Raw genomic sequence first — 57,419 nt, 5'->3', positions numbered from 1 at the left:
CTACTTCCCCAACAAGCTGCACCAGCAGCTCGTGCGCGCCCCCTTCACCATCCTGGACCTTGAGGGCCGCTTCGACGTCGTGGCCCGCATCCACGGCGGTGGCGTGTCCGGCCAGGCCGGCGCCCTGCGCCTGGGCATTGCCCGCGCCCTGAACGAGATCGACCGCGAGGCCAACCGCCCGGCCCTGAAGAAGGCCGGTTTCCTCAGCCGCGACGCCCGCGTCGTGGAGCGCAAGAAGGCCGGCCTGCACAAGGCCCGCCGCGCCCCCCAGTACTCCAAGCGCTGACCGGGCCTACCGGGTGCGACGTGCCTCGGTACGCGATGGCCCACGCTGGCGACCGCTCCCAGGAGTGGTCGCCAGCGTCGTCTTGAGGCTGGGGCCTGTGTGCGCTCCGGCCCAGGCCCGCGCCCGCCCGCCTGACTGCTCCGGCACCTGCCTGCCCGTCCCGGCACCTACCGCCTGCCCACGTGACTACTTCGGCACCTGCCCGCCCGTCTGGCTGTGCCTGCTCGCCCGCCCCAGCACCCGCCTGATTGTTCTGGCCCAGCGCCTGCCTGCCCGCTTGACTGCTCCGGCCCAGACCCGTGGGGCGGGGCAGCGGGGTGTGCGGCCCCGTTCTCACGAGCAATAAGTACCGTTCTCGCGGCGAACAAGTACCGTTCTCACGGCGAACAAGTACCGTTCTCGCGGCGAACAAGTACCGTTCTCACGGCGAACAAGTACCGTTCTCGCGAGCAATAAGTACCGTTCTCACGGCGAACAAGTACCGTTCTCGCGGGTGGGCGGGTGGCGGGCCATGGGAGTGTGAGGGGAGCGCGCACGGGGGTGACGTGGGAGGATGGGGGCGTTTCCTACCAAGGAGGACTACCCATGACACGTCTTTTCGGCACTGATGGTGTGCGCGGCCTGGCCAACGACCTGCTCACCCCTGACCTCGCCCTGCACCTGGGGCAGGCGGCCGCCCGGGTCCTGGCCACCACCGACTCGACCCACGCGCGCCACTCCGGGCACCTGCGTCCCCGCGCCGTCGTCGGGCGTGACACCCGTGCGTCCGGGGAGTTCCTGGACCACGCCATTAGCGCCGGCCTGGCTGCCGCCGGCATGGACGTCACCCGCGTGGGCGTCCTGCCCACCCCCGCCATCGCCCACCTCACCGCCAGCCAGGACGTGGACCTGGGCGTGGTCATCTCCGCCTCCCACAACCCCTTCCCCGACAACGGCATCAAGTTCTTCGCCCGGGGCGGCTACAAGCTGGAGGACGCCGTCGAGGACCAGATCGAGGCGGCCCTGTCCGCCGAGCTGCCCCACCCCACCGGCGCCGCCGTCGGGCGTGTCATCAAGGGTGAGACGGTGGCCGACCAGGCCTACATCAGCCACCTCGTGGACTCCGTGGGGACCGACATCTCCGGCCTGCGCATTGTGGTGGACGCCGCCAACGGGGCCGCCAGCGTCGTCGGGCCGGCCGCCCTGCGCGCCGCGGGCGCCGAGGTCATTGCCATGAACGCCTCCCCAGACGGCCTCAATATCAACGCCGACTGCGGCTCAACCCACCCCGAGCAGCTCCAGAACTACGTCACCGCCGTGGGCGCGGACATGGGTGTGGCCTACGACGGCGACGCCGACCGCTGCCTGGCCGTGGACGCCCAGGGCAACCTGGTGGACGGCGACCAGATTATGGGCCTGCTCGCCGTGGGCATGAAGGAGGACGGCACCCTGGCCTCCGACACCCTGGTGGTGACCGTCATGAGCAACCTCGGCCTGCTCCTGGCCATGCGTGAGCGCGGGATCCGCGTCGTCCAGACCGGGGTGGGGGACCGCTACGTGCTGGAGAAGATGCTCTCCGGGGGGTACACCCTGGGTGGTGAGCAGTCCGGCCACGTCATCGACACCATCCACGCCACCACCGGTGACGGCATCCTCACCTCCATGCGCGTGGCCGCCCGCATGAAGCGCTCAGGCAGGTCCCTGGCCGACCTGGCCAGCATCGTCACCCGCCTGCCCCAGACGCTCATTAACGTCCGCGGCGTGGACAAGACCGCCGTCACCACCAACGACGCCGTCCAGCAGGCCGTTGCCGAGGCCGAGCACCACCTGGGGGAGTCCGGCCGGGTCCTCCTGCGCTCCAGCGGCACCGAGCCCCTGGTGCGCGTTATGGTCGAGGCCGCCACCCAGGACGAGGCCGACACTGTGGCCCAGGGACTGGCCGACGTCGTCAGGTCCAACCTCGCCCTGTGAGGTCCGCGCCCCGGGCGCACCGGGGTCGGGTCGCCTACCTGAGGCGAATGCAAAACCAGCGCATCCGTGCCCCGGGCGCACAGGGGTCGGGTGGGCCGGGTGGGGTCGGAGGGGGCAGAATGCTCCCGTGACGCCCTCCTACCCCCTGTCCCTGCTGAGTGACGGGGCGACGTGGCGCGGCCGGGCGCTCAGCGGCCGGACGCTGGACCTCCTCGCCGCCCTGGCCGGCTGCGAGGGCGCCCGGATGGGCGACGACGCGATCGTCGGGGCCCTGTGGCCCGCGGATCCCCCGGCGCACCCGCTGCGGGCCCTGCACGTCGTCGTCTCCCGGGCGCGTGCGGCCGTGGGGGAGGACGTGGTCGAGCGCGTCGGTGACGGCTACCGGCTGGCGCTGGCGACGTCGGACGTCGACGCCCGGGACCTAGCGGCCCGGGCGGCCCGGGCCCGTGCCTGCGCCGCCACCGGCCAGTGGGACCAGGTCCTGGAGCTGACCGACGACCTGCCCGGGACGGACGCGGACGTGTCGGCGGGGACAGGGCCGGCGGGGACAGGGCCGGCGGGTGGTGGGGCCCGGCGTCCCGGCCCCCTGGCCCGGCTCCGAGAGCGTGCCGCCGCACACGCCGAGGCCGCTGGGCGGCAGCGGGCCCTCGCCCTGGAGGCCGTCGGTGAGTACGAGCAGGCCGTGCCCCTGCTACGGGCCGCGGCGGAGCGTGAGCCTGACGACGAGACCGTCCTGGCCGCCCTCGTACGTGCCCAGGCCTGGGCACGCTCGCCCGCGGTGGCCCTGAGGACCTACGAGGACTACCGCCTGCGCCTGCGTGAGCAGGGGGCGGTGCCGGGCCCGGTGGCGCGCGCCGCGCACGAGGTGGCGCTGGCCGCGGAGAACCCCGTGCGCCGGGGCCTGGAGCCGGTCCCCGAGCACTTCCTGGGGCGCCAGGACGACGTGGCGGCCGTCGGCAAGGCCCTGGGCACCCATCGGCTGGTCACCGTCACCGGGCCGGGCGGTGTGGGCAAGACCACACTGGCCCAGGCGGTGGCGGCCCGCAGCCGGCGTCCCGCCGTGTACGTCGCCGCCCTGGCCGACGTCGCCCCCGGGGCCGACCTGGTGCGGGTCCTGCTCGACGCCCTGGGGAGCCCGCCGGTGGCCGACGCCGAGGCGCGCGCCTCCCTGGGTGCCGTCCTGGCCGCGCCCGGCACGCTCCTCGTCCTGGACAACTGCGAGCACCTGGCGGGGGACGTGGCCGACCTCATTGGTCCCCTCCTGGCCACCTGCGCGGACCTGCGGGTGCTGGCCACCTCACGCCGCCAGCTGGACCTGGGCGCCGAGCACGTCTACCGCCTGGAGCCCCTGGATCCCGCCTCCAGTGACAGCCTCTTCCGGGCCCGCGCCCTGGCCGCCCGGCCCGGCCAGGTGATTGACGGGGCGGACCTCGAGGAGCTCCTGGGCCGCCTGGAGGGCATCCCCCTGGCCATTGAACTGGCGGCCGCCCGGACCCGCACCCTGTCCGTGGGCCAGATCGCCGCCCGGCTGCCCGCCCGGCCCGACCTGCTGACGGGCGCGCGCGACGCCCCGGCCCGCCAGCGCACCCTGAGAGCCGTTATCGCCTGGTCCTGGGACCTGCTCGACGACTCCGAGCGCCGCGGCCTGGCGAGCCTGGCGCTGCTGCCCGACGGCTTCACCCTCACCGCCGCCGAGGCCCTCATCGGCCCCGAGGCCGCCGACGTCCTCGACGCCCTGGCGGGCCACTGCCTGCTCAACGTGCGCGACCGCGGCGGCGTCCCCCGCTTCCACATGCTCGTCACCGTCAGGGACTTCGCCCTGGCCCGGCTGGCCGGCTCCGGCGGGGAGGAGGCCGCCCGGGAGCGCCTGCGTAACTGGGTGCTCGAGGTGTGCTCCGAGGTCCGCCTGCCCCTGGGCCGGCACAGCTTCGGCGACGTCGGCAGCCCGCAGGCCGAGCGGCAGAACCGCGTCTTCCAGCAGCTGGTCGACGACGAGGCGGTCGTGGTCCAGGAGCTCGACCGCGTGCTGCAGCAGGTGACGGCCGGCGGACCCGGCCAGGACGGCGGCTCGGACGCCGCCTGCACCATTGGGGCCGCCCTCATGAGGCTGTGGAGCGTCACCTGGAGCTACGACCGCGCGGCCGACTACGCGCCGCGCCTGGTCGCACTGGCCGTGCGGCCGGCCCGGAGCACCCGCGGCAACGAGGCCCGGCTCAGCCTCCTGGCCCTGTGCGCCAGCCTCTCAGGGCTGCTCGGCCCCCTGCCCGAGCAGGTCGGCGAGGGCCTGCCCCGCTCCCTCGACGGCGAGGATCCGTCCATGGCGCGCATCCGGCGCTTCCTGCGCGCCCCGGCCCGCCAGTGGCCGGAGCTGGTCCACGACGCCGACCCGTGGGTGGCCTGCATCGCGGGACGCTGCCTGGCCGCACAGCTGGAGAACGAGGGCGCACCCGAGGCCGCTTTGGAGGTCGTCGAGAACCTGCTGGACCGGCTGCGGGGAGCGGACCTGGCGGGGATCTACCTGCTCGAGCTGAGCACCAGCCGGCTCCAGGTGCTCATGACACTGGGACGCTACGAGCAGGTGGCCGACGAGTGCGCCCGGGCGCTGGAGCTGGTGGACCGCCTGCTGCCAGCCTGGGGAGCCTCCTACCGGGAGGCGCTGCAGCTGGACAGGGCCTACTGCCAGGTCTACCTCACCCCTGAGGAGGATCTGGTCACCGGCCTCCTGGCTGCGACGGACTTCAGCACGCTGCCCGGAACACTGCGCTTTGTGGCCCGCTCCGTCAGCGGCGAGCTGGAGCTGGTTCGAGGGCGCACCCGCGAGGCCGCCCTCATCCAGCGCGCGAGCCTGGGCTACGCCGGCAGGTGGCGCACCGTCATGGGCGCGGGGTCTCCGTGGGAGCTCTACATCCTGGGCATGTGCCTGGTCACCGACGTCGAGCTCGAGGCGGCCGAGGCGGCCGAGCTGGACGCCGGGGGCGTCCGCGCCCGGGCCGTGCCCCTTCTGCGCGACATGCTGGCCGACCCCGCCCCCCGGCAGCGCGACGTGCCTGCCGTCATGGCCTTCGCGGCGGCCGTGGGGCTGTCGGTCATGGCCGCCGTCGGGCAGGAGGAGGCCCGGGGTGCAGGCCGGGAGGAGGCTCGGGGTGCTGGCCAGGAGACAGGCCGGGAGGCGGGTCAGGACGCGGGTCCGGTGGGCCGGGACGGGGGTCCCGTGGCGGCACCGAAGGCGCCCATGAGGGGCACGGGTCCGGTGGGCCCGACGGGTCGGGATGCGGATCGTAGGGCTGCTGGTGCCGAGCTGGTGGCTACCGCCCTGGCCGTGGGCACCAATCAGACCTGCCGCCTGCTCTCCCACGACTACCTGCGCACCCGCGCCCACGTGCTGGACGACCGGGCAATGGCCGTGGCCGAGGAGCGGGTTCGGCACCTGGACCACGCCCGGCTGCTCGCCCACGCGGCCGGCCTCGCCCGCCGTCTGGCGGACGAGGCCGGGTGAGCGGGGCAGGATTGCAGATGCCCCGCGCGGTGGGGCCTCTTGCGGTACTGCTCGGTACTGCTTGAAGAACAGTAGCTCGTGGATACCCCGCGCGGGGGCCGCTGCGCCGAGACTTCGGCCCTGCGCCGCCTGGAGCAGGATGACCCGCGCGGGGCCGCCCGTCGCCTGGGCGCACTGGCCGCCGGGCAGGCTCCGGACGCCCCGCCGCTGTGTCGAGGCCGGGTCCGGGTGCCTGGCCGCCGCCCGTTCTCACGACGAACAAGTACCGTTCTCGCGACGAATAAGTACCGTTCTCGCGACGAATAAGTACCGTTCTCGCGACGAATAAGTACCGTTCTCACGGGGGATGGGGCGGTATTAGGCGTTGCGCCGCTGGTAGCGGGCGATTGTCCACGGGGCCATGACGGCCAGGACCAGGAATGAGCCGATAATGGCCGAGCGCACGTCGGCCGCCGAGCCCGTCCCGTCCAGCAGGTAGCGGCAGCCGCCCACAATGTGCGAGACCGGGTTGTTGCGGGTGAAGGCCTTGAGCCAGCCCGGCAGCGTCGAGGTGGGCACCATGGCGTTGGACAGGAAGGTCAGGGGGAACAGGACGATCACCGCGAAGGAGGTGACCGCCTGGGATGAGGAGAAGAGCGTCCCCAGGAACAGGAACCCCCAGGCGATGGCCCAGGCGCAGCCGCCGGCCAGGACGACGGCGCCGGCGGCTCCCGACCAGCCGTTGACCGGGCGGTAGCCCATGACCGCGCCGGTGGCGATCGTCAGCGAGGTGCAGATGAGGTAGCGCAGCACGTCGGCCACCATGGGGCCCAGAACCGGGGCGATGCGCGACATGGGCATGGTGCGGAAGCGGTCGAAGACCCCCTTGTCCATGTCCTCGCGCAGGTCCACGCCCACGCTCTGGCTGGTGGTGAGCGCGTTGATGATCACCAGGCCGGAGACGATCGTGGGCAGGTAGGCCTTGACGTCCCCGGCGATGGCGCCGCCGAAGAGCTGACCGAACATGACGGTGAAGAGCACGGGCTGGATGAGGATGTCGTAGAACTCGCCCGGGTTGCGCACCATCGTAATGAGCGAGCGCCAGGCCATGGAGACGGTGTCCGGAATCAGGCGCGCCTCGCTGAAGCGGGAGGCGGTGGGGGAGAAGACGGTTGCGGCTGCGGTCGTGCTGCTGGAGGCGGTGGAGGTCATGACTGCTCCTGGTTCTGTGAGGGGCGGGCGGAGGGGCGGTGGGAGGCGACTGGGCTGATTGAGCTGGCCGGGGCGGTTGCGGCTGCATCCGGGCCAGGCGCCGACGTCGCCTTGCGGGCTGTCGCACGGGCCGGGTCCTCTCGCCCGGAGTGACCCTGAGGCTTACCGGTCAGGGCCATAAAGACCGCGTCCATGCTGGGGCGGTCCACCGAGACCGTCCTGGGTGGCAGACCGGCGTCGCGCAGGGCCACGAGCACCTCGGTGGCTACGGACGCCTCGCTCAGGGGCGCCTGGAGGTGGGTGCCCTGGTCGACGACGGCGGGCGCGTGACCGGTCACCCGCTCGATGATCGTGGCGGTGGCTGCCTGGTCGCCGGGCGTGGCCGGGGTCAGGATGAGGGCGCTGGAGCCCACCCGGTCCTTGAGCTCGTCGGGGGTCCCCTCGGCCACCAGGCGGCCGTGGTCGATAATGCCGATCTGGTGGGCCAGGCGGTCGGCCTCCTCCAGGTACTGCGTAGTCAGCAGGATCGTGGAGCCGCCGTCCACCAGGGAGCGGATGACGTCCCACATCTGCTCGCGGGTGCGCGGGTCCAGCCCGGTGGTGGGCTCGTCGAGGAAGACCAGCGGGGGCGTGGCGATGAGCGAGACGGCCAGGTCCAGCCGACGCCGCATGCCACCGGAGTAGCCGCTCACCCGCTTCCCGCCGGCCTGCGTCAGGCTGAAGGAGGCCAGGAGCTCGTCGGCCCGCTCGCGGGCCTGGCGCCGGCTCAGGCCCAGCAGCCGGCCGAAGAGGCGGAGGTTCTCGACCCCGGTGAGCATCTCGTCGACGCTCGCGTACTGGCCCGTCACCCCGATGAGGCTGCGTACGGCGTGGCGCTCGGCCACGACGTCGTGCCCCAGGACCCGGGCGGTGCCGCGGGTGGGCGCCAGCAGGGTGGTGATCATACGCAGCGTGGTGGACTTGCCGGCGCCGTTGGGGCCCAGCAGGCCGTAGACGATGCCGGTGCGGACCGTCAGGTCCAGGGAGTCGACGGCGGTGAAGCTGCCGAAGGTGCGGGTCAGGCCCCTGGTCTCAATCGCGGGTGGCTGCGCGGAGGACTCGGAGGGCCGTGAAGGTGCTGATGACTTCATGTGCGTCACGGTAGACCCGCGCGGTTTCACAGCACCTTCAAGCAGCTTTCACGCATGGGCGCTGCCGGGTGGTCGGGACTTTTGGGCTGGTGCTCCAGCCACGGTGCCCGGCGCCGGGTGGGGCGTTGGACCGGGCGCGGTCCCGGCGGGCCTGCCGGTAAGGACGTTCCCCGTCTAGGCTGGGACTGTGAGCACCAAGGAGCCCTCAAAAGAGGATATGGCTGGCGTCCCGGCCCCAGATGCTGCGGTTCCGGATACCCCGGCCCTGGAGGCCCGGGGTGCCCTGGCCCCGGACGGGCAGACCGCGGAGGCCCCGGGTGCTATGGCCCCGGACGGGCAGACCGCGGCGGACCAGGCCCCGGAGGCCCCGGTCTCGGATACCCCGGCCCCGGAGCTGACGGCCGCCGAGGCCAGGTGGGTCGCGCTCATGCGCCGTACTATGCCTGAGGAGCTGCGCCCCATGCTGCTGGCGCCCGACTGGTACCAGGGTATGGAGGAGGCCGAGCCCCAGGGGCGCTGCATGGCCTGGTACGACCTGGTGGCGGACCGTTACGTGCTGCTCACCGTGGGCGCCTTCTACGACGGGGAACAGACCGTCGTGGGCTCCATGCACTGCCAGTGCATGTACCTGCAGCCTGATGACAGGTGCTGCCCTAGTCAGAGGTTCCAGGGGTCCCTTGAGGAGCAGGTCGCCCGCGCCCGCGACTGGCTGCTCTGGATGGCCCACAGGCCCGTGGACCGCAGGGAGTGGGGCGGTGTGACCACGGAGTACCGGTTCGCCGACGACGGCGTCGGTATCTCGGTCTCCGGCTGCAATGCCCTCCGGCGCCTCCCGCCCCGGCAGGTGGTCAGGGTCCCCACCCGCGTTCTGTGAGCGGGTAGAGGATGCCAATTGGGCCCTATCAATTTGAAGAGTCTAAGAAGTAAACCGGTGGGGCTGTCAGGACGGCGGCGCTGAACCCGGTCCCAGACCAGGCAATAAACGTGTTCGTTTATAGCGAGATTGTCCTGACCTGCCTGTTCTTGAGGCAAGAGGCCCGAACCAGGTTTTGCTGACGTTGTGTAACGTTATTCGCCTCCGGGAAGCTGCAGGTCAGAGGCTTTTCGGGGGTGTCGTGACAAAGTCGTTAGAAAAACGAGGGCATTGAGGTCCGCCAGCCGCCCCCGTCAATGGGTGACGATGACGAGGGTGGAGTGCTACCATTAATATTGTCATAACGTGTTGTTGGGTAAGGACAAGATGATGCAGGAACCCACGACGATCGTGTACAGCCCCCAGCACGTCATTGTGCTGGTCATTGTCCTGGTGCTGACCGTGGTCGCGCTGGTCCAGGTGTGGCGCCAGAACAACACTATGCCAACTGCCGGGAAGGTCGTCTGGACCGCTGTCATTATCATTCTGGTGGGGGTCGGGCCGGTCGCGTGGTACTGCTGGCGGCTGGGAGACAGGTTGCTGAACAGCAAGATCCTGAAGAGGCCCCGGAGCCGTCGGTCAGGGTCGTGAGCGCCCAGGTGCCGGTACAGCCGCGTCCAGGACGTGCGGCTGCGTGGTGACTCGCTCCCGGGGTGAGGATCCGGGGTAAGGACCCGGAGCTCCGCCTCGGGGGCGAGCCTCTGGGGCGCCGTCGCTCTACCTCATGCCTTGCGCAGCAGGGCTGGTGCGTGCTGTCCTTGACCCGGACCGGAGTGGTGCACTCCCGCGTCGCGGCGGTGCCTGGGCCGCGGGCAGGGCAGCGTGGAGTGCCCCCGCGTCGGGCGGTGCTCTCCCACGGGTTGCACGAGTTCTTGCAGAGGCGTGGACGTCCTCCGTTCTCACGGCAAACAAGTACCGTTCTCACGAGCAATAAGTACCGTTCTCGCGGCGAATAAGTACCGTTCTCGCGATGGTGGGCCTGGGCGGGGGCGCCTCACGCCTTGCGCAGCAGGACCCGGCTCATGTGGTGCGTGCTGTCCTTGACCAGGACCAGGGTGGCGCGCTCCCGCGTCGGGGCGATGTTCTCCCGCAGGTTGGCCAGGTTGACGCTCTCCCAGATCCCCCGGGCGGCGTCCACCGCGATGTCGTCGGGGATCTGGGCGAAGCGCCGGAAGTAGGAGTCGGGGCGGGTGAAGGCCGTGTGCTTCAGGGTCAGGAACCGCTCCAGGTACCAGCGCTCAATGTCCCGGCTGCGGGCGTCCACGTAGATGGAGAAGTCAATGAAGTCCGACACCGCCAGGCTGCTGGGCGCGGGACCCCACGGCCCGGAGGGGCGCAGGCGCGGGGCCGGCTGGAGGACGTTGAGCCCCTCCAGGACCAGCACGTCAGGGCGCTCCACCACCGTACGCGCCCCGGGGACCACGTCGTAGGTGGTGTGGGAGTACACCGGCGCCTCCACCCGGGGCGCCCCCGACTTCACCGCCGCCACGAACTCCAGCAGCGCCCGCCGGTCGTAGGACTCGGGGAAGCCCTTGCGCCCCGTCAGGCCCCGCCGCTCCAGGACCGCGTTGGGCAGCAGGAAGCCGTCGGTGGTCACCAGGTCCACCCGCGGCGTGGTCGGGAAGCGCGCCAGCAGGTGGGCCAGGAGGCGGGCGGTGGTGGACTTGCCCACCGCCACGCTGCCCGCCACCGCCACCACGAAGGGGGTGGCGGGTTCGCTGACCCCCAGGAAGTCGGCGGTGCGCCGGGCGCGCTCGCGGGTGGCGGAGATGTAGTTCTCCAGCAGCGCGGACAGGGGCCGGTAGACGGCGTCCACCTCCGCCAGGTCAATGGGGTCGCCCAGGCCGCGCAGCTTCTCCACGTCCGCCTGCGTCAGGGGCAGGGGCGTGGTGGAGGCCAGGGCGGACCACTGCTCACGCCCCAGCTCCAGGTAGGGTGAGGCGCTGACCTCGGGCGCGGTACCGGGCTGGCCGGGTGAGGCGCTGCCGACGCCGGGCGCACCCAGGGTGCCGATCTGGCCGGGCGCGGCCGGGCGGGCGTCGGCGTCGGGCACCAGGGAGGTGGGCGATGCCGGGACCGGGGACGGGATGCTCACTGGTCAAGTGTGACGCATTGTCAGGTCGATCTCGCACCAGGTGTCAGGGTGCCGACGGGAATCACACGAACCACCGGTGCGACCGGTTGTGCGGGCCCTGGCGGCGTGCTTCCATCGGGACCATGTGTGGAATTGTTGGACACGTGGGTCCCCTGGATCCCTCGAACCGGAGCCTGACCGTCCTCATGGACGGACTGGGGCGCCTGGAGTACCGCGGCTACGACTCGGCCGGGGTCGCGCTGCTCACCGGTACCGACCCGGTCGAGGGGGTCACCCTGGTCAAGGTCGCCGGCAAGCTCGCGGGCCTGCGCGCCGCCCTGGACGCCGACCCGCCCGCCCCCGCCACGGCCGGCATCGGGCACACCCGCTGGGCCACCCACGGCGGCCCTACCGCCGTCAACGCCCACCCCCACCGCGCCGGGCGGCTGGCAGTGGTCCACAACGGCATTATCGAGAACTTCCGCACCCTGCGCACCGAGGTCGAGGCCGCGGGCCGGGTGCTGCTGTCCGACACCGACACCGAGGTCGTCGCCCACCTCCTGGACCTGGACTACACCGCCCGCCTGGCCGCCGCCGGGCTCCTGGGCCCGGTCCCCTCCGCGGACGGTGCCCCTGCCCCCTCCGCGGCCGGTCCCGATGCCCCGGCCCCCGTCGCCACCGGCCACCGGGCCGCAATGCTCCTGGTGGAGTCCGTGCGCGCCGTCGCCGCCCGCCTGGAGGGCACCTTCGCCCTCCTGGTCCTGACCCCCGACGCCCCCGGCACCATCGTGGCCGCCCGCCGCTCCAGCCCCCTGGTCATCGGCCTGGGCGAGGGGGAGAACTTCCTGGGCTCCGACGTCGCCGCCTTCGTGGCCTTCACCTCCCGGGCCGCCGAGGTGGACGACGACCAGGTCGCGCTGCTGACCGCCGACGAGGTCCGCGTGTGGGACCAGGCCGGCAACCTCGTCGAACCCACCACCTGGGAGGTGGCCTGGGACGCCTCGGCGGCCGTCAAGGGCGGCTACGAGACCTTTATGGACAAGGAAATCCACGAGCAGCCCACCGCCGTGGCCGACACCCTGCGCGGGCGGGCGGGCGCGGGAGGCGAGCTGGAGCTCGACGAGATGCGCATTGAGCCCTCCGTGCTGCGATCCGTGGACAAGATCATCGTGGTGGCCTGCGGGACCGCCGCCTACGCCGGGCACGTGGCCAAGTACGCCATCGAGCACTGGTGCCGCATCCCCGTCGAGATCGAGCTGGCCCACGAGTTCCGCTACCGCGACCCCGTGGTCAGCGAGAAGACCCTGACCGTGGCCATCTCCCAGTCCGGGGAGACCATGGACACCATCCAGGCCGTGCGCCACGCCCGCGAGCAGGGCTCCAAGGTCCTGGCCATCGTCAACACCTACGGCTCCACCATCGCCCGCGAGGCCGACGCCGTGCTCTACACCCACGCCGGGCCCGAGGTGGCGGTGGCCTCCACCAAGGCCTTCCTGGCCCAGATCACCGCCTGCTACCTGCTGGGGCTCTACCTGGCCCGGCTGCGCGGCAACAAGTTCCCCGACGAGGTCGCCGACTACCTGGAGAACCTGGGGCGGATGCCCGAGCGGATCCAGCGGCTCCTGGACACCCAGGAGGAGGAGGTCAAGGCCCTGGGGGCGGCCCTGTGCGACCAGGCCTCCTTCCTGTTCCTGGGCCGCCACGTGGGCTTCCCGGTGGCCCTGGAGGGGGCGCTCAAGCTCAAGGAGCTCGCCTACGTCCACGCCGAGGGCTTCGCCGCCGGGGAGCTCAAGCACGGGCCCATCGCCCTGGTGGAGGACGGGCTGCCGGTGTTCATTATCGTGCCCACCCCGCGCCGCCCCGAGCTCCACGGCAAGGTGCTCTCCAACATCCAGGAGGTCCGCGCCCGGGGGGCCCGGGCCATTGTCATCGCCGAGGAGGGCGACCACGCCGTGGAGGCCGTCGCCGACACCATTATCCGGGTGCCGGACACCCCGACCCTCATGCGCCCCCTGGTGGACGTGGTCCCCCTGCAGGTCTTCGCCGCCGCCCTGGCGCGGGCCAAGGGCCTGGACATCGACCAGCCGCGTAACCTGGCCAAGTCCGTCACCGTGGAGTAGGCCCGGCCGTCCCTGCTCTAAGGGCGGGGTGGAGCCCGGGGGCGAGGGCACGCCAGCGGGGTCGACGGCATCGGCACCTGCTCGGCCTGCTCGGCTTACTCGGCCACGACAAAGGCCAGGGCTATACCGGCGTCGTGCGCCAGGGAGAGGTGCCAGGTGCGGACCCCCGCGTCACGGGCGGCCTCCTGCAGCGGCCCGTGCAGCCGCAGGCGCGGTGGGCTGCCCCGGCCGGCGACCACCTCGACGTCCCGGTAACGCCACCCGGTCGGCGGCGGTGCGCCACAGGCCTCCAGGGCTGCTCCCAGGGCCTTGAGCACCGCCTCCTTGGCGGCCAGGCGCGCTGCCAGGGACTCCGTCCTGCCCGCGCAGGCCTGTCGCTCGGCGGGGGTGAAGAGGCGCTCACCCAGGCGGCCCACCCGGGCCAGGTAGCCCCGCAGGCGGGCCACCTCCACCACGTCGGTCCCGATTGCGCGCGTCACGTCACCAGTGTCCCCGCCGCCCGCGCGGGTGGCAATGCAGGTTGGCCACTACTTCACCAGCGGCACCGTCCGTCCCTGCCGCCCCGGGCGCACCCGGGGCACGACGGCCTGCGCGGCCTGACCGCCTACGGACGGTGGGCGGGTGACAATGTGCGGGTGACTGACACCCTTCCCGCGCCCCGCCGCTTCACCTACCTGCGTGTCCCCGGGTCGCACGACCACAAGTACACCCGCGGTGTCCTCAGTGTCTGGGCGGGCAGCGAGACCTACCCCGGGGCCGCGGTCCTGACCTGTGCCGCCGCCGTGCGCACCGGTGCGGGCATGGTCCGGCTCATGGCCCCGCGCCGGGTGCAGGACCTGGTGCTGGCCGCCCGGCCCGAGGTGGTCCCCGCCACCGGGCGCTGCCAGGCGCTGGTGGTGGGGCCGGGCACCGACCCCGCCGACGAGCCCCGGATGAGGGAGCTGCGTGACGTCCTGCGCCAGCTGGTGCGTACCCCGCTGCCGGTGAACGCGGTCGACGCCTCCCTGGGCGGTGGCCCCGGGGCCGAGCCCGTGGGAGACGAGTCGGTGGGAGGCGTGCCCGTGGGAGACGAGCCCGGAGGCGTACCCGACGCCGGGGAGGACGTCGTCTCCCCGCACGCCCCCGGGGCCACGGCACGGCGCGGGGCGGGCCCGCTCGACCCCGTCCCGCAGGGCGTCCTGCCCGCCGTCGTGGACGCCGGCGCCCTGAGCCTCTTGCCGGGGCTGCTGGAGGGCGGCACCCGGCTGACCCACACCACCGTCCTGACCCCCCACGCCGGGGAGGCCGCCGACCTGCTGAGCGGGCTCGGACGCCCCACGGAGCGCGCCCAGGTCGAGGCCGCCCAGGAGGACGCCGCCCGCCGCCTGGCGATCCGCACCGGTGCCACCGTCCTGCTCAAGGGGGCCCGCTGCGTCATCGCCACCCCCCGCGACACGCCGCCCAGGTCCCGGCGCCCGAGCCGGTTGTGGACGGCCGGGCCGGGTCCGGCCTGGCTCGCCACGGCCGGCAGCGGCGACGTCCTGGCCGGGATCCTCGGGGCGGTGCTGGCCGGGGCACAGGCGGACACCGAGGGCGGGACCCTGCCGCCCCCCTCCGCCGGGGGGCTGACCACCGCGGTCCAGATGCCCCTGCCGCGGGTGCGCGGCGCGGTGGGGCTGGCCGTGCGCCTCCACCGGCTGGCGGCCCAGGCGGCCTCGGGCACCGTGGGGGCCGAGGCCGCCTCGGGGGTGGCGTCGTCCGTCTCACAGGCCCCCGGCCCCGGGCACGCCGTGGCCGCCATGGACCTGGCATGTGAGCTGCCTGGCATTATCGAGGACCTGTACCGGGCCGAGGGGCCTCTGCTGCTGGCCAACGAGGAGGAGAGGTGGCTCGCCCTGGGTGGGGTTACCGGTACGCAGTGAGAGAATCGGCGTCGTGACCTCCTCGACCGCGATACCAGCCTCTACCTCCCGGGCCGTCGTCGACCTCGACGCCGTGGCCGCCAACGCCAGGGTCCTGGCACGAGCCGCCGGCACGCCCTGGCTCGCGGTGGTCAAGGCCGACGCCTACGGCCACGGGCTGGGGCCCGTCGCCTTGGCCTGCCTGGGTGCGGGCGCCACCTGGCTCGGTGTGGCCCAGCTCTCCGAGGCGCTGCGCCTGCGCGAGCTGCTGGACCAGGCGGGCGTCCCGCGTCCCGACGCCGGCAGGTCCGCTCCCACCTCCCGGGCACCCCGCCTCCTGACCTGGATCCTGCCGGTGCTCAGCCCCGACCAGGCCGCCGCCCCCGGCTCCCCCCTGCGGGTCGCCCTGGCCGCCGGTATCGACGTCTCCGTCTCCACCCCGGCCGGGCTCGACGCCGTGTCCGCCGCCGCCCGGGCCGAGGGCGGGGCGGCGCGCGTCCACCTCAAGGCGGACACGGGCATGTCCCGGGCCGGGGCCGTCGCCGCGGACCTGCCTGCCCTGGCCGGTGCCGCCCGGACGGCCCAGGACGCCGGGGACGTGGTGGTCGTCGGCCTGTGGAGCCACCTCTCGCGCGCCGACGAGCCCGCCTGCGGCTCCACACAGACGCACCTGCGCCGCCTGGAGGCCGCTGAGCGGGTCCTGGCCGACGCCGGGCTGGAGGTGGACGTGCGCCACCTGGCGGCCACGGCGGGCCTGCTGTGGCACCCGGCGGCCCGCCTGGACCTGGTGCGCGCCGGGATCGGCCTGTACGGGCTGTCCCCGGACCCCGCCGTCGCCACCTCCGCCGACCTGGGGCTGCGTCCGGCCATGCGCCTGGAGGCGCCCCTGGTCCAGGTCAAGCGCGTCCCGGCGGGCCAGGCCGTCTCCTACGGCGGGACCTGGACCGCCCCCACCGACCGGTGGCTGGGGCTGGTCCCCCTGGGCTACGCCGACGGCGTCCCGCGCGCGGCCTCGGGCACCGGGCCGGTGACGGTCCTGACCGCCTCCGGCCCCTACCGCACCCGTGTGGTGGGGCGGGTGTGCATGGACCAGCTGGTCATTGACCTCGGCCCCGCCTGGGGAGTCCCGGACGCTGCCACCGGCACCGCCCGGGACGGGGCCGCTGCTCAGAACGACGCCGACGCCGCCCACCAGGGAGCCGCCCGGGGAGCCGCTAGCCTCCCCACCCGCCGGGCCCCTGCGGCCGCGGGCGACACCGCGGTCCTGTGGGGGGACCCGGCGACCACGCCCGGCGTCCCCACCGCCGACGACTGGGCGCGGGCCTGCGGCACCATTAACTACGAGATCGTCACCCGCCTGGGCCCCCACGTGCCGCGGGTCTACGTCGGCGGGCCCCGCCCCGGCCACCCCCAGGAGCAGGTATGAGCAACCAGATCACCCTGACCACTACCGGCCCTGACGCCACCCGGGCCCTGGGGGCGCGGCTCGCCGGCCTCCTGCGGGCCGGGGACCTCGTCATGCTCTCGGGCGGCCTGGGCGCGGGCAAGACCACCCTGGCCCAGGGGGTCGGCGAGGCCCTGGGCGTGCGCGGGCGGGTGACCTCCCCGACCTTCGTGATCGCCCGGGTCCACCCCGCCCTGGGCGGTGGGCCCGACCTCGTCCACGTGGACGCCTACCGTCTGAGCAGCCTGGAGGAGGTGGACGCCCTGGACCTGGACTCCTCCATGGAGGAGTGCGTGACCCTGGTCGAGTGGGGCCAGGACAAGGTGGAGGGCCTGGCCGCCTCCCGCCTGGAGGTGCTGGTCAGCCGCCCCCACGGCGGGCTGGGGTCCGGTGACGGCTCGCCGGTGACGGACCTGGCCGGGGTCGATGACGGGCGCCGCACCATGACCGTCCGCGCCGTGGGCCCGCGCTGGCAGGGCGTGGACCTGACCGTCCTGGCCGGCTGAGGGCCGCCGTGGCTGCCCGACGCCGTCGCCCGCGACCCACGTCCCGCCCTCCCGCCCGGGTGCCGAGAGGCCGGTGGCGGGCTTCTCCAGGACCCGGTCGCCTCCTGCCGGGTGCGACGCTGCTCCTGCTCGTGCTGGGCCTCCCCGCCCTGCCGGTGGCCTGTCCCACCGTCCAGGCCCTGCCCGCGACCTGCCAGCCCCTGGAGACCACGGGCAGGGCGGGGACCTGGGTCAGGTCCTCCGGTGAGTCCTACCTGCGCTCCCAGGGGCTGACCGGCGTCCTGGTCGTCCACCCCGCCCTGCCGGTGTGCGCCTGGGCGGACGGCTTCCGCGACGGTACGGACCCTCAGGCGGCACTGGTGCCTACGTCCCTGTGGGTCAGCGCGGTCGAGGAGGGCGGGCAGCCCGCCGGGGCGGTCCTGCTCGACGTGGACCAGGAGGTCACGGCCACCTGGGTACCTGACACCCTCCTGGCCACCGCCGTCCTGACGGGGGCCGGGGCGGAGACCGACGCCGGGGCGGGGGAGCAGTCCACCGCCCGTCCCACCACCGGGGCCGAGGGGCCCGCCATCGTCCGGGACGACGACGGCGCCTGGTTCGCGGTGTCGGAGGGCACCGTGACGGCCATGGACGCCCTGGCCCACGACCGCCTGGCCGGGCCTGTCAGCCTGGAGACCTACTCGGCGGTCCTGGCCAAGACCGCCCAGGCCTCCGCGCGGGCCGACCCCGCCCCCCGCGGCGGTGGCCCGAGCTGGCAGGCCTGGCTGACCGCCGGGGTGGTCCTGGGGCTGGGGGCCCTGGCCGTGGTCGGCATTATCCTGCGTGAGCGACGTCGTACCGCCGTCCTGCTGGGCCACGGCGCCACCGGGCCCGGCCCGGCCTCGGAGGCGTCCCAGCAGGGCTAGGCTGGGGGCGTGCGCATCCTGTCGATTGACTCCTCCCGGGGGACCCGGCTCCTCCTCGTGCAGGCCACTGTGGCCGACGACGGCGCGAAGGGGGCTGGCCCGGGCCTCCCGGCCGCCGGGGCCCGGGTGCGGCTGGAGATCCTGGTGGCGGAGGAGCAGGACGACCCCCGCCGCCACGCCGAGTCCCTGGGGCCCATGCTCCGGCAGGCCCTGGGCGACCCCGGCAGCCCCGCCGCCCGCCTGGACGCCGTCGTGGCCGCTACCGGGCCCGCGCCGTTCACCGGCCTGCGCGCCGGGCTGGTCACGGCGCGCGTGGTCTGCCGGGCCCGGGGCGTCCCCCTGTACGGGATCCCGAGCCTGGACGCCGTCGCCCGCACCGCCCTGGACGAGGCGGACGCCCAGGGGGCCCAGGCGGGTACCACCGTCCTGGTCCTGACCGACGCGCGCCGCAAGGAGGTCTACGCCGCCACCTACCGCGCCCGGGGGGCCGACGACGTCGAGCGCCTCAGCGACCTGCATGTGCTGCCCCCCGAGCAGGCCCTGTCCCTGGCGGACGGCCACGACCACCTGGTCCTGGCCGGCTCGGGGGCGGTGCTCTACCCGTCCCTGGCCCACCGGCTCGGCGTCCCTGTCCACGCCCCGGTCTCCGGGGACGCGGCCAGCCAGGTCCGTCTGGCCCTGGCCCGGGTGGGGCGGGGGGAGGAACTGGGCAGCGAGCCCCTCTACCTGCGCCACGCGGACGTCCACGTGCCCGGCACCGCCCGTCGCGCCCGGTGAGCACCCCGTCCGGCCCCGACGGCGTCACCCTGGAGGACATGACCGAGGCGGACCTGCCCGTCGTGGCGCGCCTGGAGGCCAGCCTGTTCGGGGCGGAGGCCTGGAGCCAGGACCTCCTGGCCGGTGAGCTGGCGGCCGCCTCAGGCGGGGACCGCCGCTACGTCGTGGCCCGCGGGCCCTGCCCCGTCCCGGGGCTGACGTCCTGGCCGGGATCCCCACCAGGCCCCTGCCCCGTCCCGGGGCCAGCCAGTACGGGGCTGTCCGTCCCGGGGCCAGCCAGCGACCCCTCGCAGACGGGATCTGCCGGGACAGGCGGGTCACGGGCGCTGGCGCCAGCCAGCCCCCTGGCTACGGACCCCGCCGACCCCCCGCTCGCAGCTCCCACCGGCCCCCCGGCTACGGGCCCCGCCAGCCCCCTGGCCGCGGGCCCCAAACCGGGGGAGCGGGAAGACGCGCGGGGCGCGGCAGGAGCGGGGAGCCGGATCCTGGGCTACGCCGGCATGTGGGTGGGTGACGGTGCTGGCGACGCCGACCTGCTGACCATTGCCACCATCCCGCAGGCCCGACGTCGCAAGGTGGCCTCCCGCCTGCTGACTGAGCTCATGGATACGGCGCGGCGGGCGGGCTGCCGGGCCGTGCTGCTGGAGGTACGGGCCTCCAACGCCGCCGCCCAGAGCCTCTACGCCGCCCACGGCTTCACCCGTATCGGGCTGCGGCGACGCTACTACCAGACGCCCCAGGAGGACGCCGTCGTTATGCGGGCCCTGCTGCGCCCTGCTCCCGCCCCGGTGGGCTCCTAGCCGTGCCCCCGCACCGGCCCCTTGGATTTGTCTGACGTCCTCCTTGCCAAAAGTACCGCCCCAGGTCCTCCCCGCCTCCCCCTCCCCCCTGCCCGCCCCCGTGGGAGCGGCCCTGGCGGGCGGCGGGAAAACGTTGGAACGGCAAGGTTCCCTGGAGGCGGTCGCAGAGAGAGGGGCCAAGTGGTGCCTGCGACCGACGGCTGGTCACTAGACTAGTGACGTGACCAAAGCGACTCTCCTCTCCAAGAAGCGCACGGCGTTCACGACGACCGTCTTCATGAAGCGCATGATGGCGATCTCGGGGTTCGTGTTCATACTCTTCGTGATCTTCCACGCCTACGGCAACACCCACTACTTCGAGGGCGAGATCGCCTACGACCACTACGCCTACTTCCTGCGCCAGCTGCTCGTGCCGATCCTGCCCCCTAGCGGCGTCCTGTGGATCCTGCGCGTGGCGCTCATGGCCTGCCTGCTGGTCCACGCCGGCAGCGCCTTCCACCTGTGGGTGCGCAACAAGAAGGCGCGCGGCACCGACAGGTACGCGGTCAAGAAGCCCGGCGCCGAGTACTTCGCCTCCCGCTACGCCATGCGCACCATGCGCTGGGGCGGGGTCATCCTGCTGCTGTTCCTCGTCTGGCACATCCTGCAGTTCACCACCCTGACGATCACCCCCGGCGGCCACTACGAGCACGGTCGCGCCTACATGAACATGTGGTACGGCTTCCAGCTGTGGTGGGTGTGGCTCATCTACGCCGTGGCCCTGGCCGCCCTGTGCCTGCACGTGTGGCACGGGGTGTGGTCGGCCCTCCAGACCCTGGGCGCCATCCGCGGCAACGTGATCCCCTTCGTGCGCCTGGTCGCCTTCGTCGTCGCCTTCGGCCTCTTCCTCGCCTTCATGTGCGTGCCCACCGCGATCTTCTTCCACCTGGTGGACGCGCCCATGGACGCCGTCGAGTACGCGGTCAAGGCCGCCGAGGCCGGTATCGGATCCCACTGAGAGTTGAACCACCATGACTGAGCTCATTGACGGCCTGTACCACGAGGGCGAGAAGATCGCCGACGCCAAGGCCCCCCACTCCGTCCCCATTGAGAGGCGCTGGGAGCAGCGCAAGTTCGAGGCCAAGCTGGTCAACCCCGCCAACCGCCGCAAGCTGGACATTATCGTCGTCGGCTCCGGCCTGGCCGGCGGGGCCGCGGCCGCCTCCCTGGGTGAGCAGGGCTACAACGTCAAGGTCTTCTTCTACCAGGACTCCGCCCGCCGGGCCCACTCCATCGCCGCCCAGGGCGGTATCAACGCCGCCAAGAACTACCGCAACGACGGCGACTCCGTCTACCGCCTGTTCTACGACACCGTCAAGGGCGGGGACTACCGGGCCCGGGAGGACAACGTCTACCGCCTGGCGGAGGTCAGCGCCGCCATTATCGACCAGTGCGTGGCCCAGGGCGTGCCCTTCGCCCGCGAGTACGGCGGCCTGCTGGACAACCGCTCCTTCGGCGGCGTGCAGGTCTCCCGCACCTTCTACGCCCGCGGCCAGACCGGCCAGCAGCTCCTCATCGGCGCCTACCAGGCCCTGGAGCGCCAGGTGGCGGCCGGCACCGTCCAGGAGTTCCGCCGCCACGAGATGGTCGAGCTGATCGTCGTCGACGGCCGGGCCCGGGGCATTGTCACCCGGGACATGGTCACCGGCCAGATCGAGACCCACCTGGCCGACGCCGTCGTGCTGGCCAGTGGCGGGTACGGCAACGTGTTCTTCCTGTCCACCAACGCCATGGGCTGCAACGCCACCGCGATCTGGCGCGCCTACCGCAAGGGGGCGTACTTCGCCAACCCCTGCTACACCCAGATCCACCCCACCTGCATCCCCCAGTCCGGCGACTTCCAGTCCAAGCTCACCCTCATGAGCGAGTCGCTGCGCAACGACGGGCGCATCTGGGTGCCCAAGAGGGCCGAGGACTGCGACAAGGACCCGCGTGACATCCCCGAGGAGGACCGCGACTACTACCTGGAGCGCATCTACCCGGCGTTCGGCAACCTGGTCCCGCGCGACATCGCCTCGCGCCAGGCCAAGAACATGTGCGACGAGGGCCGCGGCGTGGGCCCGGCCATCAAGGAGCGCGACGCGAGCGGCAACGAGCGCATGATGCGCCGCGGCGTCTACCTGGACTTCTCCGAGGCCATCGGCCGCCTGGGCAAGGACGCCGTCTCGGCCCGCTACGGGAACCTGTTCGAGATGTACCAGCGCATTACCGGGGACGACCCCTACGAGGTGCCCATGCGCATCTACCCGGCCGTGCACTACACCATGGGCGGGCTGTGGGTGGACTACGACCTGGAGTCCAATATCCCGGGCCTGTACGTGGCCGGGGAGGCCAACTTCTCCGACCACGGGGCCAACCGCCTGGGGGCCTCGGCCCTCATGCAGGGCCTGGCCGACGGCTACTTCGTGCTGCCTGACACCATGAACGACTACCTGGCGGACATGCTCCGCCTGGGCAAGGTGGACCCGGACGCCCCGGAGATCGCCGAGGCCAGGCGCAGCGTCGAGGAGCGTGTCGCCCGCCTCATGGCCCTGCGCGGCACGCGCAGCGTGGACGACTTCCACATGGCCCTGGGGCGCATTATGTGGGAGTACTGCGGTATGGAGCGCCGGGACGCCGGCCTGCGCGAGGCCATTAGGCGGATCCGGGACCTGAAGGAGGAGTTCTGGCGCGACGCCCGCGTCACCGGTGAGGCCGACGAGCTCAACCAGTCCCTGGAGAAGGCCGGGCGGCTGCTGGACTTCTTCGAGCTGGGCGAGCTCATGTGCATTGACGCCCTGCACCGCCGCGAGTCCTGCGGCGGCCACTTCCGGGCCGAGTCCCAGACCCCCGAGGGCGAGGCCATGCGTCACGACGACGAGTTCCTCTACGTGGCGGCCTGGGAGTACGGCGGGGAGAACCAGCCCCCGGTCCTCCACAAGGAGGACCTGGTTTACAAGGACATCGAGCTCAAGCAGCGGAGTTACAAGTGAACATCAAGCTCAGGATCTGGCGTCAGAAGAACGCCTCCGCCCCCGGTCACTTCGAGGAGTACTCGATGACCGGTATCGAGGAGCACATGAGCTTCCTGGAGGTCCTCGACCTGCTCAACGAGCAGCTCTTCGCCGAGGGCAAGGAGCCGGTCGCCTTCGACTCCGACTGCCGCGAGGGCATCTGCGGCCAGTGCGGTCTGGTCATTAACGGCCAGGCCCACGGGCCCATCCGCTCCACCACCTGCCAGCTGCACATGCGCCACATCGCGGAGGACCCCTCCTTCAAGGACGGGGGCACCATCACCATCGAGCCGTGGCGCTCCACGGGCTTCCCGATCCTCAAGGACCTGATCGTGGACCGCTCCGCCCTGGACCGGATCGTCCAGGCCGGCGGCTACATCTCGGTCAACACCGGGGGCGCCCCGGAGGCCCACTCGGTGCCGGTCCAGAAGGAGAAGGCCGACGCCGCCTTCGAGGCCGCGGCCTGCATCGGCTGCGGCGCGTGCGTGGCCGCCTGCCCCAACGCCTCGGCCATGCTGTTCACCGGCGCCAAGATCTCCCACCTGGGGCTGCTGCCCCAGGGGCAGCCCGAGCGCCTGGCCCGCGTGGTCAGTATGCTGAACCAGCACGACGCCGAGGGCTTCGGCGGCTGCACCAATATCGGCGAGTGCGCGGCGGTGTGCCCCAAGAGCGTGCCGATCGAGGTCATCTCCCGCCTCAACCGCGACCTGGGCCACGCCCTGTGGAAGGGCCAGCGCTCCCACACCCGCTGAGCCCCGACGCCGCCCCTCCTCCTCTCTTCCGTCGCGAGAACGGTACTTATTGCTCGCGAGAACGGTACTTGTTCGTCGTGAGAACGGTACTTGTTGGCCGCGGGAGGGGGCGGGGCGGCAGCCGGGCGTAGGCTGGGGGCGTGAGCGAGCCCCTGATCCTCGGCATTGAGTCCACCTGCGACGAGACCGGCGTGGCGCTGGTGCGCGGCCGCCAGCTGCTGACGGACGTCACCGCCACCTCCATGGACGAGTACGCCCGCTACGGCGGCATCATCCCCGAGATCGCCTCGCGCGCCCACCTGGAGTCCCTCCTTCCCACCCTGGACGCCGCCCTGGAGCAGGCCGGGGTCGGCCTGGACCAGGTGGACGCGGTCGCCGTGAGCGCGGGCCCGGGCCTGATCGGCAGCCTCACCGTGGGGGTGAGCGCCGCCAAGGCCCTGGCCGCCGTGCTGGGCCTGCCCCTGTACGGCGTCAACCACGTCATCGGGCACCTGGCGGTCGACGAGCTCGTCGACGGGCCCCTGCCCCGGCGCTTCGTGGGGCTCGTCGTCTCCGGCGGGCACTCCAGCCTCCTGGCCGTGGGCGACCTCGCCACCGACGTGCACGAGCTGGGGGGCACCCTGGACGACGCCGCCGGGGAGGCCTTCGACAAGGTCGGCCGGCTGCTCGGCCTGCCCTACCCCGGCGGCCCGCACGTGGACCGCGTCTCCCAGCACGGGGACCGCACCGCCATCCGCTTCCCCCGGGGGCTGGCCGCCGCCAAGGACCGCCAGCGCCACCGGTACGACTTCTCCTTCTCCGGGCTCAAGACGGCCGTGGCCCGCTACGTGGAGTCCCTGGAGGACGACGGCGAGCTGGTCCCCGTGGCCGACGTCTGCGCGGCCTTCTCCGAGGCCGTCAACGACTCCCTGACCGCCAAGGCCGTCCAGGCCTGCCTGGACCAGGACGTGGACACCCTCGTGGTCGGTGGCGGCTACTCGGCCAACTCCCGCCTGCGTGAGCTCGCCGCAGAGCGCTGCGGGGCCGCGGGTATCACCCTGCGCCTGCCCCCGCTGCGCTACTGCACCGACAACGGCGCCCAGATCGCGGCGATGGGATCGGCGGCCGCGCGCTCCGGCGTCGCCCCCTCGCCCCTGGACTTCGCCCCGGACTCCGGTATGCCCCTGGAGACGGTCGTGGCCAGGTAAGGCCCGCGCCCGCGGTGCCAGCCCGTGTCCGCGGTGCCAGCCCGTGCCCCCAGGCCCCTGAGCCGGTCGGCCAGGACCACCACCACGCGACGTGAACCGCCCCGGGCCCCTGAGCCGGTCCCTGCGGCGGTTAAGGGCGTGGGTCGGGGAGCCACCACGCAGCAGCCCCGGCCGGGAGCCACCCCGCGTACCAGTCCCCGCCCGCCCGGGCCGTCAGCATCCCCTGCCGGGGGACGTCTGCCAGGCCACGGGCTCCGGTGACGCTGACGCTCCGCCTCGCGCTTCTCCTGCGGGACGTCCGCCAGGCCACAGGCTTTCGGCCCACCACGCAGCAGCCCCGGCCGGAGGACGTCTTCTTACGTGAACGGGTGAGGATAGTGGTAAGGGTAGTGGTAGGGGTGGTGGTAGTAGGTGCTGGTGGGTACCCAGGGTGTGTAGGTCTGCTCAGTCAGCGTCAGGGGCGCCTCCTGGTGCCAGGGGTCGTAGGCCAGGACCCTCAGGGCGGTGACGTAGGACTGCTGGCTAATGACGTAGGGGGTGGGGGAGCTGAGCATGGTACCCGGCAGGGGGATCTCCCCGTCGTCGAACGCCAGGCACACAAAGGCCATGGACGGCGTGCCGACCGCGCCGGGCACGTACTGCGTGACCGTCTTGACCGCCACGTGGCCGTGTGCCTGGGACCAGGGGATGGTCTGGACGGGTGCGCCCGGCTGGTTCAGGTGCAGTCCCTGGGCGTCGACCACGGTCGGCGGCGTCCCGGCCCGGGTCATAGCCCATATGCACAGCCCCAGGGGCAGCGCGAGGGCGGCCGCGAACACGCCGAGGCCCAGCCCGCCGCCCAAGGGCTTGTCCGTACCGGTGGATACCACGACCCAGAACAGCATGAACAGGACGGGGACCAGGAGCATGAGCAGGACGACGATGAGGACCAGCCCCAGCGCGCGGCGGGTACTCCTCCCGGCGTCCAGGACGAGCCAGCCAGCCGGACCGGGCTGCCACGGGTAGGGCGTGAGCTGGGAGGACGGTGGCGTCGCCATGGCACCACAGTAGACGGTCGGCGGCGTGCAGGCCGCGGGTTGCCGCGGCGGGAGGGCGGGCTGCCGTAGCGAAAGGAGCCGTGCAGGCCGCGAGTGACCCGATCCCCGTCTGCGCGAGCGGCTCCTTAAGCCTGCGGGGTGCACGGTCAGGTCCTGGACCGCCTGGACCTGGACGGCAGCGGCTCCTTAAGTCTGCGGGCCGCACCCGGGCCGTTCAGGTGGACGACGAGTCAGGTGGACGACGAGGCCAGGGCCAGCACCTGGGTGGGGTGCAGGGGCCGGCCCGCACGTGTCTCGGCCAGCAGGAGGCGTACCGCTGCCTCCTTGCAGCCCCCGGCGGCCCCGACGGCGGCGAGCTGGCGCTGGTAGGAGGCCCCGGCGTCGAGCGTGGCGCGTACGCCCTCGAGCTCGGTCAGGCAGCCCAGGTCGGAGGCGACCGGCTCGAGCTCGGTGAGCATCCTGGCCACGGTGTCGGTGACGAGCTCCTCGTCACCGGCGGAGTTGGTAATGAGGATGGCCTCCATGCCGTAGCGGGCCGAGCGCCACTTGTTCTCGGCCACGTACCAGTCGGGCATGGCGTCGAGCTCCTCCCCGCGGTCCAGGGCCCGGGAGAAGGACTCCACCAGGCACTGGGTCAGGGCGGCGACGCCGGCGAGCTCGGTGAGGTTGGTGGCGGCGTCGCAGGCCCGCACCTCGATGGTGCCCAGGCGCGGGGAGGGGCGCACGTCCCAGCGGACCTCGGTGAAGTCCCTGATGACGCCGGTGTGGACCATGTCCCCGGCGTAGGCCTCCAGCTCCTCCCAGGTGTCCAGCTGCTCGGGGGCGCCGGCGGTGGGCAGCTGCTGGAACATCATGGCCCGGTTGTCGGCGTAGCCGGTGTCCTGCCCGGACCAGAAGGGCGAGGAGGCGCTGAGGCACTGCAGGTGGGCGGTGCGGGTGAGCAGGGCCCTGAGGATCGGCAGGACCTTGGCGCGCCTCTCGACGCCGACGTGCACGTGGGTACCGAAGATGAGCATCTGGTGGCCCCACAGGCGGGTGCGGTCCACCAGGCGCGCGTAGCGCTCGGCGTCGGTCACCTTCTGTACCAGCGGGTCGGCGAAGGGGTGGGTGCCGGCGCTGGTCAGGTCAATGCGCAACGGGTCGGTGACGGGCAGCAGGTGGTCGAGGGCCGCGGCGATGTCCTCCATGCACTGGGCCACGCGCTCGCGTGCCCCGGAGACCACCTCGACCGTGTTGAGCATCATCTCGCCGTGGACGAAGGGGCTCTGGCTCGCGACGCGCAGGATCTCGGCGGCGCACTGGCGCAGGTCCAGGCTGTCGCGGTCAATGAGCATCAGCTCCCACTCCACCCCCAGGGTGGAGCGCGCCGAGAGCGCGAACGGGAGCGGCTGACGGTGGGTACCGGTGCGGGGGCGGGTCATGGATCCCTCGATTCAGTCGATGAGGCTGCCGGTTTCACGTGCAACGGTCTGACAAGGACGACTGTCCGGGCCCTGGGGCAGGCGGCTCAGGAGGGGCTACCTGCCCGGGCGGGGCGGCCGGGCGGCTCAGTCGGGCTCCGGGCGGCTCAGGAGGCCAGGGGGACGGGGTCGACCACCAGGACGGCTCCCCGCGGTCCCCGGTCCCGGGGGTCCGGCCCGCCGGGACCCAGCCGGGTCAGGAGCCAGGTCTCGCAGGCCTGGCCCTCCAGGTGCAGGGAGGCGCGCAGGGCGTCGGGGGAGACGTCCACCCCCCGCCGGTGGATCTCCAGGCGGCCGATCCCCTGCTCGCGCACCCGGGCCCTCAGCGCCTTGAGGTGCAGCGGGAGCACCTCGCGCACCCGCCAGGCGCGCAGGAAGGGGGCCAGGTCCGTCCCGGGCAGGCGGGGGCCGGTGAGGTAGGCGATCCGGGGTGCCAGGGGGGTGGCCCCGGCGCGGGAGGCCAGGTGGGCCACCAGCCCGGCGCGGATGGCGGCGCCGTCGGGCTCCAGGACGTACTCGCCGAGCTCCTCCTGCCCCGCGATCGGGGGCAGCTGGAGCGGCGGGGTAGTGGGGTCGGTGCACTCCGGGTCGCTCAGGCGGGCGACGGCGGGGCGGGCGACGGCGTCCGGGCCGTCCCCGCTGGTACCCGCCCCGCTGGTGGCGGCGGGCGCGCTGCGCAGGACCAGGGCGGAGCGGCCGGGGCCCTCGAGGGCCAGGGGGCCGCACCAGATGTCCGCCTCCAGGACGCCGCCGTCGACGCTGACCCACTGGACGTGGGCGTCGGCGGGCAGGAGGGCGTGGTCGATGCCGGGGGCGGCCTTCACCCCCAGGGCGGGCACCTGCTCGCGCCACGCCAGGACCGTGCTCAGGGGCGGGGACCACTGCTCGGGGTCGGTCAGCCGCCGTCCGCCGGAGCGCCGGGCGGGATCGGCGAAGACGCCGTCCACCCCCTCGGCGACCAGGTCCACCTCCCGGGCGTCGGCGCAGCGGACCGTGACCTCCGGGAAGCGCATGAGGTTGACCGTGGCCAGGGCCGCCGTCGCCTCGTCCCTCTCCACGGCCAGGACGCCCAGGCCCAGGCCGGCCAGGGCCAGGGCGTCTCCCCCGATCCCGCAGCCCAGGTCCGCGACCCGGGTGGTCCCGGCGCGCTGGTAGCGGGCGGCGTGGTGGGCCGCGACCGCCAGGCGGGTGGCCTGCTCCAGGCCGTCGGGGGTGAAGAGCATGGTGGAGGCGAAGGGGCCGAACTTGGCCGCCGCCCGGGCGCGCAGGCGCTGCTGGGTCAGGGCCGCGGCCACCAGGTCGGGGGAGTGCCCCTGGGCGCGCAGGCGCTCACCGAGCGCCAGGGCCTCGTCCTGCCGGTAGGGCGGCAGGGTGGCGAGCAGCGCCCACCCGGCGGGGGTGAGCAGCGGGGCGAGGGCGTCCTGCGTGGCGGTCACCTCCGTGATCATTCCACGGCCTCGGCTCTGACACGCCCCGGCTCGCGCGGGGCCGGGTGTGTGTCCCATGACGTTCCGGGTGTTCCCAGCGTCCTGTCACCTTCCAAGGGCTACAGTGACGCCCTGGGTCGGCTCTGGCCGGCTCACCGTGCCGCCGGTGGGGAAGGAGGAGGAGGCATGGGGAAACGAGTCCGTCGGGTCACGGTCCTGCTGGTGCTCCTGGTGCTGCTGACGGTGGTCCTGGGGCCGAACCTGTGGATCTGGCACCTCAGCCACGGACGCATTAGGACCCTGGGGTCGCCCAGTGACACGTCGACCGCCCCGGTGGCCGTCGTGCTGGGTGCCTCCGTGTACGCCGACGGGACGCCCTCCACCGTCCTGCGCCGCCGACTGGACACCGCGGTGAGCCTGTACGCCTCCGGACGGGTCGAGGCGGTCCTGGTCTCGGGGGACAACTCCGAGATGACCTACAACGAGCCGGTGGCCATGAGGGCCTACCTCATTGAGCAGGGGGTGCCGCCCGAGGCGATCGCCCTGGACTACGCGGGGCTGGACACCTATGACACCTGCGTGCGAGCCCACCGGATCTTCGGCGTGGACCAGGCGATTATGGTCACCCAGGACTTCCACGCCCCCCGGGCCGTGGCGGTGTGCCGGGCCGTGGGGGTCGACGCCCGCGGCGTGGTGGACGCCGAGACCGTCTCGGGGACCCGCTCGTGGTGGCGCAGCTGGCTGCGTGAGCGGGTGGCGGCCATGAAGGCGGCCTGGGACGTGGTCAGCGACCGTCAGCCCATCCTGGGGGACCGTGAGGTCACGGTCGATGAGGCCAGGGCCTGGACCCGCTCGCAGCGCCCGTCGGTCTCGTGACGGCCTGGTGCCCGGCCCTGGCTCGCGGCGCCGGTGAGGGCGCGGCCGGGTGCGCCGGTGAGGGCGGGGCCGACGCCGGACCGGGGTCTGGCCACGCTGCTTCCAGGGCCAGCCCAATGAGCTCGACGAAGCCGCCGAGCCGCCCGTGCCGGGGCCAGCCGGGTGACTGCCCTGGTGTGCCGGGTCTCACCGGTTACGAGGGTGGTGACGCCACGGGCGAAACCGCACCCCGTGGTTGGCACTCGCATTGACTGAGTGCTAACGCCGTCGTAGATTCTGCGCAGGCGCAGGCGCGTGGCCAGGATGTGCGGACGTCCGGGACGCGCCCTGCGACTCGCGCTCCACCAGCGTCAGGCCGACCCCCGCGACGGCGGCCGGACGCACCCGGCGGAGGGCGAATAAGCCGTTCTACTGCACGCTGAGAAGCGAGAAGGGGAGGTCCGCAATGTCGATCTCCATCAAGCCGCTGGAGGACCGCATCGTCGTCCAGACGGTCGAGGCCGAGCAGACCACCGCGTCCGGTCTGGTCATCCCGGACACCGCCAAGGAGAAGCCCCAGGAGGGCAAGGTCGTGGCCGTGGGCCCGGGCCGCGTGGACGACAAGGGCAACCGCGTCCCGGTGGACGTCGCCGAGGGCGACGTCGTCATCTACTCCAAGTACGGCGGTACCGAGGTCAAGTACGACGGTGAGGACTACCTCATCCTCTCCGCCCGCGACGTCCTGGCCGTCATCACCCGCTGAGGACCTCGCCGGCACCGCGCCCCGGTGCCCGGTAGCTACCAGCCCGCCCCCGAGAAGGACCTTCTCGGGGGCGGGCCGTGTCTGTCAGGGGCGGGTCGTGTCTGTCGGGGCCCTGGCCCGCTCGCGTGGGCGCACAAGCCCGCGCACGACCCCGGCCTGGTCGCAGGCCGGGATCGTGCTGCCCTCAGGCGCCCACGCTTCGGCGGCGCCTGCGGGACTCCGCGTCGAGCCACTCCCGACGCTCCTCCTCTGTCATACCTCCCCAGACTCCGTAGGGTTCGCGCGTACGCAGAGCGTGCGCGCGGCACTGCTCAACAACCGGGCAGGTGCCGCAGATCAGCTTGGCGCCCTCGTCCCGACGGCGACGCGATGAGCCTCGCTCGCCCTCAGGGTGAAAGAAGAGGGAGGAGTCCATCCCCAGGCAGGCGCCATCGTACTGCCACTCCCACAGAGCGGAGATCGGGCCTGGAAGCCGTGAGTTCTCCGTCATCGTGTCCCTCCGATAGACGCCTATCGTGCAGGTGTCGCACATGCGCCTGTTTATAATGATAGGTGGCCCGAACTGTTGGGACAAGGTTTGACAGATGTTTTCCGAGAGTTTAATAATGACCTTCCGGAAAACCCGCAGGTCAAGGGCGCCCCAGTGGTCGTCTTCACAATATGAGTTACGATTGCGAGTCCAACCGTTTAATTGGTTGTGGGCACGTTATGGGGAGGTTTTAGGGCCCTGGTGGCGGGGCGGGCCGGGAGCGGGACACTAGGCTTGCCCCTCCTGGGCGATGGACCGGGACGGCTGGCGGGTGCTGACGACGGCTCAGGGTGCGTCCCCGGCACCGTCACCCTACGATGCGTGCTGTGAGCGACTCGATCACCAACTCGGACCTCTTTGCCCCGACCGGACTGACCTATGACGACGTCCTGCTGCTCCCACGGCTCACCGACGTCATCCCCTCGGAGGTGGACACGGTCTCCCGTCTGACCAGGACGATCTCACTGGACGTCCCGCTGGTCAGCGCGGCCATGGACACGGTTACCGAGTCCGAGATGGCTATTGCCATGGCACGTCAGGGCGGAATGGGCGTCCTCCACCGCAACCTGCCCATTGAGGACCAGGCTGACCAGGTGCGTCGCGTCAAGCGCTCGGAGTCCGGCATGATCACCGACCCGGTGACCGTGGACCCCGACGCCACCCTGGCCCAGATGGACAGGATCTGCGGCCACTACAAGATCTCCGGCCTGCCGGTGGTGGACGAGGGCGGCGCCCTGGTGGGGATCATTACCAACCGGGACCTGCGCTTCGTCCCCGGTGAGCTGTGGCCCACCGCCCGCGTGCGCGACTACATGACCCCGCGCGAGCGCCTGGTCACCGGTTCTACCGGCATCTCCCGCCAGGACGCCAAGGCCCTCCTGGCCGCCCACCGGGTCGAGAAGCTCCCGCTGATCGACGCCGCCGGGCACCTGACCGGCCTGATCACGGTCAAGGACTTCGTCAAGACCGAGCAGTACCCCCACGCCACCAAGGACGCCGAGGGGCGCCTGGTGGTGGGCGCCGCCGTCGGCTACTGGGGTGACACCTGGCAGCGGGCCGGCGCCCTGGCCGAGGCCGGGGTGGACGTGCTCGTGGTGGACACCGCCAACGGCGGGGCGCGCCTGGCCCTGGAGATGATCTCCCGCCTCAAGTCCGACCCTGCCTTCAGCCGGGTCCAGGTCGTGGGCGGCAACGTGGCCACCCGCGAGGGCGCCCAGGCGCTCGTCGACGCCGGGGTGGACGCCGTCAAGGTCGGCGTGGGACCGGGCTCCATCTGCACCACCCGGGTGGTGGCCGGCGTGGGCGTGCCCCAGGTGACGGCCGTCTACGAGGCCTCACTGGCCTGCGCCCCCGCAGGGATCCCGCTCATCGCCGACGGCGGCCTGCAGTACTCCGGCGACATTGCCAAGGCCCTGGTGGCCGGGGCGGACACGGTCATGCTGGGCTCCCTGCTGGCGGGCTGCACCGAGTCCCCCGGCGACCTGGTCTTCGTCAACGGCAAGCAGTGGAAGCGCTACCGCGGTATGGGCTCGCTGGGGGCCATGAGCTCGCGCGGACGCGCCTCCTACTCCAAGGACCGCTACTTCCAGGCCGACGTGTCCACCGACTCCAAGATCGTGCCCGAGGGCATTGAGGGGCAGGTCCCCTACTCCGGCTCCCTGGCCGACGTCGTCTACCAGCTGGCTGGCGGGCTGCACCAGTCCATGTTCTACGTGGGCGCCCGCACCGTGGGCGAGCTCAAGGAGCGGGGGCGGTTCGTGCGCATTACGGCGGCTGGCCTCAAGGAGTCCCACCCCCACGACGTCAAGATGACCGTGGAGGCGCCCAACTACTCCGGGCGCGGCGAGGGGCGCTGAGGCGGGCAGCACCCGGTGCCCTCGCCGGGGGTGCTACCGGGGCCGGTTTGGGGCGCTACCGCAGGGGCTGGTCGGGTGCGCTACCGGGCCGCCGGGGTGCTACCAGGGGGCTGGCGGGAGTACTGCGGGGCCTGCCGGGGCCTGCTGGGGTGCGTTAGCGCGGGGCCGGCCAGGGCACGCGGCCTCTACTACGGCAGGGGCCAGGACAGGCTGGCACCCGGTCGGCCCGGGTCCTGGCGAGCCAGCCAGCGGTTGAAGGACTCCGCCCACTTCCGGTGGGCCTGGGCCTGGGTGCTGACCAGATCCTCCCGGGGCAGGTCCGCCAGCTGGGGGTGGGCGTCCACCATGGCCTCCAGGACGTCCAGGGTGGCCTCCACGTCCACCTCGGCCGTGTGCAGGCTGCTGGCGACCCTCACCCCGTAGACCTCGGTCAGGTCCCCCAGGCGGCGCTTGCCCTTGCGGAAGCGGTCCACCATCCGGTCCAGGACCAGCGGGTCCACCACGGGCCCCAGGTCCCGGCCCAGGCGCTGGCGCAGCGTGGGCAGGCCGTGGCGGTCCAGCTCGGCCTCCATGAGGGTCAGGTCGTAGGAGCCGTTGAAGGCCACCACCGGCGTCCCCGCCGACATCGCCCGCGCCAGGACCGCGGCGACCTCCTCCAGGACCTCGGAGATCTTGCGCCCCTGGGCGCGGGCCTGCGCCGTGGAGATGCCGTGGACGGCGGTGGCGGCCTCGGGGATCTCGACCCCCGGATCCGCCAGCCAGGTCCGCACCTTCTGGGCACGTGGGCCGTCGGCCCGGCGCGGGCCGCGCCAGACCAGGGCGGCGGTGACCAGGCGGTCCTGGCTCGGGTCCACGCCCGTGGTCTCGGTGTCGAAGCCGAGCAGGGGCCCCTGGACCCAGGAGGCGGGGCGGGCGGCCTCAGGTCCGCGGGGACGAGATTGGCGGGGCGAGGCGGATTCGGTGGTGCTCATAGGGCCAGGATGGCACCCGGTGCCGACACCAGCGGCAGCCTCTTACCCGGGTGGCAGCCTCTTACCCGGCCTGTCCGTCGGGTACGCCGAGGCGGACGCCCCCGCCCAGGACCCGTCTCCGTGACCGGCGTCGGGACCTCCACGGTGTGGCCCTGACCATACTGGTGGGCTCGCCAGTCGGCCTCCGGGGGTCGTTGGTGTGACGGGGAGCGCTTTCTATGTTTCTCTCAGGTCGAAAGGATCTCGGCGCGCACGGCGATTGTCCGGTACTGTGGCCCCAAAGCAACCCTCGGGTTGCTCCCAGTCATGTGGCACTGTGGCGTCTGACGGCGTCGCACTGCCGTCCCCATCCTCTTAAAGGAGCTCTCATGGCCCAGGTCACCGCCACCATCGCCTCCAAGGTCGGCCTCCACGCCCGTCCCGCCGCCACCTTCGTCAAGGCTGTCGCCGAGAAGGGCGTTCCCGTCACCATTGCCAAGGAGGGCGGCGCCCCCGTTGACGCCTCCTCCATCCTGGGTGTCATGACCCTGGGCGCCGGCTTCGGCGACGTCGTGACCCTCGCCTCTGACGCCGCTGGCTCTGAGGGCGCCCTGAAGGAGCTCAAGGCCCTCCTGGAGACCGACCTCGACGCCTGATCCCCGACCGGGGCTCACCTCTCTCACTCTCGCGACGGCGGGGTGCCAGCTGACACGGCTGGTACCCCGCCGTCGGCGTCCCGGCACCTCCTGCCGGGTCCCTGGCGGCAGGTGCCAGGGCAGCGCGCCCGTTCTCACGGCGAACAAGTACCGTTCTCGCGAGCAATAAGTACCGTTCTCACGGCGAACAAGTACCGTTCTCGGCGAGTGGGGGCGGGTGGGGGCGCGGGGCGCGGGCGGGGCTACTCCACGACGTCGTCGTCCACCCAGTCCAGGGTGCGGGCCACGGCCTTGACCCAGTTGCGGAAGAGGCGCTCACGCTCGGCGGCCCCCATGACCGGCTCCCAGCGCCTGCCCTCGGCCCAGTTGTCCACCACGTCCTGGGTGCCCGACCAGAAGCCCACCGCGATGCCGGCGGCGTAGGCGGCCCCCAGGGCCGTGGTCTCGACAACCTTGGGGCGCACCACGGGCACGCCCACCTGGTCGGCCTGGAACTGCATGAGCAGCTCGTCGCGGGTCATGCCGCCGTCGACCTTGAGCTCGGTCAGGGCCTGCCCGGAGTCGGCGTTCATGGCCTCGAGCACCTCACGGGTCTGGTAGGCGGTGGCCTCCTCCACGGCCCGGGCGATGTGCCCCTTGTTGACGTAGCGGGTCAGGCCCACCAGGGCGCCGCGGGCGTCGGGGCGCCAGTGCGGGGCGAACAGCCCGGAGAAGGCCGGTACGAAGTAGGCCCCGCCGTTGTCGTCCACGGAGCGGGCCAGGGCCTCCACGTCCCGGGACTCGGCGATAATGCCGAGGTTGTCGCGCAGCCACTGCACGAGCGACCCGGCCACCGCGATAGAGCCCTCCAGGGCGTAGACGGGGGCCTCGCCCTCGATCTGGTAGCACACGGTGGTCAGCAGGCCGTTGTCGCTGCGCACCGGGGTGGTGCCGGTGTTCATGAGCATGAAGCAGCCGGTGCCGTAGGTGTTCTTGGCCTGGCCCACCTTAAAGCAGGCCTGGCCGAAGGTGGCCGCCTGCTGGTCGCCCAGGATCCCGCTGATCGGGGTGTCAATGAGCAGGCCGTTCCTGCGGCCCAGCCCGAACACGCCCGAGGAGGGGCGGATCTCGGGCAGCATGGAGGTGGGGATGCCCATGTCCGCGCAGATCCGCGTGTTCCAGTCCAGGGTGTCGAGGTTCATGAGCATGGTGCGCGAGGCGTTGGTGACGTCGGTGGCGTGCACGCCGCCTGCCGTCCCGCCGGTGAGGTTCCACAGCACCCAGGTGTCCATGGTCCCCATGAGCAGGTCGCCGGCCTCGGCGCGCTCGCGGGCGCCCTCCACGTTCTCCAGGATCCAGGCCACCTTGGGGCCGGAGAAGTAGGTGGCCAGGCTCAGGCCCACCCGGTCCCTGTAGCGGTCGTAGTCCGGGGAGCCGTCCGGTGCCGGCGCCGCGGCCGCCAGGCGCTCGCAGATCCTCTGGGTGCGGGTGTCCTGCCAGACAATGACGTTGTAGACGGGCTCACCGGTGTGCCGGTCCCACACGACGACGCTCTCGCGCTGGTTGGTCATGCCGACGGCGGCGATCTCGTGGCGGTTGACCTCGGCCGCGGCCAGCACGCCGCCGACGACGGAGCGGACGGCGGCCCAGATCTCCACCGGGTCGTGCTCCACCCACCCGGCGCGCGGGAGGATCTGGGCGTGCTCTCTCTGGTCCACGGCGACGATCCCGCCGTCGTGGTCGAACAGGACGGCACGCGAGGAGGTGGTCCCCTGGTCAATGGCCAGGACGTACTTCTTGCCGGTGGTCTCAGGGCTCATGGACGGTCCTTTCACTGCGTCGTGAGCGGGCTCGGCGGCGGGTCGATCGGGTGCGGACCAGGACAGGCTAGCGGGAGGCTAGCGGGGCGGACGACCGGGGGCCCGGCGGCAGGGCGGCCGGACCAGGACGGTGCCCGCCACCGGTGGCGGATAGCGGTGGGCAGCGGTGGCGGACGACGGTGGGCGCCGGGGCCCGGCACCGGGCGCCGTCGCCCCGCCCTGGTGCGGGTCGCGCCCTCTTCAGACGGGCTGCCTGAGGTGGGCCACGGCCGCGGCGTCGGTGACCTCGGCCTCGGCGGCGGTAATGTCTGACACGCGCTGGGCGTAGGCCTCCTTCTGGGCGGCCGCCTCCTGCCGGGTCCACCCCAGCAGGGGGGTCATGACGGAGAGGATCTCGTCGGCGGCACCCAGGCCGTGGTCGCGCCGCGAGACGTCCAGGCGCACGCGGCGCAGCAGGACGTCGTCCAGGCGCTCGGCGCCCTCGTGGGTGACGGCCCAGGCGACCTCGGCGCGCAGGTAGGCGGGGGCCGACTCCAGCGGCTCACCCAGGCGGGCCAAGGGGTCCTCGGCGGCGTCAATGGAGGCCAGCAGGGCCGGGGTCTCGTCCCCGTAGCGGTCCAGCAGGTGGGTGACCCGCTCCAGCCTCCAGCCCCGCTCGGCGGCGATCTGCCCCGCCCGGGCCGCCAGGGCACGGTAGCCGGCGGCCCCCACCAGGGGCAGGTCGGCCGTGGCGCAGGGGTGGGTGCGGGCCAGGGCCTCGCCCAGGGCGTGGTCCACGGCGTCGGCCGCCATGACCCGGTAGGTGGTCAGCTTGCCGCCGGCGATGGCGGTCAGGCCCGGGACCACACGGGTGACGGTGTGCTCGCGGGAGACCTTGGTGGAGGCCGCCTGCGCCCCCGGTCTGAGCCTGGGCTGGAGCAGGGGACGCAGGCCCGCGTAGACGCCGATAATGTCGTCCCGGGTAATGGGGCGGGCCAGGACGGAGTTGGCGTGCGCCAGGATGTAGTCGACGTCGGCGGCGGTGGCCACCGGCCTGGAGACGTCCAGGTCCCAGGGGGTGTCGGTGGTGCCGATCACCCAGTACTCGGGCCAGGGGATAATGAACAGGACGGACTTCTCGGTGCGCAGGAAGACGCCGGTCTGGGCGTCAATGGCTTCCCTGGGCACCACGACGTGGATCCCCTTGGAGGCCAGGACCTTCAGGCCCCCGTCGGCGCTGGCCAGGTCCTGGACCTCCTCGGTCCACACCCCGGTGGCGCTAATGGTGTACCTGGCACGGATCTCGTGCTCGGTACCGGTGGCCAGGTCGGTGACGCGGGCCCCGTGGACGTGGCCGCGCCCGTCGGTGAGGAAGCCGGTGACCCTGGTGCGGTTGGCGGCCAGGGCCCCCAGGCCGACGGCGGTGCGCACCAGGTCGATGACCAGGCGGGCGTCGTCGACCCGGGCGTCGAAGAAGCGGATGGACCCGGCCAGGCCGCTGGTGTCCAGGGCGGGGGCCAGGGCCGCGGTGCCCCTGCGCCCCAGGTGGCGCTGGACCGGCAGGGTCCTGCGGCCACGGGCGCCGACCAGGGCCAGGGCGTCGTACGCGCCCACGCCGACGGCGGAGTAGGAGCGCTCGTAGTGGTGCCTGAGCGGCCACAGGAAGGGCTGGGCCTTGACCAGGTGCGGGGCGGTGGTGGTCAGCAGGCGGCCGCGCTCGGTGAGGGACTCGTGGACCAGGGCGAGGTTGAGCTGGTAGAGGTAGCGCAGCCCGCCGTGGATGAGCTTGGAGGACCACGAGGAGGTGCCCGAGGCCCAGTCGCCCATCTCCACGATCCCGGTGCGCAGGCCCCGGGCTGCGGCGTCCAGGGCGATCCCGGCCCCGGTGACCCCGCCGCCGACGACCAGGACGTCCAGGCCCTCGGCCGACGACATCTCCGCCAGGGCGCGCGTGCGCTGGGCGGCGTTGAGCGCGGTGTCCTGGGTGGGGGCGGGTGTGGCGCCCCGCGCTGGGGGCTGGGAGGACGGCATGGTGGCTCCTGGTGCTCCTGGTTGTACACGTCGTTGTACTCGGGCCCGGCTGGTGGTACCGGGCCTGCGGTGGGGCCGCTGGTGGCGCGGCCTACGGTGGCGCGGCCTACGGTGGGCCTGCTGGTGGCGGGTCTCGCAGTGGCGGGGCCTCGCGGTGGTGTGGGTCCGGCTGGCGGTACCGGGCCCGCGGTGTGGGCCTGCGTGCTGGCCAGCTCCGGCGGCCCCTGGCCGGGGCCGGGCGGTGGAGGCCGGGCGGCGACCGGCCCGTGGCGACCGGATTGTGGTGACAGGATCCACTCTCGCCCAGGTATGAGAGGATGGGCAAGGCAGCTGCACGGACGTGCACCCCTAACCGGTAGGCGGGACAAGGATGGGCGCCGTGCCGAGGAGGCGACAGGGGGCTGACGTGGTCGGTGACGAGCCTGTGGCGGGATCTGGTGGGCCGGGCCGGCCCGGGTTATCCTGCGGGCCCACCGGGCGGGGGAGCGGTCCCGCCCAGGGCGGTGAGGGGCTCGTGCGCGCCTACGAGGCGGCCTCCATGTACTACGTCCAGGGCGAGACCATGGAGGTGATCGCTCGCCACCTGGGGGTCTCGCGCTCCACCGTCTCCCGGCTGCTGGCCCGGGCGCGCGCCCAGGGGGTGGTGCGTATCAGCCTGGTCCAGCCCGGCGGGGCCGGGTCCCTGGAGGGCCACCTGGCCCAGGTCTTCGGGGTACGGGCCCGCGTCGTCCCGGTGCGTGAGGGCACCACGGAGATCCACCGCCTCCAGCAGGTCGCCGGCGTGGCCGCCACGCACATGGTGGACCTGGTGACGGACCTGGCCGAGCAGGCGGGGGCACGCCGTGACGGCGTCGGGCCGGTCCTACAGGGCGTGCACCCCGGTGGGCGGGACAGTGCGCACCCCGTCGGCCGTGACGGCGTCGGGCCTGGCGTGGTGGTCGGCGTCGCCTGGGGGACCACCATGTCAGAGGTCAGCGCCGTCCTGCCCTCCCGGCCGGTGCCCGGGCTCACCGTGGTCCAGCTCAATGGCGCCTCGGACCCCGTGCACGAGGGCCCCAGCGCCACCGAGGTGCTCTCCCGTATGCGTGACGCCCTGGGGGCGCGCACCATCTCCTTCCCGGTGCCGGCGTTCTTCGACCACGTGGCCACCCGTGAGGCCATGTGGTCCGAGCGTTCGGTCAGGCGGGTCCTGGCAGTGGCCCGCCGCGCGCGCCTGGTGGTGTTCGGCGTCGGCGCCCTGGACGGGGCCCTGCCCTCCCAGGTGTACGCCGGGGGGCACCTCAGCGCCTCCGACCGGGCCGTGCTGCGCCGTCAGCGGGTAGTGGGGGACGTGTGCACGGTGCTGCTGCGCGGTGACGGCTCCTGGCGTGACATCAGCCTCAACGCCCGGGCCACGGGTCCCACGCCCGCCCAGCTCGCCCGCATCCCCCGGCGCCTGTGCGTGGTGGCCGGGACCGGAAAGGCCCGGGCGCTGCTGGCCGCGCTGCGGGCCCGGGTGGCCACGGACCTGGTGGTCGACGACGCCACGGCGCGCGCCGTCCTGGAGCTCGCCCACCAGCGGGCCTCCTGAGCGTCTTCCTGGCTCTGGCTCCCGGTTCCTGGTCGGCGGCGACGTACCTTAGCCGCCGCCGACGTACCCTACGAGTACGTCCCCGATGACTAAGGTACGTTCCCGATGACTAAGGTACGTCCCCGGCGGCCAGAGTACGTCCCCGGCGGCCGGAAGTACGCCAGAATACCTAGGACAGTCCCAGCAGGGTGAGCACGGCCACCACGCGCCGGTGCACGTCGGCGTTGGCGTACAGGCCCAGCTTGGCGAAGATCCGCTGGATGTGCTTCTCCACGGCCCCGTCGGTCACCACCAGGCGCCTGGCGATGGCCGAGTTGGTGTGCCCCTGGGCCATGAGCTCGAGGACCTCCCGCTCGCGCGGGGTGAGGGTGGCCACCGGGTCGTCGCGGCGCCCGCGCCCCATCATCTGCGCCACCACCTCCGGGTCCAGGACCATCCCGCCGTTGCCCACCCGCTGTACGGCGTCAAGGAAGGAGTCCAGGTCGGCGACCCGGTCCTTGAGCAGGTAGCCAATGGGACCCGAGCCGCAGGACAGCAGGTCGGTGGCGTAGCTGAGCACAATGTACTGGCTCAGCAGCAGGATGGGGGCCTGCGGCCACCGGGCGCGGATACGCATGCAGGCGCGCAGGCCCTCGTCGGTGTGCGACGGCGGCATGCGTATGTCGCTGATCGTCAGGTCAGGACGCAGGGCCAGGCACTGGCTCACCAGCTCCGGGCCCGTGCCGACCCCGCCAATGACCTCGTGGCCGTCGTCGGCCAGGATCATGGCCAGGCCCTCGCGCAGCAGGACCGAGTCGTCCGCGATCAGGATCCGCACGGGATTACCGCCTCGATGGTCGTCGGGCCCCCGACGGGGGAGGAGACACACAGGGAGCCGTCCACGCCGTCAAGCCGCTCGACCAGCCCGGCCAGGCCGTGGCCCTTGGCCGTACTGGCCCCGCCGACGCCGTTGTCGGCGACGACCAGGTGCAGGACGCCGTCACGCACCTCGGCGCTGACCGTGGCCGTCGAGGCCTGGGAGTGCTTGTTGATATTGACCAGCGACTCGGCCACCACGAAGTACGCCGCCGAGGCCGCGTGCACGGGGACGGTCGGCAGGTCGGCGTGGACGGTCACCGGCACGACGGAGCGGGCCGCGGCCTCGGCGATAGCGGCCTGCAGGCCCCGGTCCACGAGCACCGGCGGGGCGATGCCGCGCGAGAGCTGACGCAGCTCGTCAAGGGTCTCCTGGGCCTGGGCCATGGCGCCGTCGATAATCTCCTGGGCGCGCTCGGGGTTGGTGGCCGCCTGACGCCGGGCCCGGGCCAGGTCCATATTGAGCCGCACCAGGCGCTGCTGGGGGCCGTCGTGCAGGTCGCGCTCCAGGCGGCGCAGGGCCGAGGCCTCGGCGTTGCGGGCCGAGGTGCGCGACGCCGTCAGGCGGTCGATCCGCTCGCGGTCGCGGGCGTGGTGGCAGAGCATGTTCTCGGCGTAGGCCAGCTGCGTGGTGGCCAGCGTCCTGAGGACGGCGGGGGCGCTGAACAGGAAGAACAGGCCGACGCCGATCCCCAGCAGGGTGTCGAAGGCGCCCGGGTATGGTACGCCGAGCAGATCGCCCAGGCTGCTGGTCGACACCCCGAACTGCAGGAGGGCCCGGCGCGTGATCAGGGTGACCGGGCCGTGCAGCACGGCGAGGATTCCGGCCAGCCACACCAGGGTCAGGCACCAGGTCAGCGCCGAGACGAAGAAGCCGGTGAGCACCCAGACCACGTCCCGCCACGACTGCGGGTCGCGCAGGAGGACCAGGAGACGCTGTGGGAGCGGGGCGTGCGGGTCCGGTAGCGCGTAGACCTGCTCGGGGGCGGGATACCCCGTCAGGTCGGCACTGGTCCGGCGCTGCCAGGACGCCGCGTGACGAGCCACCGTGATGCCGCCTGCCAGCATTGGCAGGCCGATCCACAGGATCGCCAGTCCGGCCCCCAGGGAGCACAGGAGGATGACCACCAGGAAGAACCCCAGGTGGATGGGCCAGGACGTCAGCAGGTAGGCGGCGTACGCGGTCGTCTGCCGACGCGCCGGGTAGTAGGTGCCGCGCTCGCCGGGCGTCCGCCCGGTTGGCGGCACGGGCTGTGCCGGGGCGCCGACGGGGGCTCCCGAGCTGGCGCCCGTGGTGCCCGGGCTGCTGGTCGTGGGGGAGTCAGCACGAGTCGGGGGCTGAGTGGCCCCTCCCTGGGTGCCCGTGCCGTCGGCCACGGGGGAGTCAGGGAGGGCGTCGAGGTCGGCGTCAGGGTCGGCATCCGGGTGGGCGTCAGGGTCGGCATCCGGGAGGGCGTCGGGGTCGGTGACAGAGGTGGTGGGTGCCGCGGCGCCCTGGAGCGGGGCGTCCTCGGGGGAGGGTGCTGGTGTACTCATACCTCATACCCTCCTGGTCGGAGCCTGTCGCCACCATCCTACTGGCAGGCCAACCCTGGTAGGGGTAACCCGACACCGGGGCGAACCCCGTCGGGCGGGCCCCGCGTCGTGGCCAGGCTGTAGCCTAATGCGGTTGCCCGGACCCGCCCAGGAGGAGGGTGCCCAATGACCCAGCCCGACGGCCCCGACTGTCGTGGTACCAGGCCCGCCGCTCCCGGTAGACCGAGGACGGCCTGCCCGCCTGAGCCCAGGGGGCCGGTAGCCGTGCCCCCGCAGCAGGCGGGTGCGGTGGTGCGCGGCCTCGTACCAGACGGCGCCAGCGGTGTGCCCCCGCAGCAGGCGGACGCGGCCCGGCACCAGGCGCCGTCGGACCGGGCGCCGTCGGACCAGGCCGTCATCGACTGGTACCATGACCACGCCCGGGACCTGCCCTGGCGGCGGCCCGGTACCACGCCCTGGGGCGTGCTCGTCTCGGAGGTCATGAGCCAGCAGACCCCTGTGTCTCGCGTCACTCCTGCCTGGACGGCCTGGATGGCACGCTGGCCCGGCCCCGCGGACCTGGCCGGTGCCCCCGTCGCCGAGGTCCTGCACGCCTGGGGGCGTCTGGGCTACCCGCGACGCGCCCTGAGGCTCAGGGAGTGCGCTGCGGCCGTCGTCGAGCGGTACGACGGCGTCCTGCCCGCGGATCCCGACGCCCTCCTGGCCCTGCCCGGCGTGGGGGAGTACACGGCCGGGGCGGTCCTGGCCTTTGCCTACGGCAGGCGGGCCCTGGCCCTGGACACCAACGTCCGGCGGGTCCTGGCCCGGGCGGTAGGGGGGAGCGCCCTGCCCGCTCCCAGCCTGGTCCGGGCTGAGCGGGACCGGGCCGCCGCCCTCCTGCCCCTGGAGGACGCCCGGGCCGCCCGCTGGTCGGTGGCCGTCATGGAGCTCGGGGCGCTGGTGTGCACCGTCAGGGAGCCAGCCTGCCCCTCCTGCCCCTGGAGGCGGGAGTGCGCCTGGCTCGCAGCCGGTTGCCCACCGGATAAGCACGCCCGTCGTCGCCGCAGCCAGGCCTGGCACGGTACCGACCGGCAGGCCCGCGGCCTGGTCATGGACCGACTGCGCCGCCAGCACGCCGAGGCGTCAGCAGGCCGGGAGGTGGCCCGGGGCCTGGGACGTGGTGAGCTGCTGGCCGCCGCTGCCGGTGTGAGCCTGGCGCGCGGGCAGCACCCCGACCCTGCCCAGCCCGAGCGGGTCCTGGCCAGCCTCCTGGCTGACGGCCTCATTGCCACCCACGACGACGGCGCCACCTACCGGCTGCCCTGAGCGGCGCCCGGTACAGTCGGCACCATGGCGCAGGGACAGGGTAGACACGGTGGACGCCGCTCCGGTGGCACACCGGGCCGGGGCGGCTCACACGGTGCGGGGCGCGTACCCCAGTCACGTCAGTCACGTCCGAGTACCACCGGTCAGGCCAGGGGCGGAACGGGCCGCGGGGCGTCAGGGCGGGGCGGGGCGGCGGGCTCGGCCTACCGCAGGCGCACCGGCGCTGCCCAGCCCCACGGCCAGGGGCCCCGTCCGGCTGCGGGCGCCCAGCCCCGTCCCGCCGCGGGCGCCCAGCCTCGTCCGGCCGCAGGCGCCCAGCCTCGTCCGGCCGCGGGCGCAGGCTCCCGTCCTGCCAGCTCACGGGGGACGACGTCGGCGGGCGGTCGGCAGACGTCTCCGGGCACCGCCCGAGCCAACCGCGACAGCAGCCACCAGCAGGGGCGGCCCGCGCGCGCGCCCCGGCGTACCCCGCGGGCCCGGGGAACCGACCAGGGGCGGGCCCCGGGGCAGGGGCGGGGGAAGGCTCGCGCGTCATCCCCGGGCCGGGGAGCCGGCCCCGGGCCGGCCCGCGGTACAGGCAAGCTGACGGTGACCCAGGTACCCCGGCGCCCGAACTACGCCCTGCGGTGGGTGCTCGTCAGCGCCCTGGCCGTCGGCGTCGTCATTAGCATGGTCTCCCTCCTCGTCCTCGGGTTCTCCTCGGCACGCGAGGAGATCGCCCGCCAGGACGCCGCGCGCGAGGCGGCCGCCCAGGTGACCACCTACCCCGTCCCGGAGGCCTGCTCCGCCAGCGCCCTGGGCGCCACGCTGAGCGTCCCCGAGACGGTGCCCGCAGGCGCCGGGCTCAGTGTGGGCGCCACCGTGACGAACACCGGGAGCGTGCCCTGCCTCCTGGACGCGGGCACCGGCACGTTCACCGCCCTCATTACCTCGGGGGGGTCGAGCATCTGGACCTCGGCCACCTGCACCGGGCAGGCCCAGAGCCGGCCCCTGCTCATCGGGCCCGGGAAGGCCGTGGAGCTGACGGTCGTCTGGGACGGGCGGGTGGAGTCCACCACCTGCGCCCTGCCTACCCCGACGCCGACGCCCACCGCCACCCCGACGCCAGGCGCCACCCCGGGGCCCGAGGAGCCCGTCCCGACCACGCAGGCACCCCAGCCGCCGGGCTCCCTGAACGCCCCCGGGGATGTGGCGGCACCGGGGACCTACCGGGTCGGCGTCCAGGTAGGCGGCACGGACGTGGGCACCTCCGCGGTCTTTGTCATTGAGTAGTCAACGGCGGGTACCGGTGTCGGCCCAGGGCGCCTCGACCGGCTCAGGCGTACCGGTCCACAATCGATATCTCAGCCAGGCGGGAGAGGCCGTCACGCAGGATCCGGGCGCTGCGGGGCGTCATGCCGTCCACCGCCACCAGCTCCTCCACGGTGGCGCCCAGGACCCCCTGGAGGGAGTTCCAGTGCGAGGTGACCTGGCGTGCCATGACAATCGGCAGGCGCGGTATCTTGGAGAGTATCCGCAGGCCCCGCGGCGAGACGGAGGTCTCCAGCTCCTGGCCGTCGGGGCCGCCCAGGCCCATGGAGCGTGCCACCATGGCCAGGTCCAGGAGGGCCGGGGAGCCGACCCACTTCAGGCGTGCGTCCACCGTGGTGGCGTCCAGGCCCGTGGGCAGGTAGTCCTCCATGAGGTAGTCGCGCTGGGCCATGAGGCCGCGGGTGAGCTCCTCGAGCTGGAGGGCCACCAGGCGTCCGTCCGTGCCCAGCTCCACAATGTAGCCGTCAATGTCGCTGGTGATGCGACGCACCATCTCCAGGAGCTGGAGCACGACAGTGACGTCACGCACAGTGACCAGGTCCTCGATCTCCAGGGCGTCCAGGCCCGAGGAGGTCTGCGCCAGGCGTGAGGTGTAGCGCTCCAGGGCGGCCAGGGCCTGGTTGGCCCGCGCCAGGATGGACTCGCTGGGCTCCAGCACGTGGCGTCTGCCGTCCACGTAGAGGGAGACGATCCGCATGGACTGGCTCACCGAGATGACCGGGAACCCGGTCTGCTTGGCCACGCGCTCGGCCGTGCGGTGGCGCATCCCCGCCTCGGCGGTCTCAATGGTGGCGTCGGGCAGGAGCTGGACGTTGGCGCGCACGATCCGGCTCGCGGCCTGGTCCACCACCACGGCGCCGTCCATCTTGGACAGCTCACGCAGACGGGCGGCGGATATCTCCACGTCCAGGTGGAAGCCGCCCGAGGAGATGGACTCCACGGTCCTGTTCATGCCCATGACGATAATGGCGCCGGTGCGCCCACGCAGGATGCGCTCCAGGCCGTCACGCAGGACCGTGCCCGGGGCGACGAGGGCGAGGGTGTCGCGCAGGACGGTGTCGCTCATAGGACTCCATTGGGGCTGCTGGCCAACAGGGGACACGACCCATCGTAGTGGTGTCGCGGCGGGGTGGGGACACTCGTGGTGCGCGACACGGTCCTCACCCCTGCGGCAGGGCCGCGCCGACGGCCTCACCCACGTGCTCCACCGGCAGGACCTGCATCCCCGGGACCGCGCGCAGCTCCTGGCTGCCGGCCAGGGGCACGATCGCCCGGTCAAAGCCCAGGCGCGCGGCCTCCGCCAGGCGCCGCTGCACCCCGACCGTGGCCCGCACCTCCCCGGTCAGCCCCACCTCCCCCACCGCCACCAGCCCCGCCGGGGTGGGCAGGTCGCGGGCGGCGGAGACCACCGCCACGGCCACCGCCAGGTCCGTGGCCGGCTCCACGGCGCGCGCCCCGCCCACGGTGGAGACGTAGACGTCCGTACTGGAGGTGTCCACCCTCAGCCTCGCCGCCAGGACCGCCAGGGCCATGGCGACCCGGGAGTGGTCCACCCCGGAGGTGGTGCGCCGTGGTGAGCCCGCGTTCGTCCCCGCCACCAGGGCCTGGACCTCCACGGGCATGGGGCGGCGTCCCTCCAGGGTCACGGTGGCACAGGTGCCGGGCACCTCGGAGCGGGCGGCCGACAGGAACAGCCCCGAGGGATCCGCCAGCCCCACAATGCCCCGTTCCCCCAGGTCGAAGCAGCCCACCTCGTCAGTGGGACCGTAGCGGTTCTTCACCGCCCGCAGCAGGCGCAGGCGGGCGTGGCGGTCTCCCTCGAACTGGGTGACCACGTCCACCAGGTGCTCCAGGACGCGCGGCCCGGCGATCCCGCCGTCCTTGGTCACGTGCCCCACCAGGAGCACGGGGATCCCCCGCTCCTTGGCCACGGCGATAAGGGCCCCCGCCACGGCCCGCACCTGGGTGACGCCCCCGGCGCTGCCCTCGACCTGGGTCGAGGCAACGGTCTGGACGGAGTCCACCACGACCAGGGAGGGGGAGGCCGCCTCCACGTGTCCCAGGAGCGCCTCCAGGGTGGTCTCGGAGGCCAGGAGGAGAGCCGGGTCCAGGGCGTCGATCCGCTCGGCGCGCAGCCGCACCTGGGATGCCGACTCCTCCCCGGTGACGTAGAGGACCGGGCCGTCCCCGCGCGAGCGGGACACGGCGGCCGCCTTCGCGGCGACGTCGAGCAGGAGCGTGGACTTGCCCACCCCGGGCTCCCCGGCCAGGAGGACGACGGCTCCGGGCACGATCCCGCCCCCCAGGACCCGGTCGAGCTCACCGACCCCGGTAGGGCGGGCCCGGGCCTCCTCGGCACTGACCTGTCCAATGGGCAGGGCCGGGGTGGCCGGGGTGGTGGCACGGGCCAGTGCGGGGGCCCCGACGCCGCCTGGTGCGGCCCCGGGGCGCTGCTCCTCCAGGGTCCCCCAGGCGCGGCACTCGCGGCACTGTCCCAGCCACTTGGGGCTGGTCCAGCCGCACTCGGTGCAGCGGTAGCTGGTCCTGGGAGGTCGGGTGGCCTTGGCGCTGGGCATGGGCCCACCATCTCACGGAGGACCGACGCCCCACCCCGCCCTCCCCGCCCTTCCGTGAGAACGGTACTTATTCGCCGCGAGAACGGTACTTGTTTGTCGTGAGAACGGTACTTGTTGCTCGTGAGGACGGAGCGTGCCCGGCAGGCTCCTGAGGCTGTCCGGTCTGCGCAACGGTCCTGTCCTGGCGGGCGTGAGGAGCTCCCCGGGCGGCCTCGGCGCGTGAGGTATCTGTCCTGTCCTGGTGGCGTGAGGGCCTCGACGGCGCCTCACCGGGCCGGAGAGGACCCCGTCCCCCGGACGTGAGAGTCTCTCAGCCAGCCTGACCGTAGGGGGGCTGCTGGCCGTAGCCCGTGGTCCCGGTCTGGGGGGTCTGGCCGTAGGCGCCAGCCTGGCCGTAGCCGGTGGCGGTCGTGCCCTGCGTGCCGTAGACGGCCTGCTGGCCGTAACCAGCCTGCGGGGGAGTGCCCTGCGCGCCGTAGGGTCCTGCCGCACCGTAGGGGGCCGCGGCGTCGTAGGTCCCCGTCGCGCCGTAGGGTCCCGCCTGGGCGACGGGCTGGGGCCGCTTGCTGGCGGGGACCAGGTTCGGGAAGTTCCTGGCCAGGACGTTGTCGAGCTTCTGGCCGACCACGAACAGGAGGATCCCGGGTAGCGCCAGGAGCCAGATCGGGATCCTCCGGACCGAGGAGTGGTTGCCGATCCACAGAAAGAGGGCGATACCCAGGCCGACCCCCGCCAGGACCACGACAATGACGACCGGAATGTACAGGAACGTGTGGAGGTCGTCGTCATCGACCTTCTTGGCTGCGGGGGCGGGAGTCCCCTGGGGCGGTACACCAGGGGCGGGCTGGGGGGAGTTGCCCCAGGCGGGCGGTTGCGAGCTCATGTACTGCCTTGTCTGCTTCTCGTAGGAGTGGATGAGGACGGCGGACGCCCGTCTGGACTGGCTCCGACCAGCCCAAGCATGCACACCAGGTAGCAGGTTGTCACCTGAGCGTGACCAAGGTAATCGCCGACGGGGGCGGCATAGGCGTGGAGCGGCACAGGTGCGAGGCCGCCGGGGGCCAGGCCGCCGGGGATCGGGGCGACGGCGCGCCCTGACCCCCGTGGGTCAGGACCGCTACCCGGTCCCCGGCGGCCCCGCCACGTGCTCTTAGGCCCGGCCCGCGCGGATCAGGGGCGTCCGCGAGCGCGCCGAGCTGCTGGCCGCCGCCTCAGACCTGGTCCGCACGGGCCAGGGGCCGGGGCTCAGAATGCTGCGCCACGCGCCCTCAGGCCCGGCCCGCGCGGGCCAGGGCGCGGGCCGCCACCCGGGCCACGTTCTCCCCGGTGAAGCCGTACTCCTTGAACAGGACGGCACCGGCGGCGGAGGAGCCGTAGTGGTCCAGGGAGACAATGTCCCCCGAGTCCCGCACGACCTCCCGCCAGCCCTGGGCGATACCGGCCTCCACTGAGACGGTCACGACCTGAGGCGGCAGGACCTGGTCCTGGTAGTCGGCGTCCTGGGCGCGGAACCACTCCAGGCAGGGGGCGGAGACCACGCGGGTGGGGGTGCCGGTCTCCTGGAGGCGGTTGCGCGCCTCCAGGGCCACGGCCACCTCGCTGCCGGTGGCGACGAGGACGACGGCGGGGGGCGTCACGGCGCCGGAGAGGGTGACCGCCTCGGCCAGGACGTAGGCGCCCCGGCCCACGCCCTGGCGGGCCTGGGCGGCGGCGGAGACCACGGGCAGGTTCTGGCGCGACAGCGCCAGGGCGACGGGCTCCCGGGGGTGCTCCAGGATCCGCCTCCAGGCCGCCACCGTCTCGTTGGCGTCAGCGGGCCGCACCACGGCCAGGCCGGGGATGGCGCGCAGGGAGGCCAGGTGCTCCACGGGCTGGTGGGTGGGGCCGTCCTCGCCCACCCCAATGGAGTCGTGGGTGAGCACGAACACGGAACCCACCCCCATGAGCGCGGCCAGGCGCACCGCCGGGCGCATGTAGTCCACGAACACCATGAAGGTCCCGCAGTAGGGGCGGGTCAGGCCGTCCAGGGCGATCCCGTTGACGATCGACCCCATGGCGTGCTCGCGCACCCCGAAGTGGAGGGTGCGCCCGTAGGGGCCGTCGCCCTTGCCCTGGGCCAGGGATGCGGGCAGGAAGGAGGGCTCGCCGGCCATGGTGGTGTGGTTGGAGGCGCCCAGGTCGGCTGAGCCGCCCCACAGCTCGGGCAGGACCGGTGCCAGGGCGTCCAGGACCCGGCCTGAGGCGGTCCGGGTGGCCACCGACTGGTCCAGGTCCCAGGCGGGCAGGACGTCGGACCAGCCCTCGGGCAGGGCCTGGGCGCGCAGCCGCTCAAGGAGGGCGGCCCGCTCGGGGAAGGCGGCTTGCCAGGTGGCGAAGCGCGCGTCCCAGTCGGCGCGGGCCGCGGCGGCGCGGGCCGCGGCGTGGGCGCGGGTGCGCTCCAGCAGCCCGTCGGGCACGAAGAAGCTCTCGGCGGGGTCCAGGCCCAGGACCTCCTTGAGGCCGGCCACCTCGGCGGCACCGAGCTTGGCGCCGTGGGTGGCCTCCGAGCCCTTCAGGGTGGGGCAGGGCCAGGCGATAATGGTGTGCAGGCGGATGAGGGAGGGGCGGGTGGTCTCGGCCCGGGCGGCCGCCAGGGCGGCGTGGAGGGCCTGGTAGTCCTCGTGGTAGGTGCCCCCGGCCCGCCAGTCCACGTCGACCACGTGCCACCCGTAGGCCTCGAAGCGCGCGCTGACGTCCTCGGTGAAGGAGGTGTCGGTGCTGCCCTCGATGGAGATGTCGTTGTCGTCGTAGATGGCAATGAGGCTGCCCAGCTCCTGGGTGCCGGCCAGGGAGGCGGCCTCGGCGGTGACCCCCTCCTGGAGGCAGCCGTCGCCTACGAGCGTGTAGACGTAGTGGTCGAACACCGACTCCCCCGGGGCGGCGTCGGGGTCCAGGACACCGTGCTCACGGCGTGCGGCCATGGCCATGCCCACCGCGTTAGACAGCCCGGCCCCCAGCGGCCCGGTGGTGGTCTCCACGCCCGGGGTGACCCCGCGCTCGGGGTGGCCCGGGGTCAGGGAGCCCAGCGTGCGCAGGGCCCGCAGATCGCTGACCTCCAGGCCGTAGCCGGAGAGCACCATCTGCGTGTACATGAACAAGGAGGCGTGACCGGCCGAGAGCACGAACCGGTCACGCCCCAGCCACTGCGGGTCGGCCGGGTCGTGGCGCATCTCGTACTGGTAGAGGAGGTAGGCCACGCCGGCCAAGGCGATCGCTGTCCCTGGATGACCTGAACCGGCCCTCTCGACGGCGTCAGCGGACAGGGCCCTGGCGACGGCGATCGCCTGGTCGTCGTTTTCAGTGAGCGCAAACTGCTCGGTGGTCATGCGTCAGGCTCCTTGAGTGGTGGACGTGTGTGAGGGGCCGATGGCGGGCGGTGCCTCGGTTCTCAGCACTGGTATCCTCTCGCGTGGCCTGAGGGGCGGGCAAACGCAGACGGTTACGAGTTCTTAGACTTTAAGGTAAGGCTGACCGGTTGCCTGTGCTCCTGGCACGGTGCCGGGCCTTGTGGACCGGTGTATTAGTGCACCCGACCGTGATGGTTTTCCACCCCCGGCACCGGTGCGCCGGTCGCCGGGGAGGCGGCCTCACAGCCAGCCGTTGGTCTCGGCGGTACGGGCCGCCTCGGTACGGTTGCGGGCCTGGGTCTTGGCGATCGCGCTGGAGAGGTAGTTGCGCACGGTCCCCTCCCCCAGGAACAGCGTGGCGGCGATGGTGCGGGCGTCCGCTCCTCTCCCGGCCAGGCGCAGGACGTCCTTCTCGCGTGCGGACAGCGGGTCGGGCCCCAGGATCACCAGCTCCTGGGCCAGGGTGGGGTCGATGACGCGCCCCCCGGCGTGGATGCGGCGGATGGCCTCGGCCAGCTCCTCGGGCGGGGTGTCCTTGACCAGGAACCCGCTGGCCCCGGCCTCCACGGCGCGCGAGAGGTAGCCGGGCCGCCCGAAGGTGGTGACAATGAGGACCCGGCAGCCCAGGTTCGCGGCGCTGAGCTCCGCGGTGGTGGTGAGCCCGTCCTTGCCGGGCATGTCAATGTCCAGGAGGGCCACGTCCACGTCGTGGGCCCGTACCGCTGCCACCACCTCGTCCCCGCTGCCCACCTGGGCCACCACCTCCAGGTCGTCCTCCAGGTCCAGGAGCGTGGCCAGGGCGCCTCGTACCAGGGCCTGGTCGTCGGCGATGAGCAGGCGGATGGGGGCCTGCGGGGCGCTGCCGGGCGCCGTGGTCGGGTTCGCAGCTGGTGGTGGGGTCATGACGGGCTCCGTTCGGTCTGTGCGGGCAGGGGTGTCCGCCGTGAGGACCGGCTGACGCTGGCGGCCGGGCCCGGCCTGTGCGGGCGGGCGTCCGGGGCAGGCGAGGCGGTGCGTGTCGGCTCGGTCTGTGCAGGCGGGGCAGGGCTATTGGCTGGCTGGCCGGGGCGGGCGTCCGGCTGACCGAGGTGTCTGGCTGGGACCGGGGCGTCCGGCTGGCCAGGACGGTGCCAGCTGGCCGGGGCCCGGCCTGTGCGGGCGGGCGTCCAGCCGGCCGGGGGACGCCGGCGCCTCAGAGCAGTCTCACCTCCACCAGGGTGCCACGTCCGGTGCCCGGGTCGGGGCTGGTCACGCTCAGGGAACCCTCGACCGCCTCGACGCGCTGGCGCAGGCCGCTCAGGCCGTTGCCGGGGACCGCCCCGCCCAGGCCGACGCCGTCGTCGGCCACCCGCAGCAGCCCCGGCGCCAGGGTGATCCGCACGTGCCCGGCCCCGGCGTGGCGCACCACGTTGGTGGTGGCCTCCCGCAGCGCCCAGGCCAGGGTGTCGCGCTGTCCGGAGGGGACCGCCTGGGGGTCGCCCTCCAGGGACACGGTGACCCCTGCGGCCCGCAGGGCCGTGCGGGAGGCCTCGACCTGGCTGGCCAGGTCCGGGGTGCGCAGGCGGGTGACGGTGGCGCGCACGTCGGCCAGGGAGGAGCGGGCCAGGGAGATGATCTCGTCGAGCTCGCGGACGGCCGCCTCCGGGTCCCGCCCCACGAGCCGACGGGCCACCTGGGCCTTGAGGGTCAGCACCGTCAGGGAGTGGCCCAGGATGTCGTGCACGTCCCGGCCGATCCTCTCGCGCTGGCGCACCACGTTGAGCTCCTCCTCCGCGGCCAGGCGTCGGCGGCTGCGCTCGTCGCCTATCCTGGCGAAGATGATCGTGGGGGTGGCGCAGGCGCTGCCCAGGATGGTCCACATGGCCTCGGCGGTGGGGGTGAGCATGAGGGCGGCCCAGAGCGCGCAGGCGTTGGCGGCCACGACGACCGGCAGGCCGGTACGCGCCGGCGTGGTGAACAGGATGAAGGCGTACAGGAACGGCAGGTAGTAGCCCGTGGCCCAGCCCAGTCCCGGGAGGGACAGGGCGGTCGTCAGGGCCATGGGGACCAGTCCGGGCAGGAGCGGCGACAGCTGCTCGGACAGGCTGGCGTCAGGGGGTACCGAGTGCCAGGGCGGTGAGGTGGAGACGGTCCAGGCGTAGACCGCGGCGAAGCTGGTGACGCCGACCAGCCCGCACGCCCTGCGGGGGGCCGACAGCCCGTCGGCCAGTACCACGATGCTGAAGGGGACCAGCAGGAAGAGGATCCACAGGGTGCTGGACCACTCGACCCGCCGCCACCACGGCCCCGGGGTGAGGGCCGCGTGGCTGCGCGGGTCCACGAGGCGGGTGCTCACGCCCGACGGGTGGAACGACGTCGGGCTGCCACCACCAGGGCGGCAAATACCAGGGTCCACACCACCAGGTTAGCCACCACCACCCACAGGCGCTCCTGGGTGGCGTGGGTGTCGCCGCCGGAGTAGGTGTAGGTGGTGCCCTGGGTCAGGGGCCAGCGGGCCAGGGCGCTCGCCCCGTACATGGGGGTGAGGCGTCCGACCGCCAGCAGGGTCCCGCTCAGGGGCATAAAGGCGTTGCCCAGGAACCCGAAGAGCGTCACCAGGGAGGTGGCGATGCCCACCGCGCTCTGGGGCGGCAGCAGGGAGCCCATGGCCAGGCCCCACAGGGCGAAGGGAACTGTGCCCAGCAGGGACAGCAGCAGGCCCAGGACCCAGCCCTGTGCGTCGAGCCGGACGGCGGTGAACGCCCCGGCGACCATGACCACCGCGATGGGGATGAGGGCGTTGAAGCTGGCCGTGGCCAGCTTGACGCCCCAGTAGCCGCGCAGGCCCGAGCGGGTCAGGGCCATCTGACGGCCCCAGCCCCCGGAGAGCTCCACGGCGGTGGCGGAGGTGGAGGAGGTGGATCCCAGGCAGGCGGAGTAGGAGGCCATGGCCAGCATGACCGAGGCGGCGACGTTGCCGTGCTCGTTGACGTCCGTGTCCGCGTAGGACTGTATGGCCCCGAAGAGGAGGTACATGGCCAGAGGGAAGAGGACGACGAAGAACAGGTTGGCGGGGTTCAGCACGGTGCGGCGCACGTCAATGGCGAGGTAGCTCAGGGCGGGGCGGGCCGGGCGCAGGCGGGGCGTGGTGGTGGCGGTGGTCATGGGGGTGCTTCTCTCGAGAATCGTTGCCGGGTGGGGTGGGCTCAGGCCCTGGCGGGCGTGGTGGTCAGGGCGGTGAACACGTCGTCGAGGCTGGTGGCGCTGACCCCCAGGTTCTCGGCGGGCGTGGCGGTCAGCAGCCAGCGGGCGACGTCGTCGGGCGCGGTGGTGCGGATCTCCAGGTGCTCCCCGCGCACCGTCCGGCTCAGCAGCGAGGCGGCCAGCACCGGGACGCGCTCGGCGGCGGCCGCCCAGGCCCGGTCCAGGTCCTGGGGGGTCAGGCCGGGCCAGGAGGCGGTCACCAGGGCGCCCTCGCCCATGGCGCGGATCTGGTCCACGGAGCCGTCGGCGACCAGGCGCCCCGAGGCGATAATGACGATCCGGTCGGCGAAGGAGGCCGCCTCCTCCAGGTAGTGGGTGGCGAAGACGATGGTGCGTCCGGAGTGGGACTGGGAGCGCATGGTGTCCCAGAAGGCGATCCGGCTGGTCACGTCCATGCCGGCGGTGGGCTCGTCCAGGACGAGCAGGGCGGGGGCGGTCATGAGGGCCAGGGCCAGGCGCAGGCGCTGGCGTTCCCCTCCCGAGCAGCGCTCGACCTGGCGCCGCAGGATACCGGCCAGGTCGGTCTGCCGTACCAGGTCGCCCAGGTCCCCGCGGTGGGACTGCATGGAGGCCGTGGCGCGCAGGGTCTCGGCCACGGTGAAGTTGTCCGTCAGGCCCCCGTCCTGGAGGACGGCGCCGATGCGGCCCTGGGCCACGGCCCGCCGGGGGTCGAGCCCAGGACGCGCACGGTGCCGCTGGTGGGCTGGGTCAGGCCCAGGACCATGTCCAGGGTGGTGGACTTGCCCGCGCCGTTGGGACCCAGGAAGGCGACCACCTCACCGGGGCCGACGCTCAGGTCCAGGCCGTTCACCGCCTGCACGGCGCCGAAGGTCTTCCTCAGGTCTGACAGGGCGATGGCGGGGGTGGAGAAGGCGTGTGAGGTGGTGCTGCGGGGGGTGCCGGGTGAGGCGGTGGGTACGGTGCTGGTTGAGGGGGCGGGCGTGCTCATGGGTACCAGGTTCCGCCGTCCGGGGCGGCAGCGGTACTGAGCGTTGTCACGGGCGTGATATGACAGGTGTCATGAGGTAAAAGCGCTGGTGAGAAAGGTTTTCGGACCTCGACGGCGGGCGAGGTATCCATCACAAAGGCGTAACAACCGGGGATTTTTCAGAAGTCCCTGTGAGACACTGGAGAACAGTCTCTGCGAGGCGGGAACGGTTGTGCCGACTCCGCCCCAGGGGGTCCTGAACCTTAAGTCTGCGACCTGTGGAGGTCCTTGCCCATGTCTCCCGCTGTCTCCTCTAGCGGCTCTGACGTCCCCAGCGGCCTGAGGCGCCGCACTGTCGTTGCGGGCGCCGCCTGGGCTGTCCCCGTCATCGCGATCGGCGCCCCGGCCGCCGCGGCCGCGGCGTCCACCACACCCACCGGGGACATCTGCACCCTGACCTACTACGACGGGAACGACGACTACCAGAAGCTCGACATCTCCCTGGCGGCCACGGTCGACGGCGGCGTCATCCCCGCGGGGACGGTCCTGTACTGGCGCTTTAAGTCGAACAAGGAGAACACCACCAAGCCTGTCCTGACGGTCAGCAGCCAGTGGAAGGCCCCCGTCTGGGTCGAGGAGACGCCCATGAACTGGGTCGTCAAGGTCGAGGCCGCCACCGACGTCACGCAGGTGGGCGGCTGCGACATCTACGCCTCCTGGAAGTCGGACTCCAAGGACGCCGACGGCTACCTGGTCGGCGGGTCCATGCTCTCCATCTACTTCTACGCCACCGACACGCCCGGGCCGGACTCGCAGTACTACAAGCTGCTGGACATGACCGTGGCCGAGCGCCGTACGGACATGAAGACGGACGACCCGGATCTTGAGAGGTACGTGAGCAGCCACGTCTACCACACCTCCTCCAACATCGGGCGGCGCTGGCCCGTCATCCGGTGGACCACCGACGGCGTGGTGGCCCCGTACACGGACATGAGCAAGTGGCAGAACGCCACCACCACGGCCGGCCGCAAGCACGACATCCTGCCCCAGCAGTTCGACGGGACCTACGCCGTGACGGTGCTCTGAGCCCTGGGCCTGTCGGCGCTGGCGGCGCCCCCTGTCCGACGCCCTGCGTGACGAGGTGACTCCTGGGCCCGACCGAGTACTGTGGGCGCCCTGGGCCCTGGCGCCCACGGTGCTCGGTCGGGCCGCTGACGGCGGTGGGTGCCACAGCTCCTGCTGTGGCACCCACCGCCGCCCTGTCCCCGGGGCCCTGCTCAACCACGGTCGTGGTCGAGGACGTCGCGAGACCTGGCTCCCGGGGTCCGGCCCGCACCACGACACCCGGCCGTGGGCCACCGTCACCATGCCTGGCTCCTGGGCCCGCACTGCCGAGGTGGCGTCGGCTGGACCGAGCGCGGCACCCGCCGACGCCGCTTGGGGCCCGCACTGCCGGGGCGGCGTACCCGCTCCTCCCTCAGCGGGGTGGGGCCCGGCCCGTGTCCTTCAGCGCCGCGGCTCGTAGCGGCGCAGCAGCAGCCAGGTCCCCAGCGGGCCCGCGGCCGCCAGCAGGGCGATGCCCAGGGCGGTACAGGCGGCCGCCCAGGGCGTGCCCCAGTGGGTGATGGCCTGCTCCATGCACAGGGACCCAAGGCTCAGGCCCACCAGGACCGCCACGGTGCCCACCCACCAGGGGTACCTCAGGAAGAGCAGGGTGACGCTTGCGCCCGCCAGGTAGCACAGCAGGACCGCTGGCGCAGCCAGCACGGCCAGCTGCGGGACCGTGGCGAGGTGGACCCCCGTGACCTGGTCCTTCAGCAGGACGTCGGGGATCGTCAGCAGCCCGCACACGGCCGTGGACGCCGCGCCGAGGAGTTCCCCGGTCCGGGTCAGGTGCGCCATGACCGCACCCCGCGTCAGCCCGGCGCGCAGTGACGCCGGCGTGCGGGTGGCCATGACGACCCCCTGGGTGAAGGCGAGGTAGGCCGCGCAGACGAAGGCGCACATGCAGTAGCCGCCAAAGACGAAGTTGGTGCCCGCCGGGACCCCGGGCAGCCTCGACGGCTCTGGGAGCAGCCCCGAGGACTGCATGACGAGCAGGACGGTCACGACCACGACGCCCCCCGCCTGGATCACGCCCTGGATGGGTGCCAGCTCGCGCAGCGCCAGGAGGGTGAGCCTCCACGTGGGCGAGGTGGTGCGGGTCTTGGCCTGCTCCTGGTCGGGACGGGGCTGGCGGGGCCGGGCGGCGTGGATGGCGGCGGTCATGACAGGTCTCCTTCGGTGATGTCGATGAGGGTCTCGCTCAGGGAGGCGAGCCCCTGGCCGGGACGGGAGTGGGCGGTGCGCAGCTCGTCGGCGGTGCCTGCCGCGACCAGGCGGCCACGGTGGAGGACGACGACGTCCTCCAGGAGGTCCTCGATCTCGTCGACCTGGTGGGAGGAGATGACCACGGTGGGGCGCTCACGCAGGTACGTGGCCAGCAGCTCGTCCCAGAAGCGGCGTCGTACCACGACGTCCATGCCCAGGTGGATCTCGTCCAGGAGCAGCACGGGACAGTGGCAGGCCAGGGCCAGGACGGCGTCCAGGGCGCTGCGCTGGCCCAGGGACATGCGTGAGGGCCTGGTGCGCAGGGGGACCTCGAAGCGGTCCATGAGCCGGGCGGCCTCCTGGGCGTCCCAGCCGGGGCGGGTGGCGGCCCACAGGTCCAGGGAGCGGCGCACCGGGGAGTCCTCGATCAGGGTGCGGGGGCCGCCCAGGTGGGCGGTGGCGGCCATGGTGGTGGCGTCGTCGAAGGCGGGGCGCCCGGCCACGGTCAGAGTCCCGCTGGTGGGGCGACGCACCCCGGAGACCAGGGACAGCAGGGTGGTCTTGCCTGAGCCGTTGCGGCCCAGCAGGCCGGTGACGGTGCCGGGGCGCAGGGT

47 protein-coding genes and 1 pseudogene (2 of these 48 running past the window's edge) are annotated in these 57,419 nt (G+C 73.0%); 24 read left to right on the top strand and 24 right to left on the bottom strand.

Translation table 11 applies throughout. The features are described 5' to 3' along the window. The 3 genes from rpsI to C3V41_RS06560 form a co-directional block, all read left to right on the top strand. A protein-coding gene (gene rpsI, locus C3V41_RS06570; protein ID WP_106109597.1) for a 30S ribosomal protein S9 crosses the window boundary here: on the top strand, positions 1 to 286 show its 3' portion. The gene continues 209 nt to the left of window position 1, outside the view; only the last 286 of its 495 coding nucleotides appear in the window; its start codon lies beyond the left edge, outside the window; the stop codon is at positions 284 to 286. A gap of 585 nt (positions 287 to 871) precedes the next feature. Further along, on the top strand, positions 872 to 2,236 hold the full coding sequence (glmM, locus tag C3V41_RS06565; protein ID WP_106109596.1) for a phosphoglucosamine mutase: 1,365 nt from the start codon (positions 872 to 874) through the stop codon (positions 2,234 to 2,236). Positions 2,237 to 2,363: 127 nt separating this feature from the next. Then, a complete protein-coding gene (locus C3V41_RS06560) occupies positions 2,364 to 5,732 on the top strand; it encodes an ATP-binding protein (protein ID WP_106109595.1) in 3,369 nt (1,122 codons plus the stop codon). Between the two features lie 357 nt (positions 5,733 to 6,089). On the opposite strand, the gene C3V41_RS06555 is transcribed toward C3V41_RS06560, so the two are convergent. Then, positions 6,090 to 6,923: an ABC transporter permease gene (locus C3V41_RS06555; RefSeq protein ID WP_106109594.1), complete on the bottom strand. Its 834-nt coding sequence runs from the start codon at positions 6,921 to 6,923 to the stop codon at positions 6,090 to 6,092. Continuing rightward, positions 6,920 to 8,053: an ATP-binding cassette domain-containing protein gene (locus C3V41_RS06550; protein WP_106109593.1), complete on the bottom strand. Its 1,134-nt coding sequence runs from the start codon at positions 8,051 to 8,053 to the stop codon at positions 6,920 to 6,922. Before C3V41_RS06550 ends, C3V41_RS06555 begins: the two co-directional genes overlap by 4 nt. Before the next feature lie 187 nt (positions 8,054 to 8,240). On the opposite strand from C3V41_RS06550, the gene C3V41_RS06545 reads away from it, so the two are divergent. Together C3V41_RS06545 and C3V41_RS06540 are read left to right on the top strand one after the other, a co-directional pair. Then, positions 8,241 to 8,927 carry a hypothetical protein gene (locus C3V41_RS06545; RefSeq protein WP_129591496.1) on the top strand — a complete coding sequence of 229 codons (687 nt, stop codon included), beginning with the start codon at positions 8,241 to 8,243 and terminating at the stop codon, positions 8,925 to 8,927. Positions 8,928 to 9,293: 366 nt separating this feature from the next. Continuing rightward, positions 9,294 to 9,557, top strand: coding sequence for a PLDc N-terminal domain-containing protein (locus C3V41_RS06540; RefSeq protein ID WP_106109591.1), 264 nt, complete (start codon positions 9,294 to 9,296; stop codon positions 9,555 to 9,557). Between the two features lie 403 nt (positions 9,558 to 9,960). On the opposite strand, the gene coaA is transcribed toward C3V41_RS06540, so the two are convergent. Beyond that, a complete protein-coding gene (coaA, locus tag C3V41_RS06535; RefSeq protein WP_254423727.1) occupies positions 9,961 to 10,896 on the bottom strand; it encodes a type I pantothenate kinase in 936 nt (311 codons plus the stop codon). Between the two features lie 287 nt (positions 10,897 to 11,183). Here coaA and glmS point away from each other — a divergent pair, with 287 nt between their 5' ends. Continuing rightward, positions 11,184 to 13,160 (top strand): glutamine--fructose-6-phosphate transaminase (isomerizing), encoded by a 1,977-nt coding sequence (gene glmS, locus C3V41_RS06530; RefSeq protein WP_106109590.1) that lies wholly within the window; start codon positions 11,184 to 11,186, stop codon positions 13,158 to 13,160. 95 nt (positions 13,161 to 13,255) lie between these two features. Here the strand turns inward: glmS and C3V41_RS06525 are convergent, their stop codons facing one another. Continuing rightward, a complete protein-coding gene (locus tag C3V41_RS06525; RefSeq protein WP_106110719.1) occupies positions 13,256 to 13,639 on the bottom strand; it encodes a holo-ACP synthase in 384 nt (127 codons plus the stop codon). A 201-nt stretch (positions 13,640 to 13,840) separates the two neighbouring features. On the opposite strand from C3V41_RS06525, the pseudogene C3V41_RS06520 reads away from it, so the two are divergent. From C3V41_RS06520 to tsaD, 10 genes and pseudogenes are all read left to right on the top strand, one after another. Further along, a pseudogene (locus C3V41_RS06520) lies at positions 13,841 to 14,710 on the top strand (ADP-dependent NAD(P)H-hydrate dehydratase); the annotation flags it as partial. A 364-nt stretch (positions 14,711 to 15,074) separates the two neighbouring features. Then, positions 15,075 to 16,466, top strand: coding sequence for an alanine racemase (alr, locus tag C3V41_RS06515; protein ID WP_254423711.1), 1,392 nt, complete (start codon positions 15,075 to 15,077; stop codon positions 16,464 to 16,466). Next, on the top strand, positions 16,463 to 16,990 hold the full coding sequence (gene tsaE / locus C3V41_RS06510; protein ID WP_106109589.1) for a tRNA (adenosine(37)-N6)-threonylcarbamoyltransferase complex ATPase subunit type 1 TsaE: 528 nt from the start codon (positions 16,463 to 16,465) through the stop codon (positions 16,988 to 16,990). The genes alr and tsaE overlap by 4 nt, the downstream gene beginning before the upstream one ends. A 131-nt stretch (positions 16,991 to 17,121) precedes the next feature. After that, positions 17,122 to 17,895: a hypothetical protein gene (locus C3V41_RS06505; protein WP_106109588.1), complete on the top strand. Its 774-nt coding sequence runs from the start codon at positions 17,122 to 17,124 to the stop codon at positions 17,893 to 17,895. A gap of 9 nt (positions 17,896 to 17,904) precedes the next feature. After that, positions 17,905 to 18,672, top strand: a complete 768-nt coding sequence (gene tsaB, locus C3V41_RS06500; protein ID WP_106109587.1) for a tRNA (adenosine(37)-N6)-threonylcarbamoyltransferase complex dimerization subunit type 1 TsaB — start codon at positions 17,905 to 17,907, stop codon at positions 18,670 to 18,672. After that, on the top strand, positions 18,669 to 19,472 hold the full coding sequence (gene rimI, locus C3V41_RS14375; protein ID WP_368033292.1) for a ribosomal protein S18-alanine N-acetyltransferase: 804 nt from the start codon (positions 18,669 to 18,671) through the stop codon (positions 19,470 to 19,472). The genes tsaB and rimI overlap by 4 nt, the downstream gene beginning before the upstream one ends. A 277-nt stretch (positions 19,473 to 19,749) precedes the next feature. Continuing rightward, positions 19,750 to 20,469: a succinate dehydrogenase cytochrome b subunit gene (locus C3V41_RS06490; protein WP_174714806.1), complete on the top strand. Its 720-nt coding sequence runs from the start codon at positions 19,750 to 19,752 to the stop codon at positions 20,467 to 20,469. A 13-nt stretch (positions 20,470 to 20,482) separates the two neighbouring features. Further along, the gene (locus C3V41_RS06485) at positions 20,483 to 22,483 is read left to right on the top strand and encodes a fumarate reductase/succinate dehydrogenase flavoprotein subunit (protein ID WP_106109585.1); all 2,001 of its coding nucleotides are present in this window, start codon (positions 20,483 to 20,485) and stop codon (positions 22,481 to 22,483) included. Then, positions 22,480 to 23,256 carry a succinate dehydrogenase/fumarate reductase iron-sulfur subunit gene (locus tag C3V41_RS06480; RefSeq protein ID WP_106109584.1) on the top strand — a complete coding sequence of 259 codons (777 nt, stop codon included), beginning with the start codon at positions 22,480 to 22,482 and terminating at the stop codon, positions 23,254 to 23,256. Before C3V41_RS06485 ends, C3V41_RS06480 begins: the two co-directional genes overlap by 4 nt. A gap of 140 nt (positions 23,257 to 23,396) precedes the next feature. Continuing rightward, positions 23,397 to 24,443, top strand: a complete 1,047-nt coding sequence (tsaD, locus tag C3V41_RS06475) for a tRNA (adenosine(37)-N6)-threonylcarbamoyltransferase complex transferase subunit TsaD (protein WP_106109583.1) — start codon at positions 23,397 to 23,399, stop codon at positions 24,441 to 24,443. Between the two features lie 356 nt (positions 24,444 to 24,799). Here the strand turns inward: tsaD and C3V41_RS06470 are convergent, their stop codons facing one another. The 3 genes from C3V41_RS06470 to C3V41_RS06460 form a co-directional block, all read right to left on the bottom strand. Continuing rightward, entirely contained in the window at positions 24,800 to 25,480 is a 681-nt protein-coding gene (locus C3V41_RS06470) for a hypothetical protein (RefSeq protein WP_106109582.1), read from the bottom strand. A gap of 230 nt (positions 25,481 to 25,710) precedes the next feature. Continuing rightward, positions 25,711 to 26,901: a glutamate--cysteine ligase gene (locus C3V41_RS06465; protein ID WP_106109581.1), complete on the bottom strand. Its 1,191-nt coding sequence runs from the start codon at positions 26,899 to 26,901 to the stop codon at positions 25,711 to 25,713. Between the two features lie 146 nt (positions 26,902 to 27,047). Continuing rightward, a complete protein-coding gene (locus C3V41_RS06460) occupies positions 27,048 to 28,376 on the bottom strand; it encodes a class I SAM-dependent methyltransferase (protein WP_254423710.1) in 1,329 nt (442 codons plus the stop codon). A gap of 177 nt (positions 28,377 to 28,553) precedes the next feature. Here C3V41_RS06460 and C3V41_RS06455 point away from each other — a divergent pair, with 177 nt between their 5' ends. Next, positions 28,554 to 29,243, top strand: a complete 690-nt coding sequence (locus C3V41_RS06455; protein WP_106109579.1) for a SanA/YdcF family protein — start codon at positions 28,554 to 28,556, stop codon at positions 29,241 to 29,243. Positions 29,244 to 29,688: 445 nt separating this feature from the next. After that, positions 29,689 to 29,985, top strand: a complete 297-nt coding sequence (gene groES, locus C3V41_RS06445; RefSeq protein WP_106109578.1) for a co-chaperone GroES — start codon at positions 29,689 to 29,691, stop codon at positions 29,983 to 29,985. A 184-nt stretch (positions 29,986 to 30,169) separates the two neighbouring features. Here the strand turns inward: groES and C3V41_RS06440 are convergent, their stop codons facing one another. Then, positions 30,170 to 30,475 (bottom strand): WhiB family transcriptional regulator, encoded by a 306-nt coding sequence (locus tag C3V41_RS06440; RefSeq protein ID WP_106110715.1) that lies wholly within the window; start codon positions 30,473 to 30,475, stop codon positions 30,170 to 30,172. Between the two features lie 356 nt (positions 30,476 to 30,831). On the opposite strand from C3V41_RS06440, the gene guaB reads away from it, so the two are divergent. Then, the gene (gene guaB / locus C3V41_RS06435) at positions 30,832 to 32,370 is read left to right on the top strand and encodes an IMP dehydrogenase (protein ID WP_174714760.1); all 1,539 of its coding nucleotides are present in this window, start codon (positions 30,832 to 30,834) and stop codon (positions 32,368 to 32,370) included. A gap of 188 nt (positions 32,371 to 32,558) precedes the next feature. Here guaB and C3V41_RS06430 read toward each other — a convergent pair whose 3' ends face one another. Then, on the bottom strand, positions 32,559 to 33,341 hold the full coding sequence (locus C3V41_RS06430) for an exonuclease domain-containing protein (protein ID WP_106109576.1): 783 nt from the start codon (positions 33,339 to 33,341) through the stop codon (positions 32,559 to 32,561). A gap of 368 nt (positions 33,342 to 33,709) precedes the next feature. Here C3V41_RS06430 and C3V41_RS06425 point away from each other — a divergent pair, with 368 nt between their 5' ends. After that, positions 33,710 to 33,976, top strand: a complete 267-nt coding sequence (locus tag C3V41_RS06425; RefSeq protein WP_106109575.1) for an HPr family phosphocarrier protein — start codon at positions 33,710 to 33,712, stop codon at positions 33,974 to 33,976. Positions 33,977 to 34,218: 242 nt separating this feature from the next. Here C3V41_RS06425 and glpK read toward each other — a convergent pair whose 3' ends face one another. Further along, positions 34,219 to 35,775, bottom strand: coding sequence for a glycerol kinase GlpK (glpK, locus tag C3V41_RS06420; protein ID WP_106109574.1), 1,557 nt, complete (start codon positions 35,773 to 35,775; stop codon positions 34,219 to 34,221). A gap of 240 nt (positions 35,776 to 36,015) precedes the next feature. Then, positions 36,016 to 37,785, bottom strand: coding sequence for a glycerol-3-phosphate dehydrogenase/oxidase (locus tag C3V41_RS06415; RefSeq protein WP_254423709.1), 1,770 nt, complete (start codon positions 37,783 to 37,785; stop codon positions 36,016 to 36,018). 538 nt (positions 37,786 to 38,323) lie between these two features. On the opposite strand from C3V41_RS06415, the gene C3V41_RS06410 reads away from it, so the two are divergent. Then, positions 38,324 to 39,355: a sugar-binding transcriptional regulator gene (locus C3V41_RS06410; protein WP_254423726.1), complete on the top strand. Its 1,032-nt coding sequence runs from the start codon at positions 38,324 to 38,326 to the stop codon at positions 39,353 to 39,355. Positions 39,356 to 39,524: 169 nt separating this feature from the next. Here C3V41_RS06410 and C3V41_RS06405 read toward each other — a convergent pair whose 3' ends face one another. Further along, positions 39,525 to 40,172 carry a response regulator gene (locus C3V41_RS06405; RefSeq protein ID WP_106109572.1) on the bottom strand — a complete coding sequence of 216 codons (648 nt, stop codon included), beginning with the start codon at positions 40,170 to 40,172 and terminating at the stop codon, positions 39,525 to 39,527. Next, positions 40,160 to 41,746: a sensor histidine kinase gene (locus C3V41_RS06400; RefSeq protein WP_368033291.1), complete on the bottom strand. Its 1,587-nt coding sequence runs from the start codon at positions 41,744 to 41,746 to the stop codon at positions 40,160 to 40,162. Before C3V41_RS06400 ends, C3V41_RS06405 begins: the two co-directional genes overlap by 13 nt. Before the next feature lie 165 nt (positions 41,747 to 41,911). On the opposite strand from C3V41_RS06400, the gene C3V41_RS06395 reads away from it, so the two are divergent. Together C3V41_RS06395 and C3V41_RS12805 are read left to right on the top strand one after the other, a co-directional pair. Next, complete coding sequence (locus tag C3V41_RS06395) at positions 41,912 to 43,051, top strand: A/G-specific adenine glycosylase (protein ID WP_106109571.1); 1,140 nt, start codon at positions 41,912 to 41,914, stop codon at positions 43,049 to 43,051. A 588-nt stretch (positions 43,052 to 43,639) separates the two neighbouring features. Next, positions 43,640 to 44,323: a hypothetical protein gene (locus C3V41_RS12805; protein WP_129591493.1), complete on the top strand. Its 684-nt coding sequence runs from the start codon at positions 43,640 to 43,642 to the stop codon at positions 44,321 to 44,323. 43 nt (positions 44,324 to 44,366) lie between these two features. Here C3V41_RS12805 and disA read toward each other — a convergent pair whose 3' ends face one another. The 9 genes from disA to C3V41_RS14505 all read right to left on the bottom strand — a co-directional run bounded on the left by disA (position 44,367) and on the right by C3V41_RS14505 (position 54,516). Further along, positions 44,367 to 45,428: a DNA integrity scanning diadenylate cyclase DisA gene (disA, locus tag C3V41_RS06385; protein WP_106109569.1), complete on the bottom strand. Its 1,062-nt coding sequence runs from the start codon at positions 45,426 to 45,428 to the stop codon at positions 44,367 to 44,369. 94 nt (positions 45,429 to 45,522) lie between these two features. Further along, complete coding sequence (gene radA, locus C3V41_RS06380) at positions 45,523 to 46,938, bottom strand: DNA repair protein RadA (protein WP_106109568.1); 1,416 nt, start codon at positions 46,936 to 46,938, stop codon at positions 45,523 to 45,525. A 310-nt stretch (positions 46,939 to 47,248) separates the two neighbouring features. Continuing rightward, positions 47,249 to 47,821, bottom strand: coding sequence for a hypothetical protein (locus tag C3V41_RS06375; RefSeq protein WP_106109567.1), 573 nt, complete (start codon positions 47,819 to 47,821; stop codon positions 47,249 to 47,251). A gap of 385 nt (positions 47,822 to 48,206) precedes the next feature. After that, positions 48,207 to 50,303: a transketolase gene (tkt, locus tag C3V41_RS06370; protein ID WP_106109566.1), complete on the bottom strand. Its 2,097-nt coding sequence runs from the start codon at positions 50,301 to 50,303 to the stop codon at positions 48,207 to 48,209. Between the two features lie 261 nt (positions 50,304 to 50,564). Beyond that, positions 50,565 to 51,227 carry a response regulator transcription factor gene (locus tag C3V41_RS06365; RefSeq protein ID WP_106109565.1) on the bottom strand — a complete coding sequence of 221 codons (663 nt, stop codon included), beginning with the start codon at positions 51,225 to 51,227 and terminating at the stop codon, positions 50,565 to 50,567. A gap of 289 nt (positions 51,228 to 51,516) precedes the next feature. Next, positions 51,517 to 52,659 (bottom strand): sensor histidine kinase, encoded by a 1,143-nt coding sequence (locus C3V41_RS06360; RefSeq protein ID WP_106109564.1) that lies wholly within the window; start codon positions 52,657 to 52,659, stop codon positions 51,517 to 51,519. Further along, positions 52,656 to 53,468, bottom strand: a complete 813-nt coding sequence (locus C3V41_RS06355; protein WP_106109563.1) for a hypothetical protein — start codon at positions 53,466 to 53,468, stop codon at positions 52,656 to 52,658. Before C3V41_RS06355 ends, C3V41_RS06360 begins: the two co-directional genes overlap by 4 nt. 41 nt (positions 53,469 to 53,509) lie before the next feature. After that, positions 53,510 to 54,223, bottom strand: coding sequence for an ABC transporter ATP-binding protein (locus C3V41_RS06350; protein WP_174714759.1), 714 nt, complete (start codon positions 54,221 to 54,223; stop codon positions 53,510 to 53,512). After that, positions 54,178 to 54,516, bottom strand: a complete 339-nt coding sequence (locus C3V41_RS14505) for an ATP-binding cassette domain-containing protein (RefSeq protein WP_174714758.1) — start codon at positions 54,514 to 54,516, stop codon at positions 54,178 to 54,180. The genes C3V41_RS06350 and C3V41_RS14505 overlap by 46 nt, the downstream gene beginning before the upstream one ends. 273 nt (positions 54,517 to 54,789) lie before the next feature. Between C3V41_RS14505 and C3V41_RS06345 the strand changes: the two genes are divergently transcribed. Then, positions 54,790 to 55,581 carry a hypothetical protein gene (locus C3V41_RS06345; protein WP_106109562.1) on the top strand — a complete coding sequence of 264 codons (792 nt, stop codon included), beginning with the start codon at positions 54,790 to 54,792 and terminating at the stop codon, positions 55,579 to 55,581. Between the two features lie 420 nt (positions 55,582 to 56,001). Here C3V41_RS06345 and C3V41_RS06340 read toward each other — a convergent pair whose 3' ends face one another. Together C3V41_RS06340 and C3V41_RS06335 are read right to left on the bottom strand one after the other, a co-directional pair. Further along, complete coding sequence (locus C3V41_RS06340) at positions 56,002 to 56,763, bottom strand: hypothetical protein (RefSeq protein ID WP_106109561.1); 762 nt, start codon at positions 56,761 to 56,763, stop codon at positions 56,002 to 56,004. Then, positions 56,760 to 57,419 carry the 3' portion of an ATP-binding cassette domain-containing protein gene (locus C3V41_RS06335; protein WP_106109560.1) on the bottom strand. 150 nt of this gene lie beyond the right edge of the window, so the window shows 660 of its 810 coding nt (coding positions 151-810); its start codon lies beyond the right edge, outside the window; it ends in the stop codon at positions 56,760 to 56,762. Before C3V41_RS06335 ends, C3V41_RS06340 begins: the two co-directional genes overlap by 4 nt.

It is taken from the genome of Actinomyces sp. oral taxon 897, assembly GCF_002999235.1.
Lineage (GTDB): Bacteria > Actinomycetota > Actinomycetes > Actinomycetales > Actinomycetaceae > Actinomyces.
The sequence above is the reverse complement of the archived record's forward strand: the minus strand, read 5'-3'. Positions and strand labels throughout refer to the sequence as shown.

Coding starts and splice junctions, on each gene's coding strand:
- guaB (WP_174714760.1), top strand. CDS start 30,832: ATGCGTGCTGTGAGCGACTCGATCACCAACTCGGACCTCTTTGCCCCG.
- groES (WP_106109578.1), top strand. CDS start 29,689: ATGTCGATCTCCATCAAGCCGCTGGAGGACCGCATCGTCGTCCAGACG.
- C3V41_RS06440 (WP_106110715.1), bottom strand. CDS start 30,475: ATGACGGAGAACTCACGGCTTCCAGGCCCGATCTCCGCTCTGTGGGAG.
- C3V41_RS06470 (WP_106109582.1), bottom strand. CDS start 25,480: ATGGCGACGCCACCGTCCTCCCAGCTCACGCCCTACCCGTGGCAGCCC.
- radA (WP_106109568.1), bottom strand. CDS start 46,938: ATGCCCAGCGCCAAGGCCACCCGACCTCCCAGGACCAGCTACCGCTGC.
- C3V41_RS06555 (WP_106109594.1), bottom strand. CDS start 6,923: ATGACCTCCACCGCCTCCAGCAGCACGACCGCAGCCGCAACCGTCTTC.
- C3V41_RS06550 (WP_106109593.1), bottom strand. CDS start 8,053: ATGAAGTCATCAGCACCTTCACGGCCCTCCGAGTCCTCCGCGCAGCCA.
- C3V41_RS06430 (WP_106109576.1), bottom strand. CDS start 33,341: ATGAGCACCACCGAATCCGCCTCGCCCCGCCAATCTCGTCCCCGCGGA.
- C3V41_RS06465 (WP_106109581.1), bottom strand. CDS start 26,901: ATGACCCGCCCCCGCACCGGTACCCACCGTCAGCCGCTCCCGTTCGCG.
- C3V41_RS14505 (WP_174714758.1), bottom strand. CDS start 54,516: ATGAGCACGCCCGCCCCCTCAACCAGCACCGTACCCACCGCCTCACCC.
- C3V41_RS06345 (WP_106109562.1), top strand. CDS start 54,790: ATGTCTCCCGCTGTCTCCTCTAGCGGCTCTGACGTCCCCAGCGGCCTG.
- C3V41_RS06415 (WP_254423709.1), bottom strand. CDS start 37,785: ATGCCGTCCTCCCAGCCCCCAGCGCGGGGCGCCACACCCGCCCCCACC.
- disA (WP_106109569.1), bottom strand. CDS start 45,428: ATGAGCGACACCGTCCTGCGCGACACCCTCGCCCTCGTCGCCCCGGGC.
- C3V41_RS06395 (WP_106109571.1), top strand. CDS start 41,912: ATGACCCAGCCCGACGGCCCCGACTGTCGTGGTACCAGGCCCGCCGCT.
- C3V41_RS06365 (WP_106109565.1), bottom strand. CDS start 51,227: ATGACCCCACCACCAGCTGCGAACCCGACCACGGCGCCCGGCAGCGCC.
- C3V41_RS06490 (WP_174714806.1), top strand. CDS start 19,750: ATGAAGCGCATGATGGCGATCTCGGGGTTCGTGTTCATACTCTTCGTG.
- glmS (WP_106109590.1), top strand. CDS start 11,184: ATGTGTGGAATTGTTGGACACGTGGGTCCCCTGGATCCCTCGAACCGG.
- C3V41_RS06485 (WP_106109585.1), top strand. CDS start 20,483: ATGACTGAGCTCATTGACGGCCTGTACCACGAGGGCGAGAAGATCGCC.
- tsaE (WP_106109589.1), top strand. CDS start 16,463: ATGAGCAACCAGATCACCCTGACCACTACCGGCCCTGACGCCACCCGG.
- C3V41_RS06410 (WP_254423726.1), top strand. CDS start 38,324: ATGTACTACGTCCAGGGCGAGACCATGGAGGTGATCGCTCGCCACCTG.
- C3V41_RS06540 (WP_106109591.1), top strand. CDS start 9,294: ATGATGCAGGAACCCACGACGATCGTGTACAGCCCCCAGCACGTCATT.
- C3V41_RS06455 (WP_106109579.1), top strand. CDS start 28,554: ATGGGGAAACGAGTCCGTCGGGTCACGGTCCTGCTGGTGCTCCTGGTG.
- tkt (WP_106109566.1), bottom strand. CDS start 50,303: ATGACCACCGAGCAGTTTGCGCTCACTGAAAACGACGACCAGGCGATC.
- C3V41_RS06400 (WP_368033291.1), bottom strand. CDS start 41,746: ATGAGTACACCAGCACCCTCCCCCGAGGACGCCCCGCTCCAGGGCGCC.
- C3V41_RS06340 (WP_106109561.1), bottom strand. CDS start 56,763: ATGACCGCCGCCATCCACGCCGCCCGGCCCCGCCAGCCCCGTCCCGAC.
- glmM (WP_106109596.1), top strand. CDS start 872: ATGACACGTCTTTTCGGCACTGATGGTGTGCGCGGCCTGGCCAACGAC.
- C3V41_RS06355 (WP_106109563.1), bottom strand. CDS start 53,468: ATGACCACCGCCACCACCACGCCCCGCCTGCGCCCGGCCCGCCCCGCC.
- C3V41_RS06425 (WP_106109575.1), top strand. CDS start 33,710: ATGGCCCAGGTCACCGCCACCATCGCCTCCAAGGTCGGCCTCCACGCC.
- C3V41_RS06375 (WP_106109567.1), bottom strand. CDS start 47,821: ATGAGCTCGCAACCGCCCGCCTGGGGCAACTCCCCCCAGCCCGCCCCT.
- glpK (WP_106109574.1), bottom strand. CDS start 35,775: ATGAGCCCTGAGACCACCGGCAAGAAGTACGTCCTGGCCATTGACCAG.